The sequence below is a fragment of the Sediminibacterium ginsengisoli genome, from assembly GCF_900167075.1.
GTDB lineage: Bacteria > Bacteroidota > Bacteroidia > Chitinophagales > Chitinophagaceae > Sediminibacterium > Sediminibacterium ginsengisoli.
Map to the genome: position 1 here is coordinate 355,833 of NZ_FUWH01000003.1, position 57,671 is coordinate 413,503.

The window sequence follows — 57,671 nt, forward strand, 5'->3', positions numbered from 1 at the left end:
TTGCTGTTCGCCGGATCGATGATCGTTACGCTATTTGTAGTGATCTGTGTTGCATAAGTACCCGATACAGCTGCCGCAGCTGTTGCACCGCTGTTCGTTGCCGTTACCACAGGGTTCACAGAGATCGTGTTACCGTTCACCAGTGAACCTGTCATCGTGCTCGCAGAACCATCGGTCGCGAACGTATAGGTATCACCGTACACTTTCGTTGCGTTTTTCGCAGTGAAGGTCAGCGCCGCTTTGTTAATCGTCAGGCCGCCGTTCACCAGCGTTATGTCATAGTTCGCTGTTACATCTGTGCTGCCGCCATCCCTGATCACAACGCTGTTGTTCGTGATCACGATCGGATATGGTGTTACACTCGCCGCAGCATTAGCAGGTGTACCTGTGCTGGTCAGTGTCAGCGCCGTTACTGTATTGCCCGTCGCTAATGCAGGACTGCTAACGCCCGTTACTGTTACTTCTGAAGCGGTATTCGCAAACGTATGCAGGGTACCGTAAGTCTTCGTTACATCTTTTGCTGTAACGGTGATCTGACGTTTGGTTACCGTTAATACATCTGTCTGGTATGTGATATCATAGTTAGCCGTAACGTCTGTTACCCCGTCTCTGATCGTTACAGCTGTTGGTGTTAAGGTATAAGGGCCTGGTGTTGGTATTACCGGCGCCGGTGCAAGGTTACCGCCGTTGGCAACAGTTACCGTTGACGCTGTAAATGTCTGACCGCTTACCAGGCTGGTTCCGTTTGTTGAAACGTTTGAACCGTTTGTTGGTATGGTATATACATCTCCGTATACCTTACTTACCGGGTTTGCTTTTACATTGATCGCCAGTGGCGTTACAGCAAGTGTACCTGTATTAAGTGTAATGTTATAATTGGCTGTTACGTTCACCGCCGATCCGTTCCTGATCACAACATTACTAAGCGATACCGTGTACGGAGAACCCAGTGGAGTTACGTTCGCTTTGGCCGGATCTCCCAGCGTGCTTGCCTGGCTGATGCTGAATAACACATCGCCGGATGCCAGCGGTGTAGATGCATCTATTGAAACATCTGCAAGCGAGTAGGCTCTTGTTGAACCGTATACCTTGGTCATTGCAGAGCTGTTGATCGTCAGGTTTTTCGCATTGATGGTCAGACCGCCGTTCACATAACTGATGGTGTAGTTCGTTGCAGTAAGACCGGATGGAACGATCGGATATGGTGTTCCGGACGCATTCACTGCTGCCTGTGAGGTTCCGCCGTAGGACACCGTTCCTCCCAATACACCCGGTGTGTTTTCATTTTCCCCGTTCACGAAACCGGAATAAGAAGCAATGGCATATGGGCCTGGGAATACAGCTCCGTCGTAGGTCTTGCTCTGATTCGCTGCAGTAACTGTGAGCAGAGCTTTTGTTACCTGCAGCTGGCCTGGTGCCCGGGTTATTGTATAGTTGACTGTAACATCTGCGTTACCGGCATCCCTGATCACAATTGTTCCCGCACCGATGGTACTTGCATAATAGGGTGATGTGATCACTGGTGCCGTATTTACAGTACCGGAGCTGGTGATCGAAACTGCTGACAAGGTTTGTCCCGATGCAATGCCTGAACCGGTAACGGTTACGGCCGATGCAGTTGTTCCGTAGGTGTAAGTTGCACCATACACTTTGCTCACAAAGTTTGGTGTAACAGTGATGGCTCTTGGATTTACCGTCAGCGCACCATCTGCCAATGTAATAATATAGTTCGATGTTACATTCGTTGCGCCATTGAAGATCTGAACTGTTCCGGAACTGATCGTAATGGGGTAAGTACTTCCTGCCACTGTTGCCGATGCCACTGATCCGGTACTTGTTACGGTTGCTGCCGTAATGCTTTCACCGCTCAGCAACGGTCCTCCCGCTGAAAGCGCTACTGCAGTTCCGTTTGTTGCAAATGTTTTCACATCACCATAGGTCTTGGTGTCGTCATTCGCTTTAATCGTGATCGGCTGAGCTGAAACAGTGATGGTTCCTGTCAGTAATGTAAGATCATAGTTTGCCGTTACATCTGATCCTGTACCGTTCGCGTCTTTGATCACAATCGATCCGGATGTGATTGTTGTATTATAAGGGCTGCCTGCCACAGACGCATTTGCTGCCTGACCCGGACTGGTTACCGTTGCGGCTGTAAGTACCTGGTTAGTAACAAGTGTTCCCGACTCCAATGTTACGGCAGTTCCGTTTGTAAGGAATGATACGGTTGAACCATATTGTTTGCTAAGGCTTATTGCGCGATAGGTCAGCGGAACTTTGGTAATGGTGAGAGTACCTGTTGCCCTGTTGATGGTATAGTTGCTGGTTACATCCACATTACTGCCATCCCTGATCACAACACTTCCGTTAGTGATTGTTGTTGTGTAAGGGCTGCCTGCTACAGTTGCTGTTGCAGGTGCACCGGTGGCGCTTGTTACCACAGCGGCAGTAATGGTATTCCCGGTAGCCAGTGTGCCAACTGTAATGCCCACTGCCGTGCCATCTGATGTAAATGTTTGCGTTGTTCCGTATGGTTTGGAATAGTTATTCGCTTTTACAGTTATTACACGCGGTGTAACGGTCAGTGAATTGTTTACATAGTTGAAATTATAGTTTGCAGCAGTATATGCTCCGCCGGACAGTGTGATCGGGTAAGTAGGCGGACTTACAGGACTGTTATCCACTGCTGTTGTTGAAATAGTCGGTGCTGTTCCTGTTACGCCTGCTGTTGCAAATGTTTCGCTGTACTGATAACCGGTAATGGTTGCTGTAAGTGAAGGGTTTGTATTGCCGTATACTTTTGTTTTTGCATCTGCAGTTACGGTAAGCGTTGCTTTGTTCACTGTAATCTTTACAGGAACCGCAGTTAGGTTATCGCAATAATTGGTACCGCTTACGGATACATAATAACGTGTCGGGAAATCTCCGCCACCCGGGGTGCTGTATACGCCGGCTGCGAGTTGGGTTTCCGTAAGTGTGTTGCCAGAGATTGAAATATTACCTCCCGCAGTTACCTGAGTATTTTTAGTTGACTCCTTCCAGAATGTGAATACCGGGCTTACAACGCTCGACGCCACAGGTGTGATCGACACACTTTGCCCGTAAGTTACTGCCGTAACTTCCACTTCACCCGAAGAAGTGGTTACATTAGATAAGGTTGCGTATGGTCTTACAGTCTTGGTCACAACTGCACTTGTGCTTGTTGCACAGGCACCGGATGTTACCAGCCTCCTGTAAGAATAAACGGTAGTATTTGTTGCGCCGGTGGTTAATGCGGGCGGAGAATATGTTTGGGTATTGTTGGTTCCCGGTGCATCATTCCAGCCTGCACCATCGATATTTACCTGCCAGAGATAATTGTAAGTGCCTGCTCCTGCACCACCGGAAACTGATCCGTTGGTTATTGTGGTGGGTGTTGTATTATGACAGAGCAATTGTGTACCGTTGATTGTATTTACGATAGCTGGCTGTACAACAACTGTAACGCTGGCGCTCGTGTTGCTGCAACCGGTACCGGTAGTGCTCACAGTACGACGGTAATAATATGTTCCGGCAGCAAGCGTTGTTGATGTTTCAGTAAATGCCTGTGAAGTTCCAACCTGGGTAAGGCCTGCCGAAAAGCTGGCATTGGTTGCCCTCTGCCATATATAGGTGTACACACCGTCACCGCCATCTGGTGTTGTCTGCGTGAATGCGCCCGGAGCGGTTCCGTAACATACAGGGTTTGTTGGTGCCGTAATGGTATTATTTCCGATAGCAGGATTTACCGTAACCGAACGCGCAGCACTGTTTGAGGTACATGAACCCGACGTTACCTGCCTTCTGAACTGGTAAGTAACCGGTGTTGCTGTACCGTTCGTTATTGCCGGCAACTGGTATGTTATGCCGTTACGTGTTCCCGATGCATCGTTCCAGGATCCGCCGCCATCGGTGCTCACCTGCCAGTTATAGGTATATGTTCCGGTACCACCGCTGGTTGCCGTCTGGCCCAGCGTATTAGTACCGCTCGCTACCGGAGAACAGAATACCAGTGTAGTGGTGGTGATCGTATTCACCAGTGTTGGCAATACAGTTACCTGTATCACGTTGCTTGCGATAGTACAGTTCGATGCAGAAGTTGCAATCCTTCTGTAATACACATTCAGGATGCTGCCGCCTGCTGTTTCGGTAACAGGATCATAATCTGCTGAATTTGCACCCACAATATCCGTAAACGTTGTGCCATCGGTGCTTCTCTGCCATTGGTAGGTGTATGGGCCGCCACCACCGCCAGCCAGGGATGTGCTTCCGGTAATGTTGCTTGGGTCTCCTGTGGTACAGAAAGATGTTGTACCGCCATAGGTCAGGGTATTGCCGGTAATATCAGCCAGCACATTCACCATCAATGGTGCACTGGTGCTTGCAACACCGCAGACACCTGATGTTACCACCCGGCGGAACCAGGTGCTGGAGGTAAGCTGACCCGTTGTATAACTTTTCGTATTGCTGGATGCAATATCGGTATAGGTTACGTTATTGGTTGATTGCTGCCATTTATAAGTATAGTTGGTGCCATCACCTCCGGTAGGATCCGAACCTGTAAAGGTTGCCGTTGTATTATAACAGATATCAGATGGCGCCACAAAGCTGTTGTTACCCGGCGCGTCCTGTACGATCACCTGCGTGGTGCTGGCAGATGTTCCGCATGCTCCGGTAATTGTCCAGGTAAAGAGATAGGTTCCCCTTGTATTCAGGCCGGTTACTGTAGTATTATATAATGCGGCATTGGTAATAACCGGACCGGCAGGATTTACCGTCCACGCTCCTGTTCCAACAGAAGGCTGGTTACCGGCGAGGGTTACAGTGGAACCCACACAGACAACCTGTTGCGCACCGGTTGAAGAAGCGGTTACCGGCGGATTAACCGTTACAGTTACGTCGCTGTAATTGCCGGCAGGTGTACAATTGCCATTCGCTACTGTCCAGCGGAATACATAAGTACCCACTTCCAGGCCATTTACCGTTGCATTGTTTGCATTCAGATTACTGAACACAGGATTTTGCGTTCCTGGTTTCGTGATTACGCTCCAGGTTCCGGTTCCTGATGCAGGCGCTGTTGCTGCAAGTGTTAGCGGAGAGTACAGACACACGGTCTGGCTGCTGCCCGCATCTGCGGTTGACGGTGCTGCATTTATTTTTACCTGTACTGTTGAAGTTGAAACGCAGGTTCCGTTGTTCAGCTGCCACTGGAACACATAAGTTCCCGGAACCATTCCTGTTACAGAAGTATTGTTACTTGTGTTTGAAGTGATCGTTGGTGTGTTCGGACCGCTCAGGCGTGTCCATAGTCCGGTTTCTGCGCCTGTTGTTGCATTGCCCGACAGGTTAACTGTTGTTACATTACACAGTTCCTGGGCAGTACCTGCATTGGCAGTGTTCGGCGGTGTAGATGAAACCTGGATGGTTACATCGCTTGTAGAAGAAGAACATCCGGTTGTGATGGTCCACCTGAACACATAAGTACCAGGTGCAGCATTCAGGATCTTGGTGGCTGGATTATTCGGCTGGTCGATTACCGCAGATGCATCTCCGGAAACCTTGCTCCAAACGCCAACTCCATAAACCGGCGTATTGCCCGCCATTACAACCGTGCTGTTACATGCATTGTTCTGGTTAGATCCCGCATTTGCAACGGTTGGATCGTGTTCGAGAATTACCCTTACGATATCCTGGTTGGTTCCGCAGGCGCCGTTGGATACGTTCCATGCCAGCAGGTATGAACCCGGTACTGCATTCGGTAAACTGAAATTCGTTCCCGAACCGGTGATCGATCCGGAATATGCAGCAGGTTTGGACAGGATGGTCCATGAACCAGTGCCCGTTGTGATCGACGCCACTTCCAGTGGAACTGAGAAGGTAGACGCAGCACCCATACAATAGTTATACTGGTTGTTCGCCAGCGTTACGCTATTCACTTTGGTAATTGTAGCTGCAGACGGCGTTCCGCTGATGGTTACCGTCTTTGTTGCAGTGGTTGTTCCTGCACAAGCGCCCGTTCCGGTTACACTATATGTAAATACATAGGTCCCCGGCGTTGCCGTTGTTGCAAGCGCAGCATTCGTTGAACCTGAAATTGCCGTAATGGTCGATATAGGACCGCCCGTCTGGGTCCACACGCCTGTGCTTCCTTCCGATCCGCGCAGCTCAACACTCGGTGTGGCGCAGAACGTTGCCGTTGCATTCTGTACAATCGCTTTCTGCTGAACAGTCAGCGCCAGGGTTGCTTCGCTTACAGGACAGATAAATCCTGAGCTTGAAGTCCATTTCAACTGATAAGTACCTGCAACCAGGTTGCTGAGTACTGCATTATATGCTGAGAAACTGGAGAATGTAGGATTGTTAGGACCGCTTACAATAGTCCACAGACCTGAACCGCCGGCTGAAACATCGTTTCCGGTGAGTGTATATGTTGTAGCAGCATCTGCATCACAGATCGCAGCGGTTGCATTGGTTACACCACCGATCAATGCCGGCGTAGGAGGCAATGCTACGTTGATCTTCACATCTGCATAAGTTGACGCACACACGCCGTTGGCAATCGTCCAGCGGAATGTAAATCTGCCGGCCGATAAACCTGTGATCGTTGTGTTCGGTGAATTCGGCGAAGTGATCACTGCACCACCCGGACCTTCTAGCTGCGTCCAGGTTCCGGTTTCAGTTGCCGCAGGCGTAGAACCGGTGAGTGAGGTAGACGTTCCGCAAACTGAAGTTGAAGCTGCACTTGCCGTAGCAACAGTAGTTGCTGCGGATTTAGTTACACTTACTATCGCTTCGGATGCCACGCAACCCGGAGAGTTTTTCTCCAGAGACCATTTGAATTTATAGGTTCCCTCTGCGCTCATTCCGTTCACCGTTGTTTTTCCGTCGCCCGGAGTTGTTGATGTGAACGAAACCACAGCAGGTGTTGTGCCTACCTGTGTCCAGGTACCTACTTCACCTGATCCCGGTGCATTACCAGTCAGGTTAACGGTAGTTCCTGTTGCAAGACATGCTGCAGCGTCCGCAGAAGCAACCGATTGCTTAGGACCAGCAGTTGCTGTTGATGTATAGGTTACGGTATGGCTTGTTGTACCACACGCATTGGTGATCGTCCAGGTAAGCTGGTAAACTGCAGATGCGGCAAGGCCGGAGATCACAGCTTTCGGATCATGCGGATCGGAGAACATCACCGCAGGGGTAGATGTCCAGGTTCCGGTTTCATTCAGTACCGGCTCGTTACCATTCAGCGTAATCGGAGTTGCATTACATACAGAGAGGTTCGCTCCGGCATTCGCCTGTGTTGGTGTGGTAGAAGCCACCAGTACCGTTACATCAGACTGCTTATTATCACAACCATCGTTACCGGTAATGATCCAGCGGAAAGTATACGCGCCGTTTACCAGATTGGAAATATGTGTTGTAGGATTGGTAACATTGTTAACAGTCACAGCAGGTGAGCCCAGCGGCTGGCTTACGATAGACCATTTGCCGGTTCCGTTCACCGCGTCATTACCGGCGAGGTCCGTCTCTGTTACATTACAGGCCAGGAACTGTTTGGTACCTGCGTTAGATGGTGTAGGCTGCTGTGAAACGATCACTGCCACATCCATAAATGCATCTGCACATCCCCCCGCACCGTTGTTGGTCGTTCTTTTCAGACGGATAATATAAGTACCGATCTTGTTCAGCCCGATCAGAGAAAGGCTATTGCCGCTTACATTATTGAACCCGGTTCCGGCAACAGATATGATCGATGCTCCCGCCGGTGCGCTTACCAGCATCCATTGTGTCTGGTCGCCTCCGGTGTAGGTAAAGGGAATAGAGGTTGTATTATCACCGCAATTCAGCGTGATCGGAGATGTGGTTGGTGCCGTAAGACTAATGGTAGGTGCCGATACATAGTTAACGGTATAAACGCCGGATGAACTACATCCGCTAGTGGAAGTTACAGTATAACGGAACGTACTTGTGCTTCCGGCGGTAAGTCCGCTTACGGTTGTGGTTGGAGATGCCGGATTGTCTACAGTACCTGTTCCTGACAGACGTACCCATGAAACACTTTCACCCGTGATACCTGGTACCGGCCCGTTCAGGATCGCTGTAGTACGCGTATCGCAGAAGGTCTGTACACTATTGCCTACTGTTGTAATTCCTTTTTTAGGTGCCGGAACGGTGATCTGTACGGTTGGTGTTCCGTTCGCACAGGGGCCGGAGACGTTCCATCTTAATATATACGTTCCCTCTACCAGTCCTCGTACCCATGTATTATTCACATTCTTATTGTCGAATGTCACACCGGAAGGGCCGGATACCAGCTCCCATGTACCCTGCTGTCCGCGTGTATTATCGCCGGCATAAGAGCCGTTCAACTGTGTTGCCTGGGTAAGATTATAACAATCATTGAGCGTCTGGTTGCTTCCGGCAGTAACCGGTGTAACGCCGCCGCCATTGCTTACAGTAATGTCGCTGGTAGAAATACAGCCATTGGTATTGCTCAGTGTCCAGCGCAGTGTGGTAACACCAGACTGGTTACTTGGAACAGAAAGTGTTGTTGTAGGAGAAGACGGGTTGTTAATGCTAATACCGTTTGTACTTCCCACAATACTCCAGGTTCCGCTTTCGCCGGCAACAAGCGTATTGGCTGCCAGGGGCGCAGAGGTACCGGGACAAACCAGCAGGTTCGCGCCGGCATTTGCCAGGTTCGCCGCCTTGGTAGAATATTCTACTTCCTGGTAGATCAGAGACCCGTCCGAACACTGGCTTGATAAACGGAACTTATAGGTATTACCCGGTGCATAACCCGTTACCGGCGCGTTCACGTTCTTACTGCCATCACCATTTGTGGTGATCACAGCCGTTCCGATGGTCACAGCCGGACCGCCCACCTGGGTCCACACGGCAGGAACACCGCCGGATAAGACAGTATTTCCGTTTGTTTTACCCTTCAGAATGAAAGCATCGCCGGGGCAGACAGCACCGTCGATACCGGCATTAACCGTACAGTTCTGAGCTGATGCATTAAATGTAAAAGCGCTAAGAATAAGTAGTACAAAGCAGGCCCTAAACAGGAGTAAATGTCTCTTCATTAAACAGTAGTATTAGCGTTGCAAAATTAGACCGGGCCTGAAAAAGCCACTGTAGCGGCAATTGGCAATCGGAGTACATTTTTGTGTAGTAAATCGTAGATATTAGTTTGTCTGGCTGTAGATAAATGTGTACAAATGGAAAGTGTCTGTAATTTTTGTTTTTCCGTTGCCCTTGCTTTTATGGTTTAACTTTGCAACATGACACTGCATATCCGCAATATGGTCTGTAACCGCTGTATCATGGTTGTTGGCACGGAACTGGAAAAAATGGGGCTGCATCCGCTTTCCGTTTCGCTGGGTTATGTGGAATTGAAAGAGGCACTTACAGATAGTCAGTTCGCCGAATTAAATAAGAAACTGGTAGACCTGGGTTTTGAAATTCTGGACGACCGCAAAAGCCGCATCATCGAGAAGATCAAAAACGAACTGGTTACACTGGCTCATTATACGGAAGAACAGCCCAGGGAAAACATTTCCAGCTATCTGAGCAGCCGTCTCCATCACGATTATAATTACCTGAGCTCCCTTTTTTCTGAATCTGAGGGCACTACAATAGAAAAATATTTCATTGCCCAGAAAATAGAACGGGTGAAGGAACTGCTCGAATATGATGAACTCACGTTGTCGGGCATAGCACTCGAAATGGGTTATAGCAGTGTTGCCCACCTGAGCAGCCAGTTTAAAAAGGTGACGGGGCAGACACCCTCGCAATATAAAACCACTCTCAACCGGGCAGGCCGCACTCCGCTGGACAAACTGTAAATCCTGCAAATCATTCCGTTAATTCTGTAATAAGCAGGTTCAATGCGCACCGGAACTTTGTATCATAAACTATTATTATGCAAAAGAATTCCGGCCAGACCGTTTTCCTGCCTGTTGAAGGAATGGAAAGCGAACATTGTGCCCTCATTATATCAAAAGGACTCGACCAGGTTCCGGGTATCAGTGCGCATACCGAAGAACTGAACAATACGCGGGTCATATTACACGGGCAGGATCCTGCCACCATCACCCGCAATGCCGCGGAGAAAATCAATTCGCTGGGTTACCGGGTGCCGCAGGTAACCAAAACCTTCCCGTTACTTCATATGACCTGCGCTTCCTGTGCCGCCAGTGCAACCAGCATCCTGGAGCAGGTGCCGGGTGTACTGGAGGTGTCCGTCAATTATGCCGGAGCACAGGCGCGGATTTCTTTTGTTCCCGGACTTACCGGACCTGCACAGCTAAAACAGGCGCTGCAATCGATCGGATACGACCTGGTTATTGAAGAGGGTGATACTACGGATCTGCTGGAAGAATTAAAACAGGTCCGGCACAAACAACTTCGCCGCAGAACACTGATCGCCATTGCGCTCTCCATCCCTTTGTTCATCATCGCTATGTTTTTCATGGATATGCCCTATGCCGATTATATTATGTGGGCATTGTCAACGCCTGTCGTGTTTCTCTGCGGCCAGCCTTTTTTTACAGGTGCCTGGAAACAATTACGGCATTTTTCCGCCAATATGGATACACTCGTGGCGCTGAGCACGGGCGTTGCTTACCTGTTCAGTGTTTTCAATACCCTTATGCCCGGCTACTGGCATTCGCGCGGATTGCATGCACATGTTTATTTTGAATCTGCCGCCATAGTGATCACGTTTGTCCTGTTGGGTAAAATGCTGGAAGAAAAAGCGAGGGCCAACACATCATTTGCGCTGAAAAAACTGGCAGGACTGCAGCCTTCAACAGTAATGGTAGTGGATGAAAACGGCCAGCCGCATGAAACAGCAATTGCTGCGGTACAGATCAACGACCTGATACAGGTAAAGCCGGGAGAGAAAATTGCGGTAGACGGAACTTTAACCGAAGGCAGTTCTTTTGTAGACGAAAGCATGATCAGCGGCGAGCCTGTTCCGGCAGAAAAAATGCCCGGCAGTAAAGTATTCGCCGGAACCATTAACCAGAAAGGCAGCTTCCGTTTCAGGGCAGATAAGGTTGGTGGAGAAACACTACTGGCACGCATCATTGCACAGGTCCGCGAAGCACAGGGAAGTAAAGCACCCGTTCAGCAGCTCGTAGACAAAATTGCCGGAGTGTTTGTTCCTGTTGTAATTGTCATTTCACTTGTTGCATTCGGTACCTGGTTCATCTGGGGCGGAACAAACGGTTTACAGCAGGGCTTGATGAGTATGGTAACGGTGCTGGTCATCGCTTGCCCCTGTGCACTGGGCCTCGCAACACCTACGGCAGTAATGGTAGGGATCGGCAAAGCCGCAGAAACGGGGATTCTTATAAAAGATGCCGAAAGCCTGGAAACAGCACGTCGTATATCTGCTGTTGTGCTGGATAAAACCGGAACCATTACAGAGGGTAAGCCGAAAGTTGAAACCGTTTTCTGGCTCAATGACAACGAACAGTACCAACCAGAGCTCACAGCCATCGAACAAAGATCGGAGCATCCGCTGGCGGCAGCTGTTGTTTCTTATCTCGGTCAGCAAAACAGACCCGTTAACATCAGCAGTTTTGAAAGCGTTACCGGTAAGGGAGCGGTAGCTTATACAGGTGAAATAAAATGGCTGATCGGGAACCGGCAGTTATTATCAGACCATGCCGTTGTGACCGATACGGCCGCAGAACAGGCAGCAGCAGATTTTTCCGGGCAGGGTGCCACTGTTATTTATTTCGCACGGGATAAAAAAACGGTGGCCGTTCTTGCCATTACTGATAAAGTAAAGCCCGGATCTGTTCTCGCTGTTTCGCATTTGCAAAACGCGGGTATCGAAGTTTATATGCTTACCGGCGACCAGGAAACTGCGGCTGCTGCCATTGCAAAACAGGCTGGTATAAAACATTACAAGGCAGGAATGCTGCCGCATGAAAAAGCAGCATTTATAAAAGATTTACAGCAGCAGGGAAAAGTGGTAGCTATGGCGGGCGATGGCATCAACGACAGTAATGCACTTGCCCAATCCGATGTTGGCATTGCCATGGGCAGCGGAAGCGCAATTGCCATGGATGTGGCAAGAATGACCATTATCGCTTCGGACCTTTTAAAAATACCGCAGGCAATCCGGCTTTCCGTTTATACGGTGAAAGCCATACGACAAAACCTTTTCTGGGCATTTATCTATAACCTGATCGGGATTCCGCTTGCCGCAGGTGTTTTGTTTCCGCTGAACGGCTTCCTGCTCGATCCCATGATTGCAGGTGCTGCCATGGCGCTTAGTTCTGTTTCCGTGGTCAGTAACAGTCTCCGGCTTAAATTCAGAAAACTGCCCGCATAACATAGAATTATATAAAGGATCCCTGCAATACTGTAAGGGTTATCCGTCTTCTCATAAGAACTTTGTATCAAATAAACAATCATGCAAAACCTGACATTCAAGACCAATATCAAATGCGCCGGCTGTATAGAGAAAGTAACACCGGTGCTCGACCGCGAGATCGGAACCGGCAAATGGCATGTAGCTACCGATCAGCCATCAAAAACACTTACCGTTACATCGGATCTTACTGCAGAAAAAGTGATCGCACTGGTGCAATCGGCCGGGTTTTCTGCGGAAGAACAAAACTGATCATCATTTCAAAACATCAATCTATACACATGAAAACTATGATCGCCACAATTGTATGCTGCTTTGCTTTTTTAACAACAAAAGCAGCTGCAAAAACAGAACAACCCTTAAGCGCAACGCTTACATTTTATTACAACATTAAAAATGCGCTTGTAGCGGGTGATGCCGCTGCAGCCGCCAGCCAGGCCGCGTCTTTTCTCGATGCAGTAAACAATGCTAACACAACATCGCTCGGTTCAAAGGAACAGGAAGCATTCTCGGCTTTACGCCAGAAACTGGCTGCCGATGCCAAAAAGATAACTGAGAATAAAGATCTTGCTGCACAGCGCGCAAGCTTTACAACGCTTTCTGATAACATGTACAAGCTGGCAAAAGCAGTAAAGCTTTCATCCGATCCCGTTTACCAGGCGTATTGTCCTATGAAAAAAGCATACTGGCTGAGCAGCGAAGCCGCCATTAAAAATCCTTACTATGGCAGCAGCATGCTTACTTGCGGTAAGGTCAGCGATACTATTCACTAAACCGCTTCCTTCATCTCCTTTAACCCGAACCCATGCGCTCCTTTCTTCTCAAAAGCAGTATCCTTCTTTCATTTATTTTCAGCACCGCTCTGCGCTTGTCTGCACAAAGGGTTGTCCGCTATGATCTGCATGTAAAAGACACGAGCGTCAACTACACGGGGAAACAGAAAAAAGCCATTGCTATCAATGGTACGATCCCCGCGCCGGAACTGCATTTTACAGAAGACGATACCGCTGAGATTTATGTTCACAACGGGATGAAGGTAGAGACGTCTGTTCACTGGCATGGACTTATCCTTCCCAACCGCTACGATGGCGTACCTTATCTTACCACGGCTCCCATCCGGGCCGGGGAAACCAGGCTCTTCCGTTTTCCACTGGTACAGAACGGTACTTACTGGTATCATTCCCATACCAGCCTGCAGGAACAATCAGGTATGTATGGTCCGCTGATCATTCACAAAAGAGAACCGGAGCCGGTTAAAGAATATACGATACTGCTGAGCGACTGGTCTGACGAAAAGCCCTACGAGATACACCGCAGGCTGCATAACCAGACCGATTGGTATGCGATCAGAAAAGGAAGCACGCAGGATTATGCGCAGGCGGTGAAAGAAGGACATTTCAAAACCAAACTCACCAACGAATGGAAGCGCATGCTGGCCATGGATGTAAGTGATGTTTATTATGAACGGTTCCTCATCAACGGAAAAACCGCGGACCGGTTGCCGGAACTGAAGGCCGGTGAAAAGATAAAGATCCGTGTGATCAATGGCAGCGCTTCTACTTATTTCTGGTTGCGTTTTGCAGGCGGAAAAATGACTGTTGTTGCCAATGATGGTAAAGATGTTGTTCCTGTTGATGTGGACAGGATGATGATCGCTGTTTCTGAAACCTACGATGTGATGGTTACTATCCCCGACCGGAAAAGTTATGAGCTGATGGCCACCGCAGAAGACAGGACCGGATCTGCTTCACTCTGGCTGGGCAGCGGCGATGTGCAGAAAGCAGGACCGCTTCCGAGGCTTCAGTATTTTGAAGGGATGAAGATGATGAACGATATGATGAAAATGAACGGCAGCATGAACGACATGGGAATGCAGATGAGCCTGCAGCAGATGGACATGAATACGGTAATGTATCCTGAAATAACCGGTAAAGGAAAGGATTCCATTGCGCCGAAAGAACAGGTTACACTCAATTATGCAATGCTCCGGTCGCCCGAAAGCACCCGCCTGCCGGCAGCGCCAGTAAAAGAACTCCGCTTTGAGCTTACGGGAAACATGAATCGTTATGTATGGAGCCTTGATAATAAAACCGTTTCGGAAACGGATAAGATCATGATCCGCAAAGGCGAAAACCTGCGCATCATTTTATACAATGGCACTATGATGCGGCACCCGATGCACCTGCATGGGCATTTCTTCCGGGTACTCAACGGACAAGGCGATAATGCGCCGCTGAAAACCGTGCTCGACATCATGCCCATGGAAACGGATACCCTTGAATTTGCCGCAACGGAAACGGGTGGCGACTGGTTCTTTCACTGCCATATTTTATATCACATGATGAGCGGCATGGGCAGGATCTTCAGCTATGAGAACAGTGCACCCAACCCTGAAATCCCCGATCCGGCAAAATCATTGAAAAGATTATATCGTGATGATCGGTCTGTACACCCCATGTTACGTGTTGGACTGGAATCGAGCGGTTCAGACGGAGAGTTCATGCTCTCTAATACGAGGTACCAGTTCCAGACGGAATGGCGGGTTGGATTTAATTCGGAAATGGGTTATGAGAGCGAAAGTCATTTCGGGCGTTATTTCGGAAAAATGCAATTTCTCTATGCCTATGCAGGCTGGGATATCCGTTACCGCCCGATGGGAGACCATGAGAAAAATCTATTCGGACAGATCAATACCAAAAATAAACGCGAGGCTTTTTGTGTAGGTGTTCAGTATTTATTCCCGATGCTTGTAACCGGCGATCTTCGTTTTGCAACCGACGGAAAGCTGAGAATTCAGTTCATGCGTGAAGATATTCCACTGAGCAGCCGCCTGCGGTTGGGCTTCATGTGGAATACGGACAAGGAATATATGGGTGGTGTACGTTATATCCTCAATAAGTCCTTATCCATTTCATCGCATTACGACAGCGACATGGGTTTCGGCGCTGGTATCACATTCAGCTACTGATGCGGGTTACTGCTTGCTGATCCCTTTTGCGAGGATGGTAACGCCTTGTTCGGTATGAATGGTATCACCCGATATTTTAACCTGGTCGCCTACGGCCAGCTGCTGATACTGTTGCTGTAAACGGATCCTGCTGATGGTGGTGTTATAATTGGTTCCGTCTTTCGTAATCAGCTCAGCCATATAACCATCTTTACCCGGCGTTATTGAACTAATTGTTCCCGATGCAGAAAACCCGCGTTGTGATGCGCAGAAAGCAAAAAAGCTGATACTGGCTAATACGGTCCATTCTTTTACCCGGAGATATTTAAAAACTGTGGTCATTTTATGCATTTATAAAGGATATGACAATTGTTGTGCCGGTATTTGTTGGAGCCATCAGAGCGTCTCTGAGAGTAATATGCGGTGGCCTGGCTTTTGCAGCAGCAATTGAAAAAAAGCCATGAATTACCATCAATATAAAGCCTGCATAGATGCCTGTCTTGCCTGTGCGGCACTCTGTAATCACTGTGCATCATCCTGTACACAGGAAAACGATGTAACTATGATGGCGGAATGTATCCGGCTGGATATGGAATGTGCAGCTACCTGCTATGTAACTGCGCAGTTACTAAGCCTCGGCAGTGATCTCGCAAAAGATATCACCCGGCTCTGTGCGGAAATTTGTACCCGCTGTGCCGACGAATGTTCAAAACATGATAATGAGCATTGCAGAGAATGTGCCGATGCCTGCAGGAAATGCGCGGAAGCCTGTAAGGCCGTGTAACAAATTTCAAACCGCAGTGCTTCTGGAAATTCGGCATAATCCATACATTATTGTTATTGATCTTCACACTGTTATTGGTCGCCTGACCACAGGTGTTCGGAAGATTAGGTAGCGTTTGATCCGAAGAGCCTGGAACCTGTAGAATGTGTCAGCATTGCCCCCAGAGCAGGACAATGTTCCTCCTCTCTCGCTGATGTCTCCCGAAGGGGACTCAGCGCAGCACGTTCTTGCTATTTCTAACGCTGTTTATAGATTCTAACCTACCGGGAGGTGCTGGTATCTGTTTCGCTCAGGCCGCTGGGCCTCGTCTTTGCGCCAGCGCTGCTTTGGCATCTATCAAACTGTGCTGCGCAGCACGTTCTTGCTATTTCTAAAGATACCTGTGAGCATACATAAGGAACATTGATAAAACCCTGCAACACTACAGCCGGATCGCATTCAGGACGCCATTCCATAAAGCGTGACGTTGTTCAAGTGCGAGAATTGCGGCATTTGCTGCCTCTTCCCATTTTACAGGATCGTTGCCGCACAGATCGCTTACCATTTCCATCGCCAGGTGACTGTGATGTTCCCCGTCTACTTCAATATGACGCTCAAGGTAATATCTGAATGTGTTCAACTGTCCGGCATGTAAGGATGACAACTCACGCACAATACCAATGAACATATCAGGGATCAGGTCTTCACGTCCGAAAGTAAAAACAGCTGCCTGCACATGAACCGGCTCTTTTTCAATCACATGAAAAGTATGACCAATAAAATCACGCACCGGTTCAGGCAGATCCGTGTTATTAAACGCATCATAAACAGACGATCCTTTACGGAGTTCGGTAACCAGTTTATTAATGAGCGATGTATCGGCCCCCATTTCCTGCATTGCTTTGAGGTAAAGTTCGAAATGGCTGGTACGGTTGCCGGACTCGTCTACATCACTTTCTTCACCCAATACAATTTCATTGATCAGGAAGCAGGTATTGGCATTTCCTACCGGTACCCAGGGACTTTGCGCGCAGGTGAGTTGAACCTGCAGCGACTTCAGCAGGCTCATAAAATCCCATACGGCAAATACATGCCATTCTGAGAAGGTTTTAAGCTGTTCAATATCCTGAAACTGTGTATATAAGGGATGAGCAACCAGCTTTTGCCTGGCGGGCTCTATCTGTTGCTTAAGCTGTTCGATGCGGTTGTTCATAAATAGAAAATGTCTGCAAAGGAACAGAAAGAAGAGATAAAAAATGTTAGTTATTGAGTGAATGATTTGAGAAAGATCTTCGCTTTGCGCATCGTTCATGCTTAACGCCATTATCGGTCGCCTGACCCCGGGTGTTCAAGTAGCGTTAATGTTCCTCTTCCCTCGCTGACGTCTCCCGAAGGGGACTCAGCGCTGCACGCACGTGCTATTTCTAAGTTGCTTGTAGATTTTAGTTCACCTCTGCGTTTCCTTTGAAAATTTACAACAGTATTTAGCTAAAATCAAAGTAAAGGCTGACGTCTCCCGAAGGGGACTCAGCGCTGCACGCACTTGCCTTTCTTTTTTAGTTCACCTCTGCGTTTCCTTTGAAAATTTACAACAGTATTTAGCTAAAATCAAAGTAATGGCTGATGTCTCCCGAAGGGGATTCAGCGCTACACGCACTTGCTATTTCTAAAGTTGCTTATAGATTTTAACCTTCAGACGGTGCAGGTATCTGTGTTGCTCAGGCCGCTGGGCCTCGTCTTTGCGCCAGCGCTCCTTTGGCCTCTATGGCAATGTGCTGCGCATCATTCCGATTACCTACGCTTCGCCGGGTACTGAACCCAAAGAGGCGCCTCTGCAAAGACTGGTTGATTTATTTGTGTTATTAAAATACTTCTGAACAGTAGGGGTCGCCTGACCAACTACATTTAAAAATCATGCGTAGTCATCTGCCAGTGCAGCAATAACCGCCCATCCGCCTCTTTATGCCAGACATTGATGCTCTTCCCGTTTACCCGGCCGCTGCTCTGACCGCTGCGCCAGTCCACGGAGTAAACGCCATCGGCAATATAAAATTTACCCGCCTCCAGTAGCCTGGCAATATGAATTGCAACACTGTCAATGCCAACATTAGGATCTTCGTGTTTGATATAATAGCTGTTAATGCTGTCGCGGCCAATGATCATGGGTGAATAATAAGGCATATAGATCGCATCGGTTGTATAGTATGGCGCAAAAAGATGTCCTGTGCGTTGTTTCACAAGTTTCGCAATCTGTTGGTTTTTATCATGTATCGCCCCGTAAGCGTTGCCGGAAGCAGCTGGAGATTTTTTCGTAATAACAGAGGCTTCTTTGATTCCGGTTATTTCAGGCAATTCCTTTTTATCAAACCAGGTTGACGAGCCCCAGATCTGCGATGCCAGTTTCAGTTTTCCCGCGTCATCTTTACGCCACACCTGCACATATTTCCCGTTATAACTGAACGGTGTATTGTTCTTGCGATTGAAGCGGAATATGAAGTTGCCGGTTTCCAAAACATAGTTGCCGGAACTGATTATTCTGAAGGGCGTCTTCGTGAATTCGTTGCCGGAAGTACCGGCCAGCCACTGCCGGAAATATTCCCTGATATGATCGCCGCTGACCCTTGTGTGGTATTCAGGCATTGCAACGGCATCTGCAGCGTACAGGCTTGTGATCTTTTGCAGATCTGCAGCACGCAAAGCAGCTGCAAACTGTTTGTTGAGTGTGACGATCTGTGCAGAATCTGTTGTTGTTACTGATTTGTTGGGGTAATGGTATGATGCGAAAGAAACCAGCGAAAGTACCATGCCCAGCAATGGTGTTAGGAACATGTGGGTTGCTTTATGGTAAGATACGGTTTTAAAGGCAGAAGAGAAACGCCGGGATTATATGAGAATTATTGAAGATCTACGTATCAGAAGGGCGTTATTTGACGAAGCTGCTTGCTTTCGCTGTTTAAGAAATAAGCGTTTTTGGATATTTATGGGTATAAATATGGGTATTTGTTGATTTTTGGGTATTTTTGGGTAATAATACGGGTATGAACATAGAAAGTCTCAAAATAACCCCTGAAATACTCACCCTGATCGCTGAAATAGACGAATTCAAGGGCGCGTGGAGGGCTTTGGGGCAATTAGCTCCGGAACAGCTCTCCTCACTCAAGAAGGTTGCCACGATTGAGAGCATTGGCTCTTCTACCCGTATTGAAGGAAGCAAGCTGACTGATAAGGAAGTTGAGGTTTTGCTTTCCAACCTCGAGATACAAAAATTCGAGACGCGGGATGAACAGGAGGTCGCCGGTTACTCTTCCGTTATGAACCTGATCTTCCAGAGCTACGCCGATATTCCCCTTTCAGAAAACTATATCCAGCAGCTCCACTCTGTTCTTCTTCAGCACAGTGAAAAAGACTACTGGCACAGGGGAAATTATAAAAAGTCTCCAAATCATGTGGAGGCATTTGATGCTCAGGGTAAAAGTCTTGGCGTTGTCTTTGAAACAGCAAGCCCTTTTGAAACCCCTATACGGATGCGCGATCTTGTTGAATGGGCGGCGCAAGCATACGCAGATAAGAAACTTCATCCGCTGCTTATAACAGCAATAGTTGTTGTTGAATTTTTGGCGATACACCCTTTTCAGGATGGCAACGGAAGGTTATCGCGCGTACTAACCACATACCTTCTTTTGAGAGTGGGCTATCATTACGTCCCTTACAGCTCCCTTGAAGCCGTCGTAGAGCAAAGTAAAGAAGGTTATTATCTGGCTTTGCGCCAAACACAGGGCACGCTGAAAAACGAAAGTCCCGATTGGCAACCGTGGGTTCTTTTTTTTCTTCGGGCTTTGCGACATCAGAAGAAACGCCTTGAAGCAAAAGTCGAGCAGGAAAATCTATTGCTTACTCAGTTACCGCAACTCTCACTGCAAATTCTTCAACTGGTAAAATCGAGAGGAAAAGCAACGATTAGCGATATTGTTACTGTCACCGGTGCTAATCGCAATACAGTGAAAAAGCATCTTGAGGCGCTTGTTGATACAAATCGACTACAAAAAAATGGAGTAGGTAAAGGAACCTGGTATTCTTTATAACGGTTGTACCAAAGAAAAAGGCGATTATGATCTAATCATAGTCGCCTTTTTCTTCGTGGTGTGGGCCGGGATCGAACCGGCGACACAAGGATTTTCAGTCCTTTGCTCTACCAACTGAGCTACCGCACCATCCTTCTTCCCTTTCGGGGCAGCAAAAATAGGGGGTTTTCACAAATAATCCACAATTGGCCCCTATTCTTTCTGTATTTTTTTATTCTGTTCTGAAAAAACGCTGCTGTATTGGCCTAGAACTCACAGTTTTTCGGCGTTCTCGCAAATGGGATCACGTCGCGGATATTACCCATGCCGGTTACAAACTGTACCATTCTTTCAAAACCAAGTCCGAATCCGGCATGCGGTACCGTTCCGAAACGGCGGGTATCGAGGTACCAGCTCATTTCTTCGGCAGGGATATGCATGTCCGACATTCTTTTTTCCAGTATTTCCAGGCGCTCTTCCCTTTGTGAGCCACCCACGATCTCGCCGATGCCCGGCGCCAGGATATCCATGGCGGCTACGGTTTTGCCATCGTCGTTCATGCGCATGTAAAACGCCTTGATCGCTGCAGGGTAACCGGTAACGATCACCGGTTTTTTGAAGTGTTTCTCCACCAGGTAACGCTCGTGCTCACTCTGCAGATCGATACCCCAGCTTACTTCGTATTTGAATTTTTTCTTTTTATATGCAGGAGATTCCAGTAAGATGTTGATAGCATCGGTATAAGTGATCCGCTCGAATTTGTTCTCTACCACAAACCGTAATTTTTCCAGCAGACCCAGTTCCGAACGTTCTGCCTGCGGTTTGGATTTTTCTTCTTCGGCCAGGCGCTGGTCAAGGAATGCCAGGTCTTCCGCGTTATGCTCCATCGCGTAGCGGATCAGGTGCTGGATGAAGGCTTCAGCCAGGTTCATGTTGTCTTCGATATCATGAAACGCCATCTCCGGCTCAATCATCCAGAATTCTGCCAGGTGGCGGGTTGTATTGGAATTCTCCGCCCTGAATGTGGGGCCGAATGTATAGATCTCACTGAACGCCATCGCTCCCAGTTCGCCTTCCAGCTGACCGCTTACGGTGAGGTTGGTGCTCTTGCCAAAAAAATCTTCCGAAAAATCGATGCTGCCGTCTTCTTGGGTTGGCGGATTTTCCAGCGGTAATGTTGTTACCCTGAACATCTCGCCAGCACCTTCTGCATCGCTCGATGTAATAATGGGGGTATGCAGGTATACAAAGCCTCTGTCGTTAAAGAACTGGTGCACCGCAAATGCCAGGGAATGCCTGATGCGGAACACAGCGCCGAATGTATTGGTCCTGAAACGCAGGTGCGCTTTCTCACGCAGAAACTCAAGACTATGTTTTTTCGGCTGAAGCGGGTATTTTTCTGCATCACTGTCGCCCAGGATCTCGATCGCTGTTGCTTTTACTTCCACGGCCTGGCCCTTACCCAGGGAGGCAACCACTTCACCGGTCACTTTCAATGACGCTCCCGTGGTAATGCGCTTCAGATCTGCTTCGCCCAGCAGACCCAGTTCTGCCACAACCTGTATATTATTATTAGTGCTTCCGTCGTTTAATGCTATAAACTGGTTGTTGCGGAATGTACGCACCCAACCCATTACGGTCACTTCCTGCCCGATCTGCTCGCCGGACAACAATACTTTGATCTTGGTTCGCTTGTTAAACATAGCTGCAAAGATAAGGGACGCGGCCACTGGGATAAGCCAAACTGCCAACCCAACTGTGTTTTTTGTAAATTTTATTGTATTCTCTTCTTCCTGAGGGCCGTATGTTTGATTTTATATCCCGGAATATAGAATGCATCCTGTATTTTTAGCCGGCTTTTAAAATCCAGATCCAATATGCCTCATAATAACCAGCGGCTTTTTACCTCACTCGTTGAGCTGACGGATGATGCAGTTTTTATTTTAAGTGTGCACGACAACGACTCCCGTTTTATCATGGAATATGTGAACGCAGCCTACCTGCGCCGTTTCAATGTATCGCACGAATCGCTGATCGGGAAAACGCTTGAAGAGTTTCTTTCCGAAGAAAAACAGCCGGCAGTACGGGAACGTTTCGTCCGTTGTGCGAAAGAAAAGAAAGCCCTGCGTTACGAGGAAAATATTCTCCTGGGCAGTGAAACTTTTACCAGTCTGAGCGAAACCATTCCCGTTCCCGATGATGATGGCAACACGCAGTTCATCATCGGCATTTCAAAAGATATCTCGGAAATGAAAAAACAGCGCGATCTGCTTTCCGGCTCCGAGAACACATTGCAGGCTATCATCAACAGTTCAGAAAATATCATTGTTTTCCTAGACCCCGGCCTCAGGATTATTTATGTGAACGACGCAGCTCAAAGACATGCGCATAAATTATTCAATAAACCTTACCAGCTCGGCGATTATATTCTCAGCTATCTCACGGAAACAGAAAAACAGAAATCGATAGAACATATCGACTTCCTGTTAAGCGGCAATAAAAAAAGCTTTGTCTTCGAACATGAATTAACTTATCCCGACGGAGAGGAAGCCTGGTTTGTAAGACGCTATTATCCGGCCTTCGATCATACAGGCGAATACCTGGGTGTAGTGATCTCCTCCATCAACACCATAGAAAGAAAACGCCAGCAACGCAAAATTGAACAGCACCTGCAGACGCTGCGCGAAATCGCTATGATACAATCTCATGATATACGCAGACCCGTAGCCAATATTATTGGCCTCACAGATCTGATCGATCTCACAAAAGCCCCCGCAGAAAATGAAGAAATCCTTGCGCACCTGAAAAAAAGTGTACGCGAGCTGGACGAACAAATCAAACGCATCATCGAAAAAACAAAAAACGAAGGGCTCTGATTATCAGCGACTTAACGCAATAATTGTATTTTTTAATTTTGTTTTTGATTTTTTTGATTTAACATTGCAATGGAAACCGAACTGATCTGGTTTTGGTTCTAAGCCTCAAAACATCAGTTTACCCTCTTTCCAATCACAACAACAACATCTGTATTATCCGATCTGGGTTTTTACAAGTTCCCTTAGACAGGATTTTTAATGATTAGACAAACTGTATTCCCCTATCAAATCAATTTATGTACGACATTTTGCAATTGAACGACATGTTATTGCCTGAGTTGCTCGATATTGCCGAGCAACTGAACATTACCGGCGCCAAGAAGCTGGACAAACAAGGACTGATCTATAAAATACTGGACAGCCAGGCAGTACAGGCGAGTGAAACAAAGGATGATGCAAAGAAAAAGCCTGCGCGTGCACGCAAGCCGATCACCGTTAAAACCGGCATCAGCACAGAAGAAGCAGAAGTAATGCAGGAAGCGCCCGCACAACCGGCTGCACAGGCTGAAAGAGAAAAAACGGCTGCGAAAAAAGCACCCGTTCGCAAAAACAAAAACGACAATAACAATAAACCCGCTGCAGAAAAGCAGGCCAAGCAACAGCCGATCGACGTGCTGTCACAGCAAATGCTCGCGGCAACGGAAACACCTGATAATATTATCTCCCAGGAGGCTGAACAGGAAGCACAACCCGCAGAAACGGCACCACAGCAACACCAGTATCCGCAGCGTCAGCAAAAGAAAGAGCCCGTTTTCAACATCGAGTTCGAAGGCGTTATTCTCGGCGAAGGCGTACTGGAAATGATGCCCGATGGCTATGGTTTCTTAAGATCCTCTGATTACAATTATCTTTCTTCTCCGGATGATGTTTATGTTTCTCCTTCGCAGATCAAACTTTTCGGTTTAAAGACCGGCGATACCGTACAGGGCGCTGTTCGTCCGCCGAAAGAAGGCGAGAAATATTTCGCGCTGCTGAAAGTAGACGCGATCAACGGTAAAAAACCGGATGAAGTGCGCGACAGGGTTCCTTTCGATTACCTGACGCCGCTCTTCCCTTATGAAAAGCTGAACCTTTTCACAACTCCTAACAACTACAGTACACGTATCATAGATCTGTTTACGCCGATCGGTAAAGGCCAGCGTGGTCTGATCGTGGCACAACCCAAAGTAGGTAAAACCTTATTACTGAAAGAAGTGGCCAACGCCATTGCAGCCAATCACCCCGAATGTTACCTGATGGTGGTTCTGATCGATGAACGCCCGGAAGAGGTTACAGATATGGAACGCAGCGTTCGCGCAGAAGTGATCGCTTCTACTTTCGATGAACCGGCTGAAAAACACGTGAAAGTTTCTACCATCGCATTGCAGAAAGCAAAACGCCTGGTTGAGTGCGGACACGATGTTGTGATTCTTCTCGATTCCATCACGCGTCTCGCCCGTGCACATAATACCGTTGCGCCTGCTAGTGGTAAAGTATTGAGCGGTGGTGTGGAAGCAAATGCGATGCAGAAACCCAAACAATTCTTTGGTGCTGCACGTAAGATCGAACATGGCGGCTCTCTTACCATCCTTGCAACCGCACTGATCGAAACTGGTAGTAAAATGGATGAAGTGATCTTCGAAGAATTCAAAGGTACCGGTAACATGGAGTTACAGCTCGACCGCCGCCTGGCCAACAAACGTATCTTCCCGGCTATCGACCTGGTTTCTTCTTCAACAAGACGTGATGATCTCCTGCTCGATAAAGAAGTGCTGCAGCGTATGAACATCCTGCGTGTTTTCATCAACGATATGAACACCGAAGAAGCAATGAGCGAATTGCTGAAACGTATGCGCGGAACAAAAGACAATGAAGAATTCCTGGCATCGATGAACAGATAATTCTCCTACAATATCAAAAAACAAAGGCCGCAATCTTATCAATTGCGGCCTTTGTTTTTATGGTTTCAGAAGATTTGTATCGAATAGTTTCAGAATCCGTTTGTATTCATCCGTCCAGCTGCTCGGCTCAACAAAGCCATGATCTTCCACAGGGTAAGGCGCAAGCTCCCAGTTGTCTTTACCCAACTCGATCAGCTTCTGCGATAAACGAACCACGTCCTGGAAATGAACATTCACATCCACCATTCCATGACAGATCAGCAAATGGTTTTTTAATCCCGCCGCAAAATTGATCGGTGAAGAGCGTGCGTAGGCAATACTGTCGTTGAATGGTTCATTTAAAATATTCGCAGTATATCCATGGTTATAATGCGCCCAGTCCGTAACAGGTCTTAATGCAGCGCCGGCTTTGAATACATCGGGTTTGGTGAACAGTCCCATCAGTGTAATGAAGCCACCGTAGCTGCCACCGTATAAACCGATTTTTTTCGGATCGATACCATGTTTTTCCACGAGATATTTTGCAGCATCAACATGATCGTCCAGATCTTTTCCGCCCATAAAACGATAGATGCCGGTGCGCCAGTCGCGGCCATAACCACTGCTTGCACGATAATCGATATCGAGTACGGTATAACCTTTGTCTGCAAGCATATTGTTGAACATATACTCGCGGAAATACTGGCTCCACCAGTAGTGTACATTCTGCAGGTAACCTGCGCCGTGCACGAAGAACACAGCTGCGTTATTTTTTTTGCCGGCAGCTGGTTCATAAATTCTTGCATAGATCTGTGAGCCGTCGGCCGCAGGAATGGTGATCACTTTCGGCTCTTTCCATGCATATGCCTTGAACGCTTCGCTCATTGCCTTATCGGTGATCTGCACAGGTTTTTTTCCCGGCGCATTTTCCTGAACAAAAAGTTCCCATGGCTTGTTGATATAAGAGTAGCGGTATGCGATCCATTTTTCATCGGGCGACATGCTTACTTCATAACCGCCTTCCATGCTGGTGATCTTTTCTTTTTTGGTACCATCTGTTTTCATGCGGTACCAGTTCTGTTTACCCGGATGTTCTTCGTTGGTGAAGAGATAAAATAATTGTTTGTTCCTGCTCAGTTCAACGCCCTGCACTTCGTATTTTCCTTGCGTAAGTGCTTTTTTGGTTGAAGAACTTACATCGTATGTATAAAGATGTGAATAACCGGTAGCTTCACTCTGGAAATAGAAAACGGCATCGTTGATCCAGCCGATACGCCCGATACCGGGTCCGCCGATCCAGGCTTCATCACGCTGGCGGTCGATCAGTTTCAGTTTACCTGTTTCGGCATTCAGTTCCATGATCCAGCGGTCTTTGTTATCCTGCGAGCGGATATCCACAATTGCAACCGTTCCTGCTTCATTCCAGTACGGACCCTGGAAAGAAACACCTCTTACCGCAGGTTTACGGTTAGCAAATTTTGCAGGATAATCTTTTACATAATCGGGCTGATCTGTAATCCCGGGGATGGAATCCGTAAGTACCTGCTTCACCACGTCTTTCACTTTGTCATACACGTAGAACTCATATTTCCCAAGCGTTGCGCCCACTTTTGTTCTGCCGGGGATATCTGTTGTAAAACCACTTTCTGTTACATAATCAGGAACAATGGTATTTTTTGTAGCAGCGGGAGCCTGGTAAAGCCTGTAGGTTACAAAACGTCCGTCGGGACTGATCTGCAGGCTCTGGAGCGACTTATCACCTATGTTAATATTTTTTAATGTATCTCCTTCGCTGTATTTATGCTGGCGCAGGAAATCTGTACGCTGGTCGCGTTTTTCTTTTCTTTCTTTTACAATCTGGAGCAGGGCCAGTTGTTGTTGCTGCAGCCATTGTTCCTGTGTAGCGATATTGCCGCCGGAGTTACCGCCGCGATTGTTTTCCTGCAAACGTGTAGCACCCGCACCGCCGCCAAAGCCGGCTCCACCGCCTCTTCCGCCGAATGCAGGGCCAGCAGCTGCAGGAGCTGCATCACCGCCGCCGCGGATATTGGTGAGCTGAACCGTAATGCCGGTTTTTGTATTCCATGCGTAAAGATTCTGGTTGCGGTTATAGGCAATCCATTCGTCTTTCTGAATGAATCTCGGGCCCGATTCCTGGTCTTCCGTTTGTGTGATCCTGGTTGTCTTTCCGGTTTTAACATCAACAAGAAAAAGATCGCCGCGGAAAGTATACACCATTAAAGTATTAGCGCTGTTGTAAATGCCGTTAGCAACAGCATTTATTTTCTGCATTTCGAGATAGTCGGCTTTTGCAGGTGCGCCGGGCGCTGCAATATTATAGCTATACAGGGAGTCGGAAGTTTTGCCTTCCGGATTCCAGTTGAAATAAATATTTCTGCTGTCTGCAGACCATGAAACATTGGAAGGAGAAGTGCCGATCCATTTGGGATCCTGCATTATTTTCTCCACGGTGAGGGGAGATTGTGCATGTGTAACAATGCCGGCCAATAGCCAGCAACCTAGTAGTCTGAGTTTCATCGTTGCAGTTTGTTTTATCCGATAAATCTATAAAACAAGTTTTAAACGAAAAAAAACGAGCAATGTAGTTTGATGAATGGATAGAGAACCGGGCTGTAATTATTTGTAGTAATGATTGCTTTCTATTTCCGCGCGCACATTATCAGGCACGAGATAACGGATCGTTTTCCCGCTTTTGATCGTGTTGCGGATTATAGTAGAGGAGATATCGAGCAACGGTGCATTGAGTTGCACCAGGTTAACGCCTTCCGTTTCTTCAACGGGAAAACCTGGACGCATATAAACAATAATCCTGTATTGGTTCATGAGGAGAGAAGCGTTCTTCCAGCGCGGCAGGTTCTGGTAACTGTCACTTCCCATAATCACAGAAAATGTGTGTTTAGGATATTTTTCCTGCAGATGTATCAGTGTATCGATTGTATAGGAAGGCCTGGGTAATTTGAATTCTATCTCCGAAACTTTCAGTTGCGGATCATTTTCAATGGCCAGTCTTACGAGATGCAGCCGGTCATATTCATTCAATAGAACAGCAGAAGGCTTCAACGGGTTCTGTGGCGATACAACCAGCCAGACCTGGTCAAGGTCTGTATGGTTCGCAATATGACTTGCGATGATCAGATGCCCAGTATGAACAGGGTTAAATGAACCAAAATAGAGCCCGATCTTCATGCAACAGCGTATTTCTATTTAAATCTGGTTGGTTTCAACATCGATAAAAATGCTGCTGGCTTCGCTCAGCCTGAGGCTGAGATGATACCCGGCAACAGTTATAGAGATCGGATCTCCGAGAGGGGCAACCTGGTCTACACGCACCAGCTCACCCGGCACACAGCCCATTTCCATCAGTTTGATGAAGATCTCATCTTTTTCGAAAGAATTGATAACGCCACGCTGACCTGCTTCTAATTCTGATAGTCTTTTCATACCTGTTTGATATAAAGCAAAGGTACAGATACGCATTTGCTTTGGGTTACGATTTATGGAGTAAGCGCATAAAGGGTATTTATAAGTGCGAATAAGACAAGAAGCCGATCTGGCTGATAATCAGCCAATTATCCCTGGTTCGTTTTTATGGCGGTCTAAACACAATAAAAAGTCGTTTTTTTCGTTATCAGCACAACATAAACCATTCAAGATGATTTCTTTCCACGCTGCAGACAGGCAACTGACCTTGAAAAACAGGACTTTACTCAAAGAAGTAGTCACCAGGATCTTTAAGCACGAAAAACAAAGGCTGCAGCAGCTATCGTATATTTTCTGTTCCGATGAATACCTGCTCCAGATCAACCGGGATTTTTTGCAGCATGATTACTATACAGACATCATCACGTTTGGTTTATCGGGTAAGGGTGCGCCGATAGAAGGGGAGGTTTACATCAGCACAGACCGTGTTAAAGACAATGCTATTAATGAAGGAACTACCTATACTGCTGAAATGCTTCGCGTGATTTTCCATGGAGCGCTTCATCTTTGCGGCTATAAGGACAAGACCAAGGCTGAGCAGCAGCTGATGCGAAGCAAAGAAGAAGAATACATTAAGGCATTTCAAGATCTTAACAGGAAGAGTTAGGCATTTTGCAGCCGATCATTAATACCATCCGGGGCAGCCAATCACTGCTCCGATCCTAATTAATACAAATACAAGGCAGTCTTTCTGTAAAAAGATTCCACTTAATATTCCCTTATTACTCCCCCAAAAGTTGCATTTAGGCCTAAGTTCATTACCACATCTTGCTTTCATGTTCCACGTGAAACATAAAGAAAGCTTGAATTGCCTTTAATCCTATTCGAAAGAGGTAAAATTTCTGTTGTGTGTTTTCCCAGTCACACTAACTGCCCTCATATAAACCCACCGTTCCACGTGGAACCAGGGAGGTTTAACCCGCTCCTTAAATCGGCGTTTGACTCCTTAGTCCTTCCGATTTATAATGTGAAGGTGCCAACAGAAACAAGAAGCGTTCCGCGTGGAACCTCATTACCATTTGATGTTTCAAAAACACTAAGATCCACCTCATGATTAAACAGCCGGAACAGAAGCCGTACTCTTCGAATGTGGAACAGTATCGTGAAAACGACAAGTTATTCAGCTATAGGACATATTATTAAACATACGTAGACGCTTAAGTGTTGCTGGCGTCAATTCAGATGCGTGTCGGATAGCTTGTCTATGTGTCAATTGAACCCAATACCTGGAAGTGCTGAACAATGTTCTATACATCTACCATTTGTTATACCATGTTCCACGTGGAACTATATCTAAAATCATACTGATGCACACAAAACAAAGTGGATCAAAAGATTATGTGCGTTCCACGTGGAACAAATAGATAGCAACAGAATGGCGTCGGGAACGAAAAAGAGCCCATTAAATTGCCAGCACCTCCATGAACGGTAATCTGGTGCTAAAACCATTGTGCACAGTCCCTCAGTCATTGCTTACTATTATCTTTGCAGCATGTTTCCAGAATATGATGTAATTGTTGTTGGCGCCGGACATGCCGGTTGTGAAGCCGCTGCTGCTGCTGCCAATCTTGGCAGCAAGGTCTTGCTTGTTACCATGAACATGCAAACCATTGCCCAGATGAGTTGCAATCCGGCGATGGGCGGTATTGCAAAAGGTCAGATCGTTCGTGAAATCGATGCTCTGGGTGGTTATAGCGGGATCGTTTCTGACCTGAGCACTATCCAGTTCCGGATGCTGAACAGAAGTAAAGGTCCTGCCATGTGGAGTCCGAGGGCTCAGAACGACCGTATGTTGTTTGCGGCCAAGTGGAGAGAAATGCTGGAACAGACGCCTAATGTGGACTTTTACCAGGACATGGTCAAATCCCTCATCATCAAAAACAACCAGGCCTGTGGTGTAGTAACAGGTTTGGGTCATGAAATAAAATCAAAATCTGTAGTTGTAACCAGTGGTACTTTCCTGAATGGCATCATTCATATTGGTGAGAAACAATTCGGTGGCGGACGTGTTGCGGAGAAAGCGGCTACCGGTATTACCGAGCAACTGGTTGAACTTGGGTTTGAAAGCGATCGCCTTAAAACTGGAACGCCTCCCAGGGTGGATGGCCGTAGCCTGGACTATAGTAAAATGGAGGAACAAAAGGGCGATGATGAAATTGTCGGTTTCTCTTACACTGATACTCCCCGCATTAAAGCCGCTGAACAACGCAGCTGTTTTGTTACCTATACCAGCCAGGAAGTACATGATATATTAAAGACGGGTTTCGACAGAAGTCCGATGTTCCAGGGGAGGATAGAAGGACGCGGGCCAAGATACTGCCCGAGCATAGAAGACAAGATCAACCGCTTTGCCGACCGGGAACGTCACCAGCTCTTTGTAGAACCGGAAGGCTGGAATACGGTGGAGATTTATGTAAACGGATTTTCTACATCATTACCCGAAGACGTTCAGTACGAGGCTTTGAGAAAAGTGCCGGGTTTTGAACAGGTGCGGATTTTCCGTCCGGGTTATGCTATCGAATATGATTTCTTTCCACCAACACAATTGAAATATTCACTCGAGACCAAACTGATTGCCAACCTTTTCTTTGCCGGCCAGATCAATGGAACCACCGGTTATGAAGAAGCTGCCTGCCAGGGTTTGATGGCCGGGATCAATGCACATCAGAAAAGCCGTTCGCTCGAGCCGTTTGTGCTGCAAAGGAGCGAAGCCTATATCGGCGTACTCATAGACGACCTGATCAATAAAGGAACGGATGAGCCTTACAGGATGTTCACGAGCCGTGCAGAATTCAGAACACTGCTCAGACAGGATAATGCAGATCTCCGGCTTACAGAATTAAGTTACAGGCTCGGTCTTGCTTCCCAGGAGAGAATGGATAAAGTGATAGAAAAAAGAAATGCGGTAGAAAGCATTAAAAAAGAACTGGCTCAATTCAGTGTTGAATGTGCAGAGGCAAATCCATACCTCGAATCGATCGGATCGGCAACGATGCTGGAAAAACAAAAAGCAGGAAAAATCATTCTGCGTCCGAACGTAGATCTTCCTTCCCTGATGCAGGCTGTACCACGCCTCGCCGAAACCCTCAGCCATTTTTCAGCAGAGTCGATCGAGCAGGCGGAGATCCAGGTAAAATATGAACGTTATATCGAGAAGGAACAGGAAGTTGCGGAAAGAATGAGCCAGCTGGAAAATCTCGTTATTCCTGACAGTTTCGATTACGATAAGGTATCAGCCCTTTCCAACGAGGCGCTGCAGAAGTTCAAACGCATCAAACCACATACGCTCGGACAAGCCAGCCGTATCAGCGGTGTTAACCCGAGCGATGTGCAGATACTCATGGTTTACATGGGCAGGTGATTTATTAATAAGTTTTATAATATGTTATGGCGGGGTCTTTCCCGCCTTTTTTATTTCGCGCGGGATTGTGTTCCTTCGCCCGCAAAGATTTCCCTTTCGTCCTCTGGTAAAAATATCCAGACGTAATTTCTTCCGGCTTCCGGTTATTTGGTAGCTTTAAGACGTTCCAAAACAAAACCTTAATATGAGAAAAATCAAGCTCTTGCTTTCGGGGCTTCTGTTTGCATCCTTGCTACAGGCCCAGGAAACATACCCGGTTAACGGGGTGGCAGATAAAAGGGATGGCTGTTATGCCTTCACCAATGCCACAATCGTTCAGAATGCACAGTCAACTCTCCAGAAAGCGACCCTGGTGATCCGTGACGGAAAAATTATCGCGGTAGGATCGTCGGTTACCGTTCCGAAAGATGCGGTTGTGATAGATTGTAAGAATAAATTTATCTATCCATCCTTTATCGACATTTACACTGATTACGGCGTAACTACTCCGCAACGTCAGTTTGGCGCCGGCGGTTTCAATTTCAACCAGCCTGCGCAGATCGCTACTGCAACAAAAGGTCCTTACGGCTGGAACCAGGCTATCAAACCGGAAACTGATGCATACAAAATGTTCTCGGTTGATGATGCAAAAGCAAAAGCGCTCCGCGACCTCGGATTTGGTACCGTACTTACACACGTGCAGGATGGTATTTCCCGCGGAACAGGTACAGTTGTTACCTTATCAAAAGAAAAAGAAAACCTGGTGATCCTGAAAGAAAAAGCTTCGGCGCATTTTTCACTCAGCAAAGGAACATCTACCCAATCTTACCCCAGTAGTCTCATGGGCACTATCGCATTGCTCCGTCAGACATTCCTCGATGCACAATGGTACAAGAACAAACCTGCAAAAGAAGGTATCAACCTTTCTTTACAGGCTTTCAACGACAACCTTTCTTTACCGCAGATCTTCGAAGCCAACGATAAGTGGAACGATCTGCGTGCAGACAGGGTCGGGGATGAGTTTGGTGTACAATATGTAATCAAGGGCGGTGGTAACGAATACCAGCGTATCAATGAAATTGCAGGAACGAAAGCAACATTCATTGTATCGCTGAACTTCCCGCAGGCAATGGATGTAGAAGATCCCAACGATGCACGTTTTGTATCGCTCGCTGATATGAAACACTGGGAACTTGCACCAACCAATCCTGCCGCTTTTGAAAAAGCAAATATTCCTTTCTGCTTAACTACTGCAGATCTCAGGGATCCCAAACAGTTCATGGCTAACCTGCGCAAGGCAATGGAATATGGTCTTACAGAAACAAGGGCCATGGAAGCGCTGACCAAAACACCCGCAACATTACTGGGTGTTTATGATAAAGTAGGCAGTATCGAAACCGGTAAGATCGCCAACTTCGTGATCACAACTGATCCTATCTTCTCAGAAAAAGCGGTTGTATTACAGAACTGGGTGCAGGGAAATAAATATGGTGTGAAAGAAGATGCCTGGAGCGAAGCAAAAGGTACTTACAATCTCGCTATCACTTCCGCTGCCGGCACAAACACTTATACACTCGATGTAAAAAGTAATAATGCTGCCAACGTAATCGGTAAAGATACCCTTACCGGAAAATTCAGCTTCGACGGTAAAATGGTAAAACTGAGTTTCTCTACAACACCTGCCAGAAGAGGTGCTCCGGCTGGTGCAGCTCCGGCGACCGGCGGTGCTGGCGGATTCGGCGGTGGCAGAGGCGGAAACCCTTCTCAGTTCAGACTGAGCGGTGTTGCCAACGGTGATGTATGGAATGGTTTCGGTGAAGATACTGCCGGAAACAAACTGACCTGGACCGCAACTTTTGTAAGCGCCCCTGCGTCTGACTCAGCGAGAAGAAGACCTTCTATGCCACAACGCCTGAGCAAGGTAACATTCCCATTCGATGGCTATGGCTGGGAAGAAGCGCCTAAACAGGAAGTATTGCTGATCAAAAATGCTACCGTTTGGACAAATGAAAAAGAAGGAAAGCTCGAGAATACAGATGTACTGCTGAAAGACGGAAAGATCGCTAAAATAGGCAAGAACCTGAGCGATGCTTCTGCCCGCGTAATCGATGCAACGGGCAAACACGTTACTGCCGGCATCATCGATGAGCACTCTCATATCGCTGCAGCATCCATTAATGAAGGTGCGCAATCTGTTACTTCAGAAGTAAGAATTGCGGATAACCTCAATCCTGAAGATGTGAACATCTATCGCCAGCTGAGCGGTGGTGTAACGTCTTCCCATATCCTGCACGGTTCTGCCAACACCATCGGCGGTCAGACACAACTGATCAAACTGCGCTGGGGTGCTAACGATGAAGAACTGAAATTCAAAGGTTCAGATCCCTTCATCAAATTCGCATTGGGTGAAAACGTGAAACGCACTACTTCTCAGAACAACAACCGTTTCCCTGATACGCGTATGGGTGTTGAAGAAGTGCTGAACGATGCCTTTGCAAGAGCGAAAGATTATGAGAAAGCAAGAAAAGCTGATCCTAACACCCGCAAAGATCTTGAACTCGAAGCGCTGGTTGAGATCATGAACCGCAAACGTTTCATCACCTGTCACTCTTATGTGCAAAGTGAGATCACAGCAGCTATGCGCGTTGGTGATAAATATGGCTTCAAATTCAACACATTCACTCACATCCTCGAAGGTTACAAAGTTGCCGACAAAATGAAAGTGCATGGCTCAAACGCTTCTACTTTCGCTGACTGGTGGGCTTATAAAACTGAGGTTCAGGATGCAATTGCATACAATGCTGCCATCATGTACAAAGTGGGGCTGAATGTATGTATCAATTCTGATGATGCTGAAATGGCCCGTCGTCTGAACCAGGAAGCCGGTAAAACAGTTAAGTATGGTGGCGTTCCTGAAGAAGATGCATTGAAAATGGTTACACTGAATCCTGCGAAAGCGCTTCATGTTGAAGATAAAGTAGGCAGTATCAAAACCGGTAAAGATGCAGATATCGTAATCTGGAGCGACAACCCGCTGAGCATTTATGCCAAATCTGAAAAAACCATTGTTGACGGTATCGTATACTTCGACAGGGAAAAAGACCTGGAACAAAGGAAAAAGATCGCAGCAGAAAGACTGCGCCTGATCAATAAACTCCAGGGCGAAAAAAGAGGCGGTGCGCCAACAAGGCCTGCTGAACCAAGCTACCAGATCATCCTTACCTGTAACGATCACAGCCATAGCCATGGCCTGATCACGCTTGATGCTGAAGAATTAGAAAACAAATAAACCATTTGCATGAAAAAAATATTTTGCAATATTGCCGCGCTCATGCTGTTAACCGGCTTCGCAAAAGCACAGGAAACAGTTTACCCGGCTAAAGAATATAAAGGACGTCTTTATATTACCAACGGAACCGTTCACGTAGGTAACGGACAGGTCCTTGAAAATACCACCATCGAGGTGAATGACGGAAAGATCGTTAAAGTTGGCGCAGGCATTGCCGTTCCGCAGGACGGAGCGAAAGTGGTTGATGCCAAAGGCAAACATGTTTATCCCGGACTCATTCTTCCATCAACAGATCTTGGTCTGAAGGAGATCGGAAGCGGTGTCCGCGGCAGTAACGATTTCCAGGAGCTCGGCGATTACAACTCCAACGTTCGTTCCATCGTTGCATACAACACAGATTCAAAGATCACAGGAACACTGCGCGCCAATGGTATACTGCTGGCCAGCATTACTCCTGAAGGCGGTATCGTAAGCGGTTCATCCAGCGTAGTACAACTCGATGCCTGGAACTGGGAAGATGCAGCTTATAAAATGGATGCCGGTATCCACGTAAACCTGCCAAGCTTTATTATCCGCGGCGGTCGCCGTGGCGGCGGCGGTTTCCCGGGCGGTCCGGGTGGTGGCGCACCTTCAGATCCTTCGCGCCAGGCGATCGACAGGGTTGAAGAGATCAAGTCGTTCTTCCGCCAGGCAAAAGCATACCTGCAGGAGCCAGTACACAAAGAAACCAACCTGAGACTGGAAGCAGTAAAAGGCCTGTTCGACAAAAAACAGAAACTCTTTGTTCATGGCGACCAGGTAAAACAAATGCTGATCGCGATCGATTTCGTAAAAGAATTCGGTTTTGATGTAGTGATCATCGGCGGAAGTGAAAGCTACCAGATCGCTGATCTTCTCAGGCAGAACAATATTGCCGTGATCCTGGGTTCTGAACATTCGCTTCCTTCCATGGAAGACGATGATGTTGACCAGCCATTCAAGACCCCTGCGGTTCTTCAGAAAGCAGGCGTACTGTTTGCACTGAACGATACCCACGAAGAGAGCAGGTACCGTAACCTGTCTTTCAACGCAGGCACTGCTGCAACCTATGGTCTGAGCAAAGAACAGGCATTACAGGCGATTACCCTCAATGCCGCCAGGATCCTCGGTGTTGATGATAAAACCGGTTCGCTGGAAACAGGTAAGGATGCCAACATTGTGATTGCAGACGGAGATATCCTCGACATGAAAAGCAGCAATGTGATCCGCGCCTTTATCCAGGGCAGGGATGTAAGCCTCGACAACAAACAAAAACAGCTGTACGAGCGGTACAAATACAAGTACGGCATCAAATAGCCTGATTTTATCTCTTAAAAACGTCACGGAACAGCCTGTTTCGTGACGTTTTTGTTTATACAGGGTTTCCGGTTCGCCTGCTGTACAATATTTTTACCGTTCATACCTCTCATATTCCGCCTGTCTTTCATATGTGTCTTTAACATTGCCTTAGCTGTAACATTTATAGTTTTACTACGTTAAACTTCGTAGTTGGTGCTCCCAACAAACTGTTTTAGCTGCTTTTATCTAACTGAACACTAGTAAACTATGAAATTCCCGCTGCTTGTAACCATTGCGTTACTTACATTCTCTGCCGTCTTTTCCCAGGAAAAAGTGGTTAAAAAACTACCAGCCGTAAGAACCACTAAGAAAATAGTGATCGACGGGGATCTGAAGGATGAAGCCTGGAAAGAGGCTCCGAAAGCAACCAGTTTCGTGGAATGGCGCCCGGCATACGGAAAGATCGAACTCGATAAGAACAGAACAGAAGTATATGTGCTTTACGATAATGATGCCATTTATGTAGGGGGATTTTGTCATGAAGCAAACGACAGTATTTCAACTGAACTGGTAGGACGTGATGTGATCAACGCGAATGATTTCATCGGTGTGCTTTTTGACACATATAGCGACAAGATCAACGGATTTGGATATTATGTTACGCCATTGGGCGAACAATATGATGCTAAATATTCTTCTACCGGTGAAGATGGCAGCTGGAACAGTGTTTACGAATCGGCAGCTAAAATTGTATCCGGCGGCTGGATTTTCGAAATGCGCATTCCCTATTCTGCTATCCGTTTCAGTAATAAAAAAGTGCAGGACTGGGGCATGAATATCACACGGAAGAGAAGCAAAAGCGGTATCCAGCTGATGTGGAATCCTACAGACCCGACATTCGGAGGAAATTTCTTCGCATTATTCGGAGCCTGGACAGGCATTGAAAATATTAAACCGCCCGTGCGGCTTTCCTTCTCTCCATATCTTTCTACTTATGCCACCCATTATCCATTCAATGAGCCCGGAAAAAAGAATACAAGTACTTCCATAAACGGTGGGATGGATGTGAAATACGGAATCAACCAGGCATTCACACTCGATATGACGCTGATACCGGACTTTGGCCAGGTACAGAGTGATAACCAGGTGCTGAACCTTTCGCCATTTGAAGTAAAATATAATGAGAACCGTACCTTCTTTACTGAAGGAACTGAACTCTTTGGTAAAGGAAATCTTTTTTACAGCAGACGTATCGGTGGAGAGCCGATCCATCTCTATGATGTGGAAAACCAGCTACAGGCGGGCGAAGTCATCAGTAAAAATCCGGGAGAAACAAGACTGATCAATGCAACAAAGATCAGTGGCAGAACCAGTGGCGGACTGGGTATTGGTTTCTTCAATGCTGTTACCAAGCCGCAATATGCGATCATAGAAAAAGATGGTAAAGAAATACGTCGTGTGGAAACAGATCCTTTGACCAATTATAATATACTGGTCTTTGATCAGTCGTTGAAGAACAATTCAAGTATATCCCTCATCAATACCAATGTAACCCGCGCCGGTAATGACTATGATGCAAACGTGACCGCCGTGCTATGGGATATCTATGACAAGAAAAACACCTGGAATGTATATGGTAAATCGGCAGTAAGTCAGCTGATCGGATATGAAGCTCCGGGTAAAACGCTTACAGGTTACAGTCATAATATTGCATTTGGTAAAACCGGTGGCCGCTTCAATTTCCTGGTGTACCAGGATCTTGCCGATAATAAGTACAACAATAATGACATGGGTTATTTTACCAACAATAACTTTTTCGATAACTATTTCTGGATAGGATATAAATGGTTGAAGCCAACTAAATGGTATAACCGTATCAACCTGAATTTTAACGGCGGTTCATCGCTTCGTTACAAACCCATGGATTATCAGAATCTCTGGACCAATATGAATGTGAACGGGCAATTAAAGAATCTCTGGTATGCCGGTTCCTATATCAATATGAATGCGGAACAGAATGATTTTTATGAACCAAGGGTAGCCGGTCGGGTATTCAAAAAACCGGGAAGTTATGGGCATGGCGTTTGGGTAGAAACAAACAGTGCAAAAAAATATTCAGCGTATGTAGAACTCTTCGGAAAGTGGGCTAATAAATATGCATCATCCAGTTATGAGATCTATTTCAATAACCAGTACCGGTTTAATAATAAGCTGACAGTGAGCACCAACAGCAGTTTTGCAATACTGAACAATAATGCAGGCTTTGCAGCGCTTTCTGCAGACAGTATTATTTTTTCCTTACGCAAACGCTATACGATCGAGAATATCTTCGTTATCAAATATAACTTCACCAATAAGATGGGGATCAATTTCAGAGCCCGTCATTACTGGAGTAAAGTAAATAACCAGCAATTCTTTGCGCTGCAGCAGGATGGAGAATTAGCCCCGGCATCAGGCATTAACAGGGATGTAAATTATAATGTGAACTATTTCAATATAGATATGGTGTACACCTGGCAGTTTGCGCTCGGAAGTTTCATTAATATTGTCTGGAAGAATTCCATCAACACGTTCGACAGGGATATTTCGCAGGGATATTTTCCCAATGCAGGCAAAACACTGGAAGCGCCGCAGTTGAATAATCTTTCGCTGAGGGTGATTTATTTCCTTGACTACCTTAGTTTGAAGAAAAAGCATTGATTTTATTTATTTGCCCTTTATTGGCGAATAAATGGATATTATGTATTGTCAATAATTCGTAATTTCAATTGTGTATTATTTAGATAATCATATTTCAGATATCGCAACGCTATGTTCTCAACATAATGTCAGGCATCTTTTTGCCTTTGGTTCTGTTCTGACTGATGACTTTAAACAGACCAGCGATGTAGATCTTATGGTGGATTTCCTTCCTGTCGGCGTAACTGAATATGCGGATAATTATTATAGTCTGAAATTTGCTCTGGAAAAGATTCTGAACAGAACTGTGGATTTACTCGAAGAACAGGCACTCAAAAATCCTTATCTTCTCAAATCTATTAATAACAAAAAACGCCTTATTTATGGAAATTGAAATACAGTCATGGCTGTATGATATTTCTAAGGCTATTGCCGAAATAGAATCCTTTTTTACTGAAGGTTCCAAACATTTTCTGCTTACCAGAGTGACCTGAAGACTCGAAGGGCCGTTGAAAGAAACATTGAAATCATTGGCGAAGCGCTCAATCGGATTCTTACAAAGCAACCAGAAATAGCAATTTCGAATGCGAGACGCATTGTTGATACCAGGAACCGGATCATTCATGGTTATGATAGTGTTTCTGACAATATTATTTGGAGTATTATTATCACCTACCTCCCTGTTTTGCAATCGGAAGTAGCAATCCTGCTAAAAGGATAAAATCTGTTGATTCATTCTTCTAACATTTGATCAGCGCCGTCATTTTTATTAAATCTGCGGAAAGCTGATGTATTATTCAGAATCCTGCAACCCGGGTTTCTTTGTATATAGCATGTTTACTACCTTAGCTATATGACAAAAAAGCTGTTTTTACTGGATGCCATGGCGCTGATCTACCGTGCCTATTATGCACTGATCAGGAATCCAAGGCTCACATCGAAGGGAAGGAATACCAATGCGCAGTTTGGCTTCACCAATACATTATTCGATCTCATCAATAAAGAAAAACCTACACATCTCGCCGTTTGTTTCGATACCCATGCACCAACGGAAAGGCATACCGATTTCTCAGATTATAAGGCAAACCGCCAGGACGCGCCTGAAGACCTGCTCGAGTCTATTCCGGATATACAGCGGATCATACGCGGATTCAATATTCCGGTAGTAGAACTTGACGGCTATGAAGCAGACGATGTGATCGGAACCGTTGCCTGGCAGGCAGCCGATAAGGGTTATGATGTATATATGGTAACGCCGGATAAGGATTACGGCCAGCTGCTGATACACCCGCATGTATATATATACAAGCCGCCTTATATGGGCAACCCCGAAGAAATACTCACTGCAGAAAAGATCTGTTCCAAATGGGATATTAAACGCGTAGAGCAGGTGATTGATATGCTGGGACTGATGGGCGATTCTGTTGATAATATTCCCGGTATTGCCGGCATCGGAGAAAAGACTGCAGCAAAACTGCTGAAAGAATACGATACGCTTGAAAATATTCTCGAAAATGCAGATTCCATTAAAGGCGCACTGGGAGAGAAGATCCGCAACGGCAGGGAAGCGGCCATCATGAGTAAAAAGCTCGCAACCATTATAACCAATGTTCCTGTAGAATTTCATGAAGAAGATTATCGGCTGAAAGAATGGAATAAAGACGAGCTGGTTACCTGCTTTACTGAACTGGAATTCAAAACCCTTGGAAAAAGAATACTGGGCGATGAGTTCAATGCATTCCATGCGGCTCCGCAAAGTATACAGACCGATCTTTTCGGCAACACTGTTATCAGTAAAACAGAAACTCCGGTTAAGAAAGAAAAGAATATAGCCGAAGAGCCAACTGAAACCGCAGGCCTCTTTGCTGAAAAAAATATAACTAATACACCACACCAGTACCATCTTGCTGATACAACAGAAAGCATTCAATCCCTTGTGTCATTACTGATGCAGCAAAAAGAGATCTGCTTCGATACGGAAACAACCGGAACGGATGCCAATAACGTTTCATTGGTTGGTTTAAGTTTTTCCATTGCTCCGGCAGAAGGATATTACATTCCCTGCCCGCCTGATGATGCGGCAACCAAAAATATCCTCGCACAGTTTGCACCGCTCTTCGCCAAAGAAGATATTACCTGGGTAGGCCAGAACCTTAAATATGATCTGCTTGTTTTAAAATGGTATGGTATTGAAATCAAAGGTGAACTTTTCGATACTATGCTGGCGCATTATCTGATTGAACCGGAAGGCAGGCGCAGTATGGATCTGCTGAGTGCACAGTATCTTGGTTACGAGCCCGTTCCTATTGAAGACCTTATTGGTAAAAAAGGAAAGAACCAGGGAAATATGCGTGATGTTCCAATCGAGAAGATCAAGGAATATGCTGCCGAAGATGCCGATATTACGTTACAGCTCAAACATGCATTTGTTCCGCTGCTCCAGGAAAAAGAACTTGATTCAGTTTTTGAAAAAGTAGAAAATCCTTTGGTTCGTGTGCTTACAGATATGGAGTTTGAAGGAGTAAAGATCGATGTTGACTTCCTTAGCCAATACAGTACTGAACTGGAGAAAGACGCAAAACGTTGCGAAGAAAACGTTTACGAACAGGCAGGCGTACGTTTCAATCTTGCTTCTCCGAAACAATTGGGTGAAGTGCTGTTCGAAAAACTGAAGCTTGATCCGAAAGCCAAGAAAACCAAGACAGGTCAGTATGCAACCGGTGAAGATGTACTACTCAAACTCGCTAATCAGCATAAAATTGTAGATGATATCCTGAACTTCAGGGAGCTTACCAAACTCAAATCAACATATGTAGATGCACTTCCCGAAATGATCAATCCCAAAACCGGCAGGGTACATACCAGTTATGCCCAGGCCGTTGCGGTTACAGGAAGGCTTAGCAGCAATAACCCGAATCTCCAGAATATACCTATCAGAACAGAACGCGGTCGTGAGATCCGTAAAGCATTTATTCCGAGAGAACCAGGACGTCTGTTACTCAGTGCCGACTATTCGCAGATCGAACTTCGCATTGTTGCTGCCATCAGCGGCGATCCGAATATGTGTGAAGCTTTCCGCCTTGGAAAAGACATACATACGGCCACAGCAGCTAAAGTATATGGCATTGCAGAATCTGAAGTAACAAAGGAACAACGTTATAAAGCCAAGAGTGTGAACTTTGGTATCATTTATGGCCAGGGTGCTTTTGGTCTCGCAGATAACCTGGGTATCAGTCGCGCAGAAGCAAAAGAAATTATCGAGAACTATAAAAAAGAGTTCCCGAATATCCAGCGCTATATGGATGACAAGATCAATTTTGCAAAGGAACATGGCTATGTACAGACACTTGCAGGAAGAAAACGCTGGTTGAAAGATATCAACAGCAGTAACTTCACAGTTCGTGGTTATGCGGAACGAAATGCCATCAATTCACCGATACAGGGAACTGCTGCAGATATGATCAAACTGGCCATGATCAGTGTACATCAGGAAATGAAAAAGAAATCCTGGCAGTCTAAAATGATCTTGCAGGTACATGATGAATTGGTCTTTGATGCTGTTCCTGAAGAAGCAGAAGATCTCAAAAAACTGATTATACATTGCATGACCACGGCGATGCCGCTGCCTAATGAAGTACCGGTAGAAGCGGAAGTTGGTCAGGGACAAAACTGGCTCGAAGCCCACTAAACTATGAATCCGAACGAACAGACCATACATAAATTTTATACTGCATTCCAGCAGCTCGATTATGCAACCATGCAATCCTGCTACCATGAGGGTGCATTGTTCAGCGACCAGGTTTTCGGACTGCTCGATGAATTCGAAACCAAAGCTATGTGGGAAATGCTCTGCAAAAGAGCAAAGGATTTTTCGCTTACTTACGGAAATATCCGTTTACTGGATGAAGAGTATACAACCTGCGAATGGACCGCTACTTATTTATTCAGCAGCTCCGGAAGAAAAGTGACCAACCGGATCACAGCACATATGCGGTTCAAAGACGGGTTGATCATTGAACATACCGATGCGTTCGATATCTATCGCTGGAGCAGGCAGGCATTCGGAATACCGGGCTGGCTTTTCGGGTGGAGTTCGTTTATGCGTAAACGGATACAATTAAAAGCAAGAGTAGGTCTGCACAAATTCATGGAACAGTCCTGATGCTTATTATCGCGTAACACACCAGTTATACAACTGCAGAGAACCGGTGCCTTTCAGTGTAATTTTTCTCTTTGCATTTCCCAATGTAAGCTCTACCACATTATCCCCTTCTTCCAGCGGGATTCTTACATAGGAAACAGTAGCAGGTAAAGATTGCCAGTTACGGGTATCTGCTTTTTCAGTAGCAGTATTAAAGATATTAACGATCAGGCCGGTGGCGAGAGCAACAGCTTCGGCTTTATCGTCTTTCTTTTTTTCGTCTTTCTCTTTGGAATTGTTTTTAGCAACTTCTTTTGCTGAAGCTGATATGCCTTTTTCAACAAGTTTCTTAACAACCTGGCGAACCAGTGCATCGGAAAGGATTTTCAGCATATGCTGTTTCAGAATGGCGGGAGCAAGTGTATTTATATCTTCTGTTAATTCAGCATTATATGTTTTACCATTTACAACAGCACTTGCCTGATCCACTGTTCTTATCGCGTTGTATGCAGGAATAGCCACCCTGATGGCTCTGAATTCGTTCAGGGAAACGTCTGAAGAATAACCGGAACTGGAGAAATCAAAAGGAATCACGATCGATCCTTCTTCCGCAGCATAAACGAATGTGTTAGATCCGTCGCCGTTATTGGTCAGTATAAAATTCTGTTCTGTTTTTGCAGGCGCCATTCCCTTTTCAAAAAAAATAACTGCTTCACCGCCTTTTGACAGGGTGTTATCTTTCTCTGTTTTTCCGAAGATTGCGCTGTATTTATCAACCTGGTCAGTGAAACCCATTTTTTCGGCAGTACGCAGCAGGTCCCTTTTGAGTTGATCCGGAAGAAAAACACCATAGTATTGCTGGTCTTTAATCTTCACATAAAGATCCGCTGCATTCCTGTATGAAATGAATGCATTGTTGATATCGCCGGCAGTTTCATAGATCATTCCCTGCACCATCAGCACAAATGCATCCTGTGTATACCTGTTGGATGTAACCCCGAATTTATCTTTTTGTGCATTGGTGGTAAGCGTGATGCGCCTGGCTTCAACGATCGCATCATCCTGCTTACCGGTGTACAGGTAATTCAATGCTTTATAATAGTGAAGGAAGAACTGTTCATGATCTTCACCCATATACGTTTCCATCATAGGGTTCAGCAGTTTTCCGGCGACAACGCTTCCTGCAGATTTTTTTTCATTCTCGATGAATTTATCTGCCAGATTCAGGTAATAGTTACTGCTGTCGTATTGTTTGGCCAGGTGTAACACTTTACCCTGTTCCATATAATACAGCAACCGGTTCCTGTTTTGTTGTAAAAAGGAATTATTAGCCAGCAATCGTTCTGCCTTATTATAATCGGATTGTCGCACCTGATTATAATAAGCATTCATTTTATTCTGGTACGTAGCGCAGGAAAACAAAACAGGCATCAATAGCCAAGCTACCCATGCCTGTTTCAATACTTTGTTCATGCAGGATATCTCCTTTAGTTTTTCACCATTTTGGCAATTTTCTTCTCACCGATCCACACTACTTCGTTGGTTTCGATATTGGTCAGCTCCAGGTTAACCTGGTAAGTAACCGTTTTATTCTTACGGTAAGAATCAACGATAGAGTTGATTGATCCCTGCAAAATATAATCAGCTCCTCTTTCAAGGCCGAATTTTTTCATCGTGCTTTGTGAAGCATTTGTCTGCTGGTCTGCTTTTTCAGCACGCAGTTCTTCACGTTTTTTGCCACTCTGAACCAGTCCTACACGATCACTCTGGATGAAAGAACGTTCCAGGTCGTTCATGAACGTTTCAGCTTCAATATGCTCGTGACTTTTATTGGTTACCATACCCACAATCACAACAGGTTTTTTACCTTTTGCTGTAACATGGTTCGTTAACCATTTTTCGTTAAGGATCTGTTTGATCAGTTCATCGGCTGTTAAACGGCTGTCTGTATTATTCCAGCCACCGCTGAGATCGATCTGTTCGGAAGGGTCGATTCTCGTAACTGTTCTTGTTGCGCAGGAAGTAAAAAATAATCCTGCAGACAATGAAGCTGCAATAAGCAGTTGTGATGTTCTTTTCATATTATTTCTTTAGCAGAGTAGAATTGTTAATAAAACGGATTAAAACGAGAACCACCAGTTACCGGTTCTGAAACCGACATTCGGCCGCCACAGATTCCAGTTGTTCCAACGGTTATTGTACCTGTATCGATTATCCCAGTAGTTGTACGAGGGGTAATAACCTGAGTTCCAGTAACTGTTATAAGGCTGGTAATAACTGTTGTTGTAACGGCGCTGTTCCCTTCGCTCCTGCCGGCGTTCGGCTTTTGCTTCAAACCAGTCGTATGCCTTGTATGTTTCCTGGGTGGTAGTGTTACTTACAGCAAGCAAAGAATCTTTGAGCTGCATGTATTTATCACGGCTGATATGGAAATTAGGGTTCTGGTCGTCTGCCAGAGCAGGTTGTTGCTGTGCAAAAGAACTAACGGCAATACCTGCAACGATAAGTGTAAAAATGGTACGTAACACGGTGCCTCCTTTTTCTAATATATTACAAAACTAATACCAAAATTTCAGCCTTACTAACCCTGCCTGTTAAATCTTACGCTACAGGCAATTTTCCCGGATGAGCGGAAACCTTACTTCTTCTTATAAATAGGTACAGTACTGCAAGGTTCACCGTACATGATGCTTTTGGCGAAGGGCCGGAGTTTTGCAGTAATTTCAACATACGCGCTTTCAGGAATAGCAATATCGCCGCATCCTTTTACCACTACCCTTTTATCAGTATACTCCTCTGCCTTTACTTTATCAATATTCCTGGCAAGAATGGTGCTTACCAGTTTTTCTTCATTTCCGAATACTATATTAACTGCCAGTGGCTCCAGGTAGCTGGCAACCAACATATAAGCCCACATAGGAATGATCGCATCTGCCGTACAGGTAATAGCTACATTTTTGCCTTTATAAGGCTCCCAATCCTGTGCAAGTAAGGCGGCTCTGAAATCTTTTTCTTTGAGGATCAGTCCCATGAAAAGATAATCTTTCAGGTCGAATACTTTGATCTCTTCCTTCGGGTAAAAGGTTTCCAGGTCAAGGCTGATCAATCCGCTCTCCGCTACTTTGTTAACAATCAAATCAGACATAACTGTGTTTTACTGTACAAAACTACTCAATAATCAGCCAAATCATTTTCGTTATAGGTAAAACAAAAAACCCGGGCTTTCGGCCCGGGTCTCTTTATCTGATTCTTGCTGTTAATAGAATTTCGACCTGTTATCTTTCACATCCGCTGATTTACGGAGTGCTTCCAGGCTCCTGTAAACAGCCATTCTTCCGCTCTGGATCAGGTTCTGCCTGATGGCTTCTTCACCGCCGGCATTTGCCCTTGCGCCGCTGTTATCGATTTTGATAGCAAAGACGCCGGTAACACCTGCAATCGGTTCGCTGGCTTTACCTGCAAACGCTTTGTTGAAAGAAGCACCGATCACTTTTGGCTCACTGCCGATATTAGGAATGAACGGAGCAGAGAAAGCAATACTGTCTGCCTTCATAACCTGTGATCCGCTGCTTGCCGCATAATTCTCGAGGCTGTTGCCTTTGAATTTGCTTTCGATGATCTGCTTTGCTTTTTTCTCATTCCTGATCAGTCCTTCCGCAAAAGGTCTTGCTTCCGCACTGGACATCAGCCCTGCCTTGTTTACCGCTGAAATGATGGCAACGATATAACGGTCGCCTACTTCCATTGGTTCAGAAACATCTCCTGCTTTATGCTCATATACCCAACGAACCAGAGATCTGCTCTGACCGAGGCCGTTCACTGTAAAATCGTTCTGTTTGATCTCATTTCCCGGTATCAGCGCGAGGTTTCCCTTCAGCGCAGCTGCTTCAAACTCTTTCTTCCCTTTTGCAGCAGCCGCAAACTGTGCAGCAGCTGTATTGGCAGCACTTACAGTTTCGTTGCTGGCCATGATCGGTTTGGCTACATAAGCGATCTTGTATACCGGGTTTACATTCTTTTGTGCCAGTACTTCTATATAGTGATAACCGAAATCAGTTTTTACTACTCCTTTGCTTCCTACAGGTTTGTCGAAAGCAAAATCATTGAATGGTACTACCATTTGTCCCTGCGGGAAGAATTCGTATACACCACCTTTTTCCTTGCTGCCGCCATCATCTGAATATTTAGCCACCAGTGCATTGAAATCAGCACCGCCTCTTACAGCAGTTTCAATACTGTCAGCCAGTTTTTTAGCTACAGAATCTTCGCGTGTAACCTGTTGTGTCTGCGGATTCATGGTTCCGATCAGGATATGACGCACTTTTGCACTGTCTGGCCATTGTTTCGTACTCACCATTTTAGCCAGCACAAAATTGTTACCATCAAGATATGGTCCGTATACAGTTCCCACAGGTATTTTAACCAGTGTGTCCTTGTTCGACTGCTGCATCCTTGCTTTGCTGAAATAGCTGTCGTAGTAAGGCATTTCGCTCGCAGTTTTTGTTACAAATACCTGCGCATCCGCAGTAGCTGCAAATTCGTTCTTCAGAGAAGCAACCTGGTTATATACATTCAGTGAATCTTCGCTGCTTGGAGCTGCGTTGAATGCAACATAAGTAATAGACCTAGTTTCTTCATCTTTGGTAAACTGCCTGCTGTTCTTCTTTACATAAGCATTGATCTCATCGTCTGTAACTTTAGCAGTACTGTCACTTACAGAAGCATAAGGAACATATACATAGGAAATATTCGCAATTGCATTATTGTCGGCCTGTTGTTTAGCCACCAGCCATTTTGGAATATACACAGCGCCCTGTAACAAACCCTGGTATTTGCTTCTTAAAGCACCCTGGATAGTAGGTTCTACATATGCTTCATTCACCTGGCGGATCTGTTCGGCATTCTTGCTCTTCTTCAGCTGCGCAAAAGCTTTACGTGCTTCATCTGCATTGAATACCCCGGTTTTAGGGTCTGTAAATTCCTGGCGTAAAGGAGAATTATCACCAAACATCAGGTCTGCCAGTTCCTTTGGTCCAACCTGTAGCCCCAGCTTCTCAAATTCCTGGTCCATTACAATCCTTTCCACTTCCTGGTTCCAGATACTGCCGATCAGCTGCTCCCTTTGTGCACCCTGTGCAGCATACATCCTTTCTGCCATTGTAAGTTTCTGCTCGAAATCGGCACGGTCAATTTTCTCACCGTTCACCTTACCTATAACAGTTGTGTTTGAAAAAGCGCTACCACCGCGACCAACGCCATCTTGTAATATAAAGGCAATAAGTGCAAGTGCTATGATCGCAAATATGATCCAGGCACCTTTGTCGCGAATTCTTTGAATGACAGACATAATAATTTTAATTAGGAATGAAACGTTTAATCCACCTTTTAGCGGGGGAGGCAAAAATAGGGGAATATAACATTAGAACAAATTGTGGAAAAACGAGTCAATTCCCCGTATTCCAAGGGTTTTTGCTTTTCCGGTCCTGATCAGAATCGCCTCCCGATTTGGAACATAGGAAATGCTTAATTAACATCCGCCTGTGAATAAGGCCAGTTTCATGTGGAAAACCCCATATTTTGCTCCGCAGAATGTTGAAACAGGTCGAATAAATACCCGCCTTTGTGCCACATTTTGCCGTTACCCTATTTTTAAACCCAAAATACTACCTGTTAATCCACAGTGAATTAGGAGTGAATTAGGTGCCGGGGGAAATGTGGATGATGTATTCCACTGATGTTAAAAAAAGTGACATTTTCCAGATAAAAAGGCAGGCAACGATGTTAATAGTTCTGTTAATAACAGTGGATAAGCTCCAGGTAATTAACTTTGCATGGTGGGGATAAGTAAGTTATCACGATATACACACCCGTAATAATAGTAGTGAGAATTATAAATAAGTATTATTAAATACTATTACCGTGATTATGAACATTTTAGAAGCAGAAAAAAATATAAACGAAAAAGGCTTCCTGGATCTTGAGATCGATGTGAAGCTCGACCTTTTTGCAGAGATCGAAAGATTGAAAAAGGAAAAGAACGCCATCCTGCTGGCGCACTATTACCAGGAGCCGGATATACAGGATGTTGCCGATTATATCGGCGACAGCCTGGGATTGGCACAAAAAGCCCAGGAAACGAACGCGGATATCATTGTTTTCGCCGGCGTTCACTTTATGGCGGAAACGGCAAAAATCCTTAACCCGACCAAAAAAGTGCTTCTTCCAGACCTGAAAGCAGGTTGTTCGCTGGCCGACAGTGCACCAGCTGGCCCATTCAGGGCCTTTAAAGAGAAGCACCCGGATCATATCGTAGTGTCTTATATCAACTGCACGGCAGAAATCAAAGCATTATCCGATATTATCTGTACCTCCGGCAATGCCGAAAAAATTATTGAGAGCATACCAGCCGATAAACCTATCATATTTGCCCCGGATAAGAACCTTGGCGCCTATTTAAGCAAAAAGACGGGCCGGGATATGGTTTTATGGAACGGGGCCTGCATGGTACACGAGATCTTCAGCCTGGAGAAGATCACCAAACTGAAGATCAGGCATCCTAAAGCAAAATTGCTGGCCCACCCCGAATGTGAGGAGCCGATCCTGGCCATTGCCGATTTTGTGGGAAGCACCACCCAGATCCTCAAATTTGCCCAGGCAGATAGTGGAAACGAGTACATTGTTGCTACGGAAACCGGCATTCTTCACCAGATGCAGCGAAATAATCCCACAAAAACATTTATTCCTGCGCCGCCGAATAACAGCTGCGCCTGCAATGATTGTCCGCACATGAAACTCAATACCCTCGAAAAATTATACCTCTGCATGATGTATGAGAAACCGGAGATCATCATGGACGAACAACTTCGCCTCAACGCTAAAAAGCCGATCGACCGGATGATGGAAATCAGTAAGGCAGCGGGCCTGATTGGTTAAAGATGAGAAAAGGAACGATTTTCTAAAAAACGCTCTACAGGAATTATAATATGTAAAGGGTTGATTTACAATAAAGCACCTTTTGATAAAGATTAAAATTCTGGTTTTATAAATCGTTCACCGGAATTATAATATGTAATTGAATGATTTTCAATAATTCTTAATAATTAGTGGTTGCATTATCAGAAACATTCGCATTGTATTACCTTGTGGGCGATGAAAAGAATATTCACAATAGTCCTGTTGTTTTTATCCGCAATGCTGACAGCGCAGGAAAAGCAGCCGTATAAGTTATACAATGCAAAGGGAAAGAAGAGTGATTTCGGGAAAATGATCAAAGCCCTGCGATCAGCGGATATTGTGTTATTTGGGGAATATCATAACAATGCAATAGCCCACTGGCTTCAGCTGGAAGTGACAAGAACGCTCGGGGAAAGCCGGGAGCTGGTATTGGGTGCAGAGATGTTTGAGCAGGACAACCAGGAGGCGCTGGATCTGTACCTGCAGGGAAAGATATCGGCGAAGGGCCTCGATTCGATGGCCCGGCTCTGGAAGAATTATCCCACCGATTATGCGCCGCTGGTAAACTATGCGAAGGAAAAAAAGCTTGTCTTTGCCGCAACCAATGTACCCAGAAGGTATGCATCCATGGTAGCCAAAGGCGGCTTCCAGGCGCTGGATACATTGCCGGCAAAAGATAAATCCTGGATGGCGCCGCTTCCGGTTGCCTATGATGCTTCATTACCGGGGTATACGAAAATGATAGAAATGATGGGAGGCCATGGCGGCGAGAACCTGCCTAAAGCCCAGGCCATCAAAGACGCAACGATGGCGCATTTTATCCTGCAGCATTACCGGCCGGGAAAATTATTCATACACTACAACGGATCTTACCATTCTGATAATTACGATGGGATCAACTGGTACCTGAAAAAGCAGAACCCGGGTCTGAAGATCATGACAATCACTACTGTTTCACAGCAAGAGATCGGGAAATTACTGGCAGAGAACAAGGGCAAGGCGGATTTTATCATCTGTGTTGATGAAAATATGACGAATACCTATTAACAACGGTTGATAAATTAGGTATAAATCGCTAACTCCAACATCGTGCGGAACGCCTACTTTAGCCCCTGTAAACAGCAGCTAAAGCCATTAGCAAAATAAATACTAAAAAAATTAGCTTATTTACTAAAAAGGCTTTATCTTTACAATCCCATTAAATTCTAACAGATTAAATACACAAGCATGAGTAATGCAGAAAAGCTGAAAGCACTAAAGCTCACGATAGACAAGATAGACAAGGATTACGGTAAGGGCAGTGTGATGATGATGAATGAAAAAAGCCAGGATCCTATGGAAGTGGTTTCGACCGGCTCCATTGGTCTTGATATGGCTTTAGGGGTTGGAGGTTTACCAAAAGGAAGGATAGTTGAAATATATGGTCCTGAATCTTCCGGTAAAACTACCATTGCAACCCATGTAATTGCAGAAGCGCAGAAGAAAGGCGGTATGTGTGCCATCATCGATGCAGAGCATGCATTTGACAGCAGTTATGCACAGAAACTGGGTGTGGATGTAGACAACCTGCTGATCTCGCAGCCGGATTACGGCGAGCAGGCGCTTGAGATCGCAGACCGCCTGATCCTTTCAGGAGCGCTGGATGTGGTAGTGATAGATTCGGTTGCGGCGCTGGTTCCTAAAAGCGAACTTGAAGGCGAAATGGGCGATAGCAAGATGGGTCTGCATGCACGTCTCATGAGTCAGGCATTGCGTAAGCTCACTGCAACGATCAATAAGACCAATACCATTTGCATATTCATCAACCAGCTGCGCGAAAAGATCGGTGTGATGTTCGGTAACCCCGAAACAACAACAGGTGGTAATGCACTTAAGTTCTATGCTTCAGTACGTCTGGATATCCGCAGAACGGCCCAGATCAAAGACGGAGATGAAGCCATTGGTAACCGTGTAAAAGTAAAGGTGGTTAAAAACAAAGTAGCCCCTCCGTTCCGTGCATCCGAATTCGATATAATTTTCGGTGAAGGCATCAGCAAGCTTGGTGAGATCATCGATATGGGCGTTGAATTGGGAATTGTTCAGAAAAGCGGAAGCTGGTTCAGCTATGAAACCAATAAACTGGGCCAGGGACGTGATGCCGTTAAAACACTGCTTCACGATAATCCTGAACTCGCCAATGAAATCGAAGCAAAAATCAGGACCAAAGTAGCGGAAGCCCGCCTCACAACAGAAGCCTGATCATAAATATTTGTTTTTTTGATGGGTTAGTAAGTACGCAAAAAGTCACGCAGGTCGTGGCTTTTTGCATTTTATCTCCAGCCGGAAAAATGACAGAAAAATACCAGGCTGAGTCTGGTCGCAAAGGGCAAGGCCAGCCACCTGAGCAACGGAGAAGCGGTGAAACAGAAGAACCTTGAAAACCACGAATCAATGTTCTGTACACAACTATTTTGTCAGGAAACGAAGCGGACTCAAATTCACTTTGAACAACGATTACTAGCAAATCAAAAAGAGATCAGATTAATAAACGCCCGGAAAACGCTGAATAATAGCAACATAATCAGAAAAAAACTATTTCTCTTAAGATAAAATCGAAAAAATCAATCATTCAGCATCGATTTTCCGGGTTCTTAATTCCGTTAACTTCATGCATTCAAGCGGAGAATATGTCAACCATCAAAAAATTAAAAGCCAATAAACGAATCGCCCTTGTTGCGCACGACCATAAAAAAGCTGATCTGATCGATTGGGTCGTTTACAATAAGGCGGCACTTTCTGCTCACCAGTTATTTGCAACCGGCACAACAGGTCGCCTGGTGGAAGAAGCATTGGACAGACCGGTTGTGAAATTACTCAGCGGTCCGCTCGGCGGGGACCAGCAGATCGGCGCCATGATCGCCGGCGGTGAAATAGACATGATGTTCTTTTTCTGGGATCCGATGGAAGCGCAACCGCACGACAGCGATGTAAAAGCCCTGCTGCGTTTATGTATTGCCTGGAATTTACCCATGGCCTGCGACCGGGCAACCGCCGATTTCCTGATCACTTCACCTTTTATGCACCAGGCATATGAAGCAACTTTACCGGACTATACAGATTACCTGCACAGGGAAATAAAAGAAGAATAGACACCTGGCATATATTTTTGAATAAAACAAAAAACAAAAAAATGCGCTGGACAGGAAGAAGAGAAAGCAGTAATGTGGAAGATCGCAGGGGTATCAGCGGCGGCGGAATAGCTGTTGGCGGAATCGGGGCCGTAATCATTGCCATTATTTATTTTGTGCTTGGAGGAAATCCTTCGGAAGTTTTGCAACAGATGCCCGCAACCGAGCAGCAATCTGTAACAAGAAGCCCGGAGGAAGAAAGACTCGCCTCTTTTACGAAAGTAGTACTTGCTGAAACCGAAGATGTCTGGGATTCGCTGTTCAATGCAAAAGGGGGCAATTACCGGAAGCCTACGCTCGTTATGTTCAGCCGATCCACAGAATCCGGCTGCGGTTTTGCCAGTGCCATCACCGGTCCCTTTTATTGTCCGCCGGATGAGAAAATATATATCGACCTTTCTTTTTTTGATGAACTCCGGGAGCGCTTCAAAGTGGAAGGTGAATTTGCAATGGCCTATGTTATCGCTCATGAAGTTGGCCATCATATACAAAAACTGACGGGCGTTTCTGACCAGATGCAGCAATTGCGTGCACAACTTTCGGAAAAAGAATACAACCGGATGTCTGTAAAACTTGAACTGCAGGCAGATTTTTACGCCGGGCTCTGGGCTCACCATGCCCAGAAACTCAGTAACATACTGGAGCAGGGAGATATCGCTTCTGCATTGGCCGCAGCAAATGCGATCGGCGATGACCGGCTGCAGAAAATGTCGCGCGGAGAAGTCGTGCCTGACGCATTTACCCACGGAACATCGGCACAAAGAATGTATTGGTTCAAGAAAGGCTTTGACACAGGGGATATCAATGCCGGCGATACATTCAGCGCGAAAGAATAAGAGCTCCGCCAACCTTAAGAATCCATGTTCACGGGGATTTTCTTATATTTAAAAGAGTAAAACCTCCCCCGCATGAAAAAGATAGCCTGCCTTACTTTCCTTCTTTGCTTCTGTCGGTTTACCATGGCTCAGCAGCAGGATCTGTACCAGAAAAAAGTTTATATACAGGGTAAAGACACACTCCGTTACAGAATTCTTTACCCGGAACATTACCGGCCGTCTAAATCTTATCCGCTGATCGTCTTCATGCATGGTTCCGGAGAAAGAGGAAACGATAACGGGGCCCAGCTTTTACACGGCGGCGACCTTTTTGCAAAAGACAAAATCCGCGATCATTTTCCGGCAATCGTTGTTTTTCCGCAGTGCCCGAAGGATAGTACCTGGTCTCGTTTTAAAAGAGGGAATGATCCATCGGGGTTTACTTTCCTGACAGAAGAAACTCCGCCGGTTCCGCAGTTATTACTCAAAAACCTGATGGACAGCCTGCGCAACAATGGTCATGCCGACCGTAAAAGGATCTACCTCGGGGGACTGTCGCTGGGCGCAATAGGTGCGTATGATATGCTGATCCGTTACCCGAATTATTTTGCCGCGGTATTTGCTATCTGCGGTGCGGGAAATGTGCCGTTGCTGGTGAAGAACGCCAAACATGTTCCCATGTGGATCTTTCACGGGGCGCTCGACAATGTTGTACTACCCTACGCTAACCGCGAATTATACAAAGCGATGATCACCTCCGGCGCTAAAGAAGTAAACTATACGGAATACCCCAAGGCCAATCATAACAGCTGGGATTCCGCATTTGCAGAACCGAAATTATTACCCTGGATTTTTTCGAACAAAAATAAAAAACCGGCTGCGCCTTAATGTGAGGGCTTAATTTTACAGGCAAAACCACAAGTTTGAAAAGAATATCTTTCATACTCCTGTTCGGCTGTTCTGCAATGCTTTCTTTAGCACAACAGTCGCAACCCAAACCATCAGTTCCAAGATTTCGCCTGGTTGGCAAATATGAATTGCCGCATAATCCTTTGTTTGATGGAACAACCGTGGGTGGTTTGTCGGGAATTGATTATGACCCGGAGAAGGATGTTTATTATATGATCTGCGATGATCGTTCCGAATTCAATCCGGCACGGTATTATACCGCCCGTATTCAAACGAATGAAAAAGGAATCGACACGGTGATCATTCAGGCAGTAACCACTCTTTTGCAGAAGAACGGTCAGCCATACCCGGGCATCAAACAAGATAAATACCACGCACCCGATCCGGAAGCCATGCGTTATGATCCGAAGCGAAAGCAATTTATCTGGACGAGCGAGGGGGAACGCATAGTTAAACAAAAAGACACCATACTGCAGAATCCATCCATCAACATCATTAAGCCGGATGGTACAGATCTTGGCGCATTCCCTTTGCCCGCAAACCTGCGGATGCATGCAACAGAGAAAGGACCAAGACAGAATGGTGTACTTGAAGGACTGACTTTCGCAGATCAATATAAAACGCTCTATGTAAGCCTGGAAGAACCACGTTATGAAGATGGTCCGCGAGCCGATGTCATGCCGCTGGATGCCTGGACAAGGATCTACAAGTTCAATACGAACACCCGCAAGAACACCGCGCAATATGCTTATAAGCTGGAGCCGGTTGCCTACCCTACAGATTCGGCCGGTGCGTTTAAGGTAAACGGGATACCGGATATTCTCGATTTCGGAAACAATCGTTTGCTGGTAATGGAACGTTCTTTTTCCACCGGCAGAATGGCATGCACCATACGAATATTCCTGGCAGACCTGAACGGCGTGGAAAATGTAAGGCCGAAAAATTCGCTGAAACAAAACCCGCCGCAAAAGCCGGTACAAAAAGCGCTTGTGATGAACATGGACGAGCTGGGTATTTATGTGGATAATGTGGAGGGAATGACATTCGGTCCTAAATTGCCGAACGGCCGCCGTTCACTTGTAATGGTGGCAGATAATAATTTTTCGAAAAAAGAGATCACCCAGTTCTTTTTGTTTGAAATAGAGGAATAAAAATCCGCAACTCAGAAGATGAAAAAGATCCTGTTTATTATACTGGTTTCCTGCTTTGCCTGTAAACAAAAACAATATTCCGATGCCGGTAACCCGATGATCCGGATCACGACCCAGTTCGGAGACATCGATATAGAACTATATGCCAAACAGACACCGAAAACAGTAGCGGCATTTCTTGGTTATATCGATTCAGGGTTTTATGCACACAGCTCTTTTTACAGGGTTCTTAATTTACAAAACCAGCCGTCGAACGCGCCCAAAACAGAGCTGATACAGGGTGGTATCTGGAAAACGAACTATGAAAAAGCGAGACAGATAAAAGGTATCCCGCACGAAAGCACAAAGGAAACCGGCATCAAACATACCGACGGCACCATATCTCTTGCCCGCGCCGAACCCGGAACGGCAACCACCGAATTTTTTATCTGTATCGACGATCAGCCGGGCCTTGATTACGGCGGTGAAAATGCGGTAGATAAACTGGGCTACGCAGCATTCGGAAGTGTAGTTAAGGGTTTGAATGTGGTGCGGAAAATATCATCACAAAAAGATCGCAATCAATACTTTTCTCCGGAAGTTCCCATTTTCGAGATCAGGCGCATCCGTTAACATCCCGTTTAGATATATTTAGCGATACATTAGTATTACCCGGCATACAAGTTGCTTTATATGGTTAGGAAAGATCCTTTAACCAGTAAAAGAAAATGTATGAAAAAGAATAAATGGGTAACGGGATTGATAGCAAGCCTGTTAATCCTGTCTGGCTGCGCCGGCACAGCCCACGTGCAGAAAGACAATAATATAGATTTCAGCAAGTTAAGAACATACGCCTGGGTAGATGCTGTAGATAAAAAAGACGCCTCGGCAAATAAAATCAAGATCAATGACCTGACCGACCGGAAAATAAAGGCGAGCGTTGACAAAAACCTCCAGGAAATAGGCTGGAAACAGGTGAGTAATAACCCGGATGTTTTATTGGTATATGATGTGGTGATTGAAAAAGAAAACCGCAACGTGTCAACCCCAACCTATTCGCAATCATTTACAAGATGGTTTTATAACCCTGTAGGCCGGAGATGGGTTCCCGTTTATTATCCGCCGCAGTTCATCGGCTATGATAACAGCGTGGAAACCGTAAAAGAAGGAACCATGACACTGACGATGATGGATGCCAATAACGACAAAACCATCTGGCAGGGCTGGACAACATCTGACGTAAACGGTAAACGGCTCACCGATAAAGAAATTGAAAACAACGTAAAAGCGATTGTAAAGAAGCTGGACAAATAAGGGATCAATATCCATGATCACCGACCCGCCTGTTACCAAACAGGCGGGTTTTTAATTTTCACCCCTATTGCAAATCATTACCGGAAATAGTATTTTGTAGTTCCCCCCAGCATTACCAACCAACTTAACTGAAGAAATGGAACCATCAACAACGGCTCCTGAAAAAGGAAAGCCGGAATCTGCCCTGGGAATCAAGACAGCCG

At 46.0% G+C, this 57,671-nt stretch carries 39 protein-coding genes, 1 tRNA gene and 1 pseudogene; 27 read left to right on the top strand and 14 right to left on the bottom strand.

Annotation, left to right across the window (positions count from 1 at the left end; all coding sequences use genetic code 11):
- On the bottom strand, positions 1-9,101 hold a 9,101-nt coding region (locus tag B5D42_RS07315), incomplete at its 3' end, for a beta strand repeat-containing protein (RefSeq protein ID WP_078830802.1).
- A 198-nt stretch (positions 9,102-9,299) separates the two neighbouring features.
- Between B5D42_RS07315 and B5D42_RS07320 the strand changes: the two genes are divergently transcribed.
- The 5 genes from B5D42_RS07320 to B5D42_RS07340 all read left to right on the top strand — a co-directional run bounded on the left by B5D42_RS07320 (position 9,300) and on the right by B5D42_RS07340 (position 15,374).
- Positions 9,300-9,863, top strand: a complete 564-nt coding sequence (locus B5D42_RS07320; protein WP_078830803.1) for a helix-turn-helix domain-containing protein — start codon at positions 9,300-9,302, stop codon at positions 9,861-9,863.
- Positions 9,864-9,940: 77 nt separating this feature from the next.
- The gene (locus tag B5D42_RS07325; RefSeq protein WP_078830804.1) at positions 9,941-12,367 is read left to right on the top strand and encodes a heavy metal translocating P-type ATPase; all 2,427 of its coding nucleotides are present in this window, start codon (positions 9,941-9,943) and stop codon (positions 12,365-12,367) included.
- An 81-nt stretch (positions 12,368-12,448) separates the two neighbouring features.
- The gene (locus B5D42_RS07330) at positions 12,449-12,658 is read left to right on the top strand and encodes a heavy-metal-associated domain-containing protein (protein ID WP_078830805.1); all 210 of its coding nucleotides are present in this window, start codon (positions 12,449-12,451) and stop codon (positions 12,656-12,658) included.
- A 29-nt stretch (positions 12,659-12,687) separates the two neighbouring features.
- Positions 12,688-13,179: a DUF3347 domain-containing protein gene (locus B5D42_RS07335; protein ID WP_078830806.1), complete on the top strand. Its 492-nt coding sequence runs from the start codon at positions 12,688-12,690 to the stop codon at positions 13,177-13,179.
- A gap of 32 nt (positions 13,180-13,211) precedes the next feature.
- Complete coding sequence (locus B5D42_RS07340) at positions 13,212-15,374, top strand: multicopper oxidase domain-containing protein (RefSeq protein WP_078830807.1); 2,163 nt, start codon at positions 13,212-13,214, stop codon at positions 15,372-15,374.
- Positions 15,375-15,380: 6 nt separating this feature from the next.
- Here B5D42_RS07340 and B5D42_RS07345 read toward each other — a convergent pair whose 3' ends face one another.
- Complete coding sequence (locus tag B5D42_RS07345; RefSeq protein ID WP_139367035.1) at positions 15,381-15,695, bottom strand: hypothetical protein; 315 nt, start codon at positions 15,693-15,695, stop codon at positions 15,381-15,383.
- Between the two features lie 118 nt (positions 15,696-15,813).
- Here B5D42_RS07345 and B5D42_RS07350 point away from each other — a divergent pair, with 118 nt between their 5' ends.
- Positions 15,814-16,137, top strand: a complete 324-nt coding sequence (locus B5D42_RS07350; RefSeq protein ID WP_078830809.1) for a four-helix bundle copper-binding protein — start codon at positions 15,814-15,816, stop codon at positions 16,135-16,137.
- Positions 16,138-16,558: 421 nt separating this feature from the next.
- Here the strand turns inward: B5D42_RS07350 and B5D42_RS07355 are convergent, their stop codons facing one another.
- Together B5D42_RS07355 and B5D42_RS07360 are read right to left on the bottom strand one after the other, a co-directional pair.
- On the bottom strand, positions 16,559-17,329 hold the full coding sequence (locus B5D42_RS07355; RefSeq protein WP_078830810.1) for a DUF3050 domain-containing protein: 771 nt from the start codon (positions 17,327-17,329) through the stop codon (positions 16,559-16,561).
- A 692-nt stretch (positions 17,330-18,021) separates the two neighbouring features.
- Positions 18,022-18,945 carry a DUF4440 domain-containing protein gene (locus tag B5D42_RS07360; RefSeq protein ID WP_078830811.1) on the bottom strand — a complete coding sequence of 308 codons (924 nt, stop codon included), beginning with the start codon at positions 18,943-18,945 and terminating at the stop codon, positions 18,022-18,024.
- Between the two features lie 209 nt (positions 18,946-19,154).
- Between B5D42_RS07360 and B5D42_RS07365 the strand changes: the two genes are divergently transcribed.
- The gene (locus B5D42_RS07365; RefSeq protein ID WP_078830812.1) at positions 19,155-20,198 is read left to right on the top strand and encodes a Fic family protein; all 1,044 of its coding nucleotides are present in this window, start codon (positions 19,155-19,157) and stop codon (positions 20,196-20,198) included.
- A 56-nt stretch (positions 20,199-20,254) separates the two neighbouring features.
- Here the strand turns inward: B5D42_RS07365 and B5D42_RS07370 are convergent.
- Both B5D42_RS07370 and asnS read right to left on the bottom strand, forming a co-directional pair.
- A tRNA-Phe gene (locus tag B5D42_RS07370) sits at positions 20,255-20,327 on the bottom strand.
- Between the two features lie 116 nt (positions 20,328-20,443).
- Positions 20,444-21,880: an asparagine--tRNA ligase gene (asnS, locus tag B5D42_RS07375; RefSeq protein ID WP_078830813.1), complete on the bottom strand. Its 1,437-nt coding sequence runs from the start codon at positions 21,878-21,880 to the stop codon at positions 20,444-20,446.
- Positions 21,881-22,054: 174 nt separating this feature from the next.
- On the opposite strand from asnS, the gene B5D42_RS07380 reads away from it, so the two are divergent.
- Both B5D42_RS07380 and rho read left to right on the top strand, forming a co-directional pair.
- Positions 22,055-23,053: a PAS domain-containing sensor histidine kinase gene (locus tag B5D42_RS07380; protein ID WP_078830814.1), complete on the top strand. Its 999-nt coding sequence runs from the start codon at positions 22,055-22,057 to the stop codon at positions 23,051-23,053.
- A 236-nt stretch (positions 23,054-23,289) separates the two neighbouring features.
- Positions 23,290-24,933: a transcription termination factor Rho gene (gene rho, locus B5D42_RS07385; protein WP_078830815.1), complete on the top strand. Its 1,644-nt coding sequence runs from the start codon at positions 23,290-23,292 to the stop codon at positions 24,931-24,933.
- A 57-nt stretch (positions 24,934-24,990) separates the two neighbouring features.
- Here the strand turns inward: rho and B5D42_RS07390 are convergent, their stop codons facing one another.
- The 3 genes from B5D42_RS07390 to B5D42_RS07400 all read right to left on the bottom strand — a co-directional run bounded on the left by B5D42_RS07390 (position 24,991) and on the right by B5D42_RS07400 (position 28,374).
- On the bottom strand, positions 24,991-27,450 hold the full coding sequence (locus B5D42_RS07390) for a S9 family peptidase (protein ID WP_078830816.1): 2,460 nt from the start codon (positions 27,448-27,450) through the stop codon (positions 24,991-24,993).
- Between the two features lie 99 nt (positions 27,451-27,549).
- Positions 27,550-28,119, bottom strand: a complete 570-nt coding sequence (nadD, locus tag B5D42_RS07395) for a nicotinate (nicotinamide) nucleotide adenylyltransferase (RefSeq protein WP_078830817.1) — start codon at positions 28,117-28,119, stop codon at positions 27,550-27,552.
- Between the two features lie 18 nt (positions 28,120-28,137).
- The gene (locus B5D42_RS07400; RefSeq protein WP_078830818.1) at positions 28,138-28,374 is read right to left on the bottom strand and encodes a FeoA family protein; all 237 of its coding nucleotides are present in this window, start codon (positions 28,372-28,374) and stop codon (positions 28,138-28,140) included.
- Between the two features lie 211 nt (positions 28,375-28,585).
- On the opposite strand from B5D42_RS07400, the gene ybeY reads away from it, so the two are divergent.
- From ybeY to B5D42_RS07445, 9 genes and pseudogenes are all read left to right on the top strand, one after another.
- Positions 28,586-29,020 (top strand): rRNA maturation RNase YbeY, encoded by a 435-nt coding sequence (gene ybeY, locus B5D42_RS07405; RefSeq protein ID WP_078830819.1) that lies wholly within the window; start codon positions 28,586-28,588, stop codon positions 29,018-29,020.
- An 885-nt stretch (positions 29,021-29,905) separates the two neighbouring features.
- Entirely contained in the window at positions 29,906-31,774 is a 1,869-nt protein-coding gene (mnmG, locus tag B5D42_RS07410; protein WP_078830820.1) for a tRNA uridine-5-carboxymethylaminomethyl(34) synthesis enzyme MnmG, read from the top strand.
- A 184-nt stretch (positions 31,775-31,958) separates the two neighbouring features.
- The gene (locus B5D42_RS07415; RefSeq protein ID WP_078830821.1) at positions 31,959-35,042 is read left to right on the top strand and encodes an amidohydrolase family protein; all 3,084 of its coding nucleotides are present in this window, start codon (positions 31,959-31,961) and stop codon (positions 35,040-35,042) included.
- Positions 35,043-35,051: 9 nt separating this feature from the next.
- The gene (locus B5D42_RS07420; RefSeq protein ID WP_078830822.1) at positions 35,052-36,377 is read left to right on the top strand and encodes an amidohydrolase family protein; all 1,326 of its coding nucleotides are present in this window, start codon (positions 35,052-35,054) and stop codon (positions 36,375-36,377) included.
- A 249-nt stretch (positions 36,378-36,626) separates the two neighbouring features.
- Positions 36,627-39,059: a DUF5916 domain-containing protein gene (locus tag B5D42_RS07425; protein ID WP_078830823.1), complete on the top strand. Its 2,433-nt coding sequence runs from the start codon at positions 36,627-36,629 to the stop codon at positions 39,057-39,059.
- Between the two features lie 70 nt (positions 39,060-39,129).
- Positions 39,130-39,432, top strand: a complete 303-nt coding sequence (locus B5D42_RS07430) for a nucleotidyltransferase family protein (RefSeq protein ID WP_139367036.1) — start codon at positions 39,130-39,132, stop codon at positions 39,430-39,432.
- 84 nt (positions 39,433-39,516) lie between these two features.
- Positions 39,517-39,759: pseudogene (locus B5D42_RS18285) on the top strand (HepT-like ribonuclease domain-containing protein); the annotation flags it as partial.
- A 132-nt stretch (positions 39,760-39,891) separates the two neighbouring features.
- Positions 39,892-42,726 carry a DNA polymerase I gene (gene polA, locus B5D42_RS07440; RefSeq protein ID WP_078830825.1) on the top strand — a complete coding sequence of 945 codons (2,835 nt, stop codon included), beginning with the start codon at positions 39,892-39,894 and terminating at the stop codon, positions 42,724-42,726.
- Positions 42,727-42,729: 3 nt separating this feature from the next.
- Complete coding sequence (locus B5D42_RS07445; protein WP_078830826.1) at positions 42,730-43,200, top strand: nuclear transport factor 2 family protein; 471 nt, start codon at positions 42,730-42,732, stop codon at positions 43,198-43,200.
- 6 nt (positions 43,201-43,206) lie between these two features.
- Here B5D42_RS07445 and B5D42_RS07450 read toward each other — a convergent pair whose 3' ends face one another.
- From B5D42_RS07450 to B5D42_RS07470, 5 genes are all read right to left on the bottom strand, one after another.
- Positions 43,207-44,652, bottom strand: a complete 1,446-nt coding sequence (locus tag B5D42_RS07450) for a COG3014 family protein (RefSeq protein ID WP_245825602.1) — start codon at positions 44,650-44,652, stop codon at positions 43,207-43,209.
- Positions 44,653-44,666: 14 nt separating this feature from the next.
- A complete protein-coding gene (locus B5D42_RS07455; protein WP_078830827.1) occupies positions 44,667-45,260 on the bottom strand; it encodes a penicillin-binding protein activator LpoB in 594 nt (197 codons plus the stop codon).
- A gap of 39 nt (positions 45,261-45,299) precedes the next feature.
- Entirely contained in the window at positions 45,300-45,707 is a 408-nt protein-coding gene (locus tag B5D42_RS07460; protein WP_139367037.1) for a hypothetical protein, read from the bottom strand.
- A 110-nt stretch (positions 45,708-45,817) separates the two neighbouring features.
- Positions 45,818-46,324 carry a DUF2480 family protein gene (locus tag B5D42_RS07465; RefSeq protein ID WP_078830829.1) on the bottom strand — a complete coding sequence of 169 codons (507 nt, stop codon included), beginning with the start codon at positions 46,322-46,324 and terminating at the stop codon, positions 45,818-45,820.
- A 111-nt stretch (positions 46,325-46,435) separates the two neighbouring features.
- Positions 46,436-48,526: a peptidylprolyl isomerase gene (locus B5D42_RS07470; protein WP_078830830.1), complete on the bottom strand. Its 2,091-nt coding sequence runs from the start codon at positions 48,524-48,526 to the stop codon at positions 46,436-46,438.
- 578 nt (positions 48,527-49,104) lie between these two features.
- On the opposite strand from B5D42_RS07470, the gene nadA reads away from it, so the two are divergent.
- From nadA to B5D42_RS07515, 9 genes are all read left to right on the top strand, one after another.
- Positions 49,105-50,112 (top strand): quinolinate synthase NadA, encoded by a 1,008-nt coding sequence (nadA, locus tag B5D42_RS07475; RefSeq protein WP_078830831.1) that lies wholly within the window; start codon positions 49,105-49,107, stop codon positions 50,110-50,112.
- A 216-nt stretch (positions 50,113-50,328) separates the two neighbouring features.
- A complete protein-coding gene (locus tag B5D42_RS07480) occupies positions 50,329-51,180 on the top strand; it encodes a ChaN family lipoprotein (RefSeq protein ID WP_078830832.1) in 852 nt (283 codons plus the stop codon).
- A gap of 180 nt (positions 51,181-51,360) precedes the next feature.
- On the top strand, positions 51,361-52,371 hold the full coding sequence (recA, locus tag B5D42_RS07485; RefSeq protein WP_078830833.1) for a recombinase RecA: 1,011 nt from the start codon (positions 51,361-51,363) through the stop codon (positions 52,369-52,371).
- 428 nt (positions 52,372-52,799) lie between these two features.
- Positions 52,800-53,261 (top strand): methylglyoxal synthase, encoded by a 462-nt coding sequence (locus B5D42_RS07490; protein ID WP_078830834.1) that lies wholly within the window; start codon positions 52,800-52,802, stop codon positions 53,259-53,261.
- A gap of 41 nt (positions 53,262-53,302) precedes the next feature.
- Entirely contained in the window at positions 53,303-54,136 is an 834-nt protein-coding gene (gene ypfJ / locus B5D42_RS07495; RefSeq protein ID WP_078830987.1) for a KPN_02809 family neutral zinc metallopeptidase, read from the top strand.
- 72 nt (positions 54,137-54,208) lie between these two features.
- Entirely contained in the window at positions 54,209-55,003 is a 795-nt protein-coding gene (locus tag B5D42_RS07500) for a carboxylesterase family protein (RefSeq protein WP_078830835.1), read from the top strand.
- Positions 55,004-55,038: 35 nt separating this feature from the next.
- Positions 55,039-56,175: an esterase-like activity of phytase family protein gene (locus B5D42_RS07505; protein WP_078830836.1), complete on the top strand. Its 1,137-nt coding sequence runs from the start codon at positions 55,039-55,041 to the stop codon at positions 56,173-56,175.
- A gap of 18 nt (positions 56,176-56,193) precedes the next feature.
- Positions 56,194-56,787 carry a peptidylprolyl isomerase gene (locus B5D42_RS07510; RefSeq protein WP_078830837.1) on the top strand — a complete coding sequence of 198 codons (594 nt, stop codon included), beginning with the start codon at positions 56,194-56,196 and terminating at the stop codon, positions 56,785-56,787.
- Positions 56,788-56,886: 99 nt separating this feature from the next.
- Complete coding sequence (locus B5D42_RS07515; protein WP_176112939.1) at positions 56,887-57,468, top strand: DUF4136 domain-containing protein; 582 nt, start codon at positions 56,887-56,889, stop codon at positions 57,466-57,468.
- Positions 57,469-57,671 lie beyond the last annotated feature (203 nt).

Bases quoted from the DNA above. Each gene is read 5' to 3' on its own strand.
- B5D42_RS07510 (WP_078830837.1), top strand. From the start codon at position 56,194: ATGAAAAAGATCCTGTTTATTATACTGGTTTCCTGCTTTGCCTGTAAA.
- asnS (WP_078830813.1), bottom strand. From the start codon at position 21,880: ATGTTTAACAAGCGAACCAAGATCAAAGTATTGTTGTCCGGCGAGCAG.
- B5D42_RS07480 (WP_078830832.1), top strand. From the start codon at position 50,329: ATGAAAAGAATATTCACAATAGTCCTGTTGTTTTTATCCGCAATGCTG.
- B5D42_RS07340 (WP_078830807.1), top strand. From the start codon at position 13,212: ATGCGCTCCTTTCTTCTCAAAAGCAGTATCCTTCTTTCATTTATTTTC.
- B5D42_RS07400 (WP_078830818.1), bottom strand. From the start codon at position 28,374: ATGAAAAGACTATCAGAATTAGAAGCAGGTCAGCGTGGCGTTATCAAT.
- B5D42_RS07380 (WP_078830814.1), top strand. From the start codon at position 22,055: ATGCCTCATAATAACCAGCGGCTTTTTACCTCACTCGTTGAGCTGACG.
- B5D42_RS07490 (WP_078830834.1), top strand. From the start codon at position 52,800: ATGTCAACCATCAAAAAATTAAAAGCCAATAAACGAATCGCCCTTGTT.
- B5D42_RS07465 (WP_078830829.1), bottom strand. From the start codon at position 46,324: ATGTCTGATTTGATTGTTAACAAAGTAGCGGAGAGCGGATTGATCAGC.
- B5D42_RS07500 (WP_078830835.1), top strand. From the start codon at position 54,209: ATGAAAAAGATAGCCTGCCTTACTTTCCTTCTTTGCTTCTGTCGGTTT.
- B5D42_RS07320 (WP_078830803.1), top strand. From the start codon at position 9,300: ATGACACTGCATATCCGCAATATGGTCTGTAACCGCTGTATCATGGTT.
- recA (WP_078830833.1), top strand. From the start codon at position 51,361: ATGAGTAATGCAGAAAAGCTGAAAGCACTAAAGCTCACGATAGACAAG.
- B5D42_RS07350 (WP_078830809.1), top strand. From the start codon at position 15,814: ATGAATTACCATCAATATAAAGCCTGCATAGATGCCTGTCTTGCCTGT.
- B5D42_RS07325 (WP_078830804.1), top strand. From the start codon at position 9,941: ATGCAAAAGAATTCCGGCCAGACCGTTTTCCTGCCTGTTGAAGGAATG.
- mnmG (WP_078830820.1), top strand. From the start codon at position 29,906: ATGTTTCCAGAATATGATGTAATTGTTGTTGGCGCCGGACATGCCGGT.
- ypfJ (WP_078830987.1), top strand. From the start codon at position 53,303: ATGCGCTGGACAGGAAGAAGAGAAAGCAGTAATGTGGAAGATCGCAGG.
- B5D42_RS07415 (WP_078830821.1), top strand. From the start codon at position 31,959: ATGAGAAAAATCAAGCTCTTGCTTTCGGGGCTTCTGTTTGCATCCTTG.
- B5D42_RS07345 (WP_139367035.1), bottom strand. From the start codon at position 15,695: ATGACCACAGTTTTTAAATATCTCCGGGTAAAAGAATGGACCGTATTA.
- B5D42_RS07330 (WP_078830805.1), top strand. From the start codon at position 12,449: ATGCAAAACCTGACATTCAAGACCAATATCAAATGCGCCGGCTGTATA.
- nadD (WP_078830817.1), bottom strand. From the start codon at position 28,119: ATGAAGATCGGGCTCTATTTTGGTTCATTTAACCCTGTTCATACTGGG.
- B5D42_RS07360 (WP_078830811.1), bottom strand. From the start codon at position 18,945: ATGTTCCTAACACCATTGCTGGGCATGGTACTTTCGCTGGTTTCTTTC.
- B5D42_RS07420 (WP_078830822.1), top strand. From the start codon at position 35,052: ATGAAAAAAATATTTTGCAATATTGCCGCGCTCATGCTGTTAACCGGC.
- B5D42_RS07515 (WP_176112939.1), top strand. From the start codon at position 56,887: ATGAAAAAGAATAAATGGGTAACGGGATTGATAGCAAGCCTGTTAATC.
- nadA (WP_078830831.1), top strand. From the start codon at position 49,105: ATGAACATTTTAGAAGCAGAAAAAAATATAAACGAAAAAGGCTTCCTG.
- B5D42_RS07425 (WP_078830823.1), top strand. From the start codon at position 36,627: ATGAAATTCCCGCTGCTTGTAACCATTGCGTTACTTACATTCTCTGCC.
- B5D42_RS07470 (WP_078830830.1), bottom strand. From the start codon at position 48,526: ATGTCTGTCATTCAAAGAATTCGCGACAAAGGTGCCTGGATCATATTT.
- ybeY (WP_078830819.1), top strand. From the start codon at position 28,586: ATGATTTCTTTCCACGCTGCAGACAGGCAACTGACCTTGAAAAACAGG.
- B5D42_RS07455 (WP_078830827.1), bottom strand. From the start codon at position 45,260: ATGAAAAGAACATCACAACTGCTTATTGCAGCTTCATTGTCTGCAGGA.
- B5D42_RS07450 (WP_245825602.1), bottom strand. From the start codon at position 44,652: ATGAACAAAGTATTGAAACAGGCATGGGTAGCTTGGCTATTGATGCCT.
- polA (WP_078830825.1), top strand. From the start codon at position 39,892: ATGACAAAAAAGCTGTTTTTACTGGATGCCATGGCGCTGATCTACCGT.
- rho (WP_078830815.1), top strand. From the start codon at position 23,290: ATGTACGACATTTTGCAATTGAACGACATGTTATTGCCTGAGTTGCTC.
- B5D42_RS07355 (WP_078830810.1), bottom strand. From the start codon at position 17,329: ATGAACAACCGCATCGAACAGCTTAAGCAACAGATAGAGCCCGCCAGG.
- B5D42_RS07335 (WP_078830806.1), top strand. From the start codon at position 12,688: ATGAAAACTATGATCGCCACAATTGTATGCTGCTTTGCTTTTTTAACA.
- B5D42_RS07365 (WP_078830812.1), top strand. From the start codon at position 19,155: ATGAACATAGAAAGTCTCAAAATAACCCCTGAAATACTCACCCTGATC.
- B5D42_RS07390 (WP_078830816.1), bottom strand. From the start codon at position 27,450: ATGAAACTCAGACTACTAGGTTGCTGGCTATTGGCCGGCATTGTTACA.
- B5D42_RS07445 (WP_078830826.1), top strand. From the start codon at position 42,730: ATGAATCCGAACGAACAGACCATACATAAATTTTATACTGCATTCCAG.